53 protein-coding genes (2 of these 53 cut by a window edge) are annotated in these 57,671 nt (G+C 37.7%); 41 read left to right on the forward strand and 12 right to left on the reverse strand.

What is annotated here, in order from left to right:
• The 5 genes from GQR45_RS13290 to GQR45_RS13310 form a co-directional block, all read left to right on the forward strand.
• On the forward strand, nucleotides 1-466 hold the 3' portion of the coding sequence (locus GQR45_RS13290; protein WP_007586900.1) for a cell division protein ZapC. Its footprint begins 65 nt before the window's first position; the window shows 466 of its 531 coding nt (coding positions 66-531); its start codon lies off the left edge, out of view; its stop codon occupies nucleotides 464-466.
• A 91-nt stretch (nucleotides 467-557) separates the two neighbouring features.
• Nucleotides 558-2,675 carry a bifunctional 23S rRNA (guanine(2069)-N(7))-methyltransferase RlmK/23S rRNA (guanine(2445)-N(2))-methyltransferase RlmL gene (rlmKL, locus tag GQR45_RS13295; RefSeq protein ID WP_007586899.1) on the forward strand — a complete coding sequence of 706 codons (2,118 nt, stop codon included), beginning with the start codon at nucleotides 558-560 and terminating at the stop codon, nucleotides 2,673-2,675.
• Entirely contained in the window at nucleotides 2,668-2,907 is a 240-nt protein-coding gene (locus tag GQR45_RS13300) for a glutaredoxin family protein (protein ID WP_007586898.1), read from the forward strand. Before rlmKL ends, GQR45_RS13300 begins: the two co-directional genes overlap by 8 nt.
• 15 nt (nucleotides 2,908-2,922) lie before the next feature.
• Nucleotides 2,923-4,836, forward strand: a complete 1,914-nt coding sequence (locus GQR45_RS13305; RefSeq protein WP_024607750.1) for an ABC transporter ATP-binding protein — start codon at nucleotides 2,923-2,925, stop codon at nucleotides 4,834-4,836.
• A gap of 11 nt (nucleotides 4,837-4,847) precedes the next feature.
• Nucleotides 4,848-6,593 carry a DUF3466 family protein gene (locus GQR45_RS13310; RefSeq protein ID WP_165726188.1) on the forward strand — a complete coding sequence of 582 codons (1,746 nt, stop codon included), beginning with the start codon at nucleotides 4,848-4,850 and terminating at the stop codon, nucleotides 6,591-6,593.
• Nucleotides 6,594-6,713: 120 nt separating this feature from the next.
• On the opposite strand, the gene GQR45_RS13315 is transcribed toward GQR45_RS13310, so the two are convergent.
• Nucleotides 6,714-7,220 (reverse strand): DUF2062 domain-containing protein, encoded by a 507-nt coding sequence (locus tag GQR45_RS13315; RefSeq protein ID WP_007586895.1) that lies wholly within the window; start codon nucleotides 7,218-7,220, stop codon nucleotides 6,714-6,716.
• Here GQR45_RS13315 and GQR45_RS13320 point away from each other — a divergent pair.
• The 7 genes from GQR45_RS13320 to tcdA are packed head-to-tail and all read left to right on the forward strand — an operon-like array spanning nucleotide 7,200 to nucleotide 14,661.
• Nucleotides 7,200-9,467, forward strand: coding sequence for a DNA internalization-related competence protein ComEC/Rec2 (locus GQR45_RS13320; protein WP_165726189.1), 2,268 nt, complete (start codon nucleotides 7,200-7,202; stop codon nucleotides 9,465-9,467). The genes GQR45_RS13315 and GQR45_RS13320 overlap by 21 nt on opposite strands.
• Nucleotides 9,468-9,527: 60 nt before the next feature.
• A complete protein-coding gene (msbA, locus tag GQR45_RS13325) occupies nucleotides 9,528-11,273 on the forward strand; it encodes a lipid A export permease/ATP-binding protein MsbA (protein WP_010552665.1) in 1,746 nt (581 codons plus the stop codon).
• Nucleotides 11,270-12,250 (forward strand): tetraacyldisaccharide 4'-kinase, encoded by a 981-nt coding sequence (gene lpxK, locus GQR45_RS13330; protein ID WP_165726190.1) that lies wholly within the window; start codon nucleotides 11,270-11,272, stop codon nucleotides 12,248-12,250. The genes msbA and lpxK overlap by 4 nt, the downstream gene beginning before the upstream one ends.
• Nucleotides 12,240-12,437 (forward strand): Trm112 family protein, encoded by a 198-nt coding sequence (locus tag GQR45_RS13335; RefSeq protein ID WP_002961789.1) that lies wholly within the window; start codon nucleotides 12,240-12,242, stop codon nucleotides 12,435-12,437. The genes lpxK and GQR45_RS13335 overlap by 11 nt, the downstream gene beginning before the upstream one ends.
• A complete protein-coding gene (gene kdsB / locus GQR45_RS13340; protein ID WP_010552668.1) occupies nucleotides 12,425-13,186 on the forward strand; it encodes a 3-deoxy-manno-octulosonate cytidylyltransferase in 762 nt (253 codons plus the stop codon). Before GQR45_RS13335 ends, kdsB begins: the two co-directional genes overlap by 13 nt.
• A complete protein-coding gene (locus GQR45_RS13345) occupies nucleotides 13,183-13,863 on the forward strand; it encodes a TIGR01621 family pseudouridine synthase (protein WP_101216485.1) in 681 nt (226 codons plus the stop codon). Before kdsB ends, GQR45_RS13345 begins: the two co-directional genes overlap by 4 nt.
• Complete coding sequence (gene tcdA / locus GQR45_RS13350; protein WP_024589199.1) at nucleotides 13,864-14,661, forward strand: tRNA cyclic N6-threonylcarbamoyladenosine(37) synthase TcdA; 798 nt, start codon at nucleotides 13,864-13,866, stop codon at nucleotides 14,659-14,661.
• 6 nt (nucleotides 14,662-14,667) lie between these two features.
• On the opposite strand, the gene GQR45_RS13355 is transcribed toward tcdA, so the two are convergent.
• The 3 genes from GQR45_RS13355 to GQR45_RS13365 all read right to left on the reverse strand — a co-directional run bounded on the left by GQR45_RS13355 (nucleotide 14,668) and on the right by GQR45_RS13365 (nucleotide 17,746).
• The gene (locus GQR45_RS13355) at nucleotides 14,668-15,084 is read right to left on the reverse strand and encodes a SufE family protein (RefSeq protein WP_007586879.1); all 417 of its coding nucleotides are present in this window, start codon (nucleotides 15,082-15,084) and stop codon (nucleotides 14,668-14,670) included.
• A 33-nt stretch (nucleotides 15,085-15,117) separates the two neighbouring features.
• Nucleotides 15,118-16,344, reverse strand: a complete 1,227-nt coding sequence (locus GQR45_RS13360; RefSeq protein WP_165726191.1) for a SufS family cysteine desulfurase — start codon at nucleotides 16,342-16,344, stop codon at nucleotides 15,118-15,120.
• Between the two features lie 115 nt (nucleotides 16,345-16,459).
• On the reverse strand, nucleotides 16,460-17,746 hold the full coding sequence (locus GQR45_RS13365) for a citrate synthase (RefSeq protein ID WP_007586875.1): 1,287 nt from the start codon (nucleotides 17,744-17,746) through the stop codon (nucleotides 16,460-16,462).
• 420 nt (nucleotides 17,747-18,166) lie between these two features.
• Here GQR45_RS13365 and sdhC point away from each other — a divergent pair, with 420 nt between their 5' ends.
• The 8 genes from sdhC (at nucleotide 18,167) to sucD (ending at nucleotide 28,033) form a co-directional block, all read left to right on the forward strand.
• The gene (sdhC, locus tag GQR45_RS13370) at nucleotides 18,167-18,544 is read left to right on the forward strand and encodes a succinate dehydrogenase, cytochrome b556 subunit (RefSeq protein ID WP_076914908.1); all 378 of its coding nucleotides are present in this window, start codon (nucleotides 18,167-18,169) and stop codon (nucleotides 18,542-18,544) included.
• Entirely contained in the window at nucleotides 18,535-18,882 is a 348-nt protein-coding gene (gene sdhD / locus GQR45_RS13375) for a succinate dehydrogenase, hydrophobic membrane anchor protein (RefSeq protein WP_007586873.1), read from the forward strand. Before sdhC ends, sdhD begins: the two co-directional genes overlap by 10 nt.
• Nucleotides 18,883-20,655 carry a succinate dehydrogenase flavoprotein subunit gene (gene sdhA / locus GQR45_RS13380; RefSeq protein WP_007375750.1) on the forward strand — a complete coding sequence of 591 codons (1,773 nt, stop codon included), beginning with the start codon at nucleotides 18,883-18,885 and terminating at the stop codon, nucleotides 20,653-20,655.
• A gap of 10 nt (nucleotides 20,656-20,665) precedes the next feature.
• The gene (locus GQR45_RS13385) at nucleotides 20,666-21,382 is read left to right on the forward strand and encodes a succinate dehydrogenase iron-sulfur subunit (RefSeq protein WP_007375751.1); all 717 of its coding nucleotides are present in this window, start codon (nucleotides 20,666-20,668) and stop codon (nucleotides 21,380-21,382) included.
• 94 nt (nucleotides 21,383-21,476) lie between these two features.
• Nucleotides 21,477-24,296, forward strand: coding sequence for a 2-oxoglutarate dehydrogenase E1 component (gene sucA, locus GQR45_RS13390; protein ID WP_165726192.1), 2,820 nt, complete (start codon nucleotides 21,477-21,479; stop codon nucleotides 24,294-24,296).
• A 3-nt stretch (nucleotides 24,297-24,299) separates the two neighbouring features.
• Nucleotides 24,300-25,817 carry a 2-oxoglutarate dehydrogenase complex dihydrolipoyllysine-residue succinyltransferase gene (gene odhB, locus GQR45_RS13395; protein ID WP_007586871.1) on the forward strand — a complete coding sequence of 506 codons (1,518 nt, stop codon included), beginning with the start codon at nucleotides 24,300-24,302 and terminating at the stop codon, nucleotides 25,815-25,817.
• A gap of 177 nt (nucleotides 25,818-25,994) precedes the next feature.
• Nucleotides 25,995-27,161 (forward strand): ADP-forming succinate--CoA ligase subunit beta, encoded by a 1,167-nt coding sequence (gene sucC / locus GQR45_RS13400; RefSeq protein ID WP_007586870.1) that lies wholly within the window; start codon nucleotides 25,995-25,997, stop codon nucleotides 27,159-27,161.
• Nucleotides 27,161-28,033 (forward strand): succinate--CoA ligase subunit alpha, encoded by an 873-nt coding sequence (gene sucD, locus GQR45_RS13405; RefSeq protein ID WP_010552674.1) that lies wholly within the window; start codon nucleotides 27,161-27,163, stop codon nucleotides 28,031-28,033. The genes sucC and sucD overlap by 1 nt, the downstream gene beginning before the upstream one ends.
• 60 nt (nucleotides 28,034-28,093) lie before the next feature.
• Here the strand turns inward: sucD and GQR45_RS13410 are convergent, their stop codons facing one another.
• Nucleotides 28,094-29,164 (reverse strand): DUF3083 family protein, encoded by a 1,071-nt coding sequence (locus tag GQR45_RS13410; RefSeq protein ID WP_010552675.1) that lies wholly within the window; start codon nucleotides 29,162-29,164, stop codon nucleotides 28,094-28,096.
• A 218-nt stretch (nucleotides 29,165-29,382) separates the two neighbouring features.
• Here GQR45_RS13410 and glnS point away from each other — a divergent pair, with 218 nt between their 5' ends.
• Nucleotides 29,383-31,041 (forward strand): glutamine--tRNA ligase, encoded by a 1,659-nt coding sequence (gene glnS / locus GQR45_RS13415; protein ID WP_165726193.1) that lies wholly within the window; start codon nucleotides 29,383-29,385, stop codon nucleotides 31,039-31,041.
• A 305-nt stretch (nucleotides 31,042-31,346) separates the two neighbouring features.
• Here glnS and fur read toward each other — a convergent pair whose 3' ends face one another.
• The 5 genes from fur to GQR45_RS13440 form a co-directional block, all read right to left on the reverse strand.
• Nucleotides 31,347-31,790, reverse strand: coding sequence for a ferric iron uptake transcriptional regulator (fur, locus tag GQR45_RS13420; protein WP_007586857.1), 444 nt, complete (start codon nucleotides 31,788-31,790; stop codon nucleotides 31,347-31,349).
• Nucleotides 31,791-31,976: 186 nt separating this feature from the next.
• Nucleotides 31,977-32,504, reverse strand: coding sequence for a flavodoxin FldA (fldA, locus tag GQR45_RS13425; protein ID WP_007586856.1), 528 nt, complete (start codon nucleotides 32,502-32,504; stop codon nucleotides 31,977-31,979).
• A 14-nt stretch (nucleotides 32,505-32,518) separates the two neighbouring features.
• Entirely contained in the window at nucleotides 32,519-32,797 is a 279-nt protein-coding gene (ybfE, locus tag GQR45_RS13430; RefSeq protein WP_002962928.1) for a LexA regulated protein, read from the reverse strand.
• A gap of 2 nt (nucleotides 32,798-32,799) precedes the next feature.
• Nucleotides 32,800-33,021, reverse strand: coding sequence for a DUF2788 domain-containing protein (locus GQR45_RS13435; RefSeq protein ID WP_002962930.1), 222 nt, complete (start codon nucleotides 33,019-33,021; stop codon nucleotides 32,800-32,802).
• A gap of 95 nt (nucleotides 33,022-33,116) precedes the next feature.
• Nucleotides 33,117-33,884: an alpha/beta fold hydrolase gene (locus tag GQR45_RS13440; RefSeq protein WP_007586854.1), complete on the reverse strand. Its 768-nt coding sequence runs from the start codon at nucleotides 33,882-33,884 to the stop codon at nucleotides 33,117-33,119.
• A gap of 220 nt (nucleotides 33,885-34,104) precedes the next feature.
• Here GQR45_RS13440 and seqA point away from each other — a divergent pair, with 220 nt between their 5' ends.
• The 7 genes from seqA (at nucleotide 34,105) to GQR45_RS13475 (ending at nucleotide 42,086) form a co-directional block, all read left to right on the forward strand.
• Nucleotides 34,105-34,701, forward strand: a complete 597-nt coding sequence (gene seqA / locus GQR45_RS13445; protein ID WP_024589204.1) for a replication initiation negative regulator SeqA — start codon at nucleotides 34,105-34,107, stop codon at nucleotides 34,699-34,701.
• A 9-nt stretch (nucleotides 34,702-34,710) separates the two neighbouring features.
• Nucleotides 34,711-36,348: a phosphoglucomutase (alpha-D-glucose-1,6-bisphosphate-dependent) gene (gene pgm / locus GQR45_RS13450; RefSeq protein ID WP_007586850.1), complete on the forward strand. Its 1,638-nt coding sequence runs from the start codon at nucleotides 34,711-34,713 to the stop codon at nucleotides 36,346-36,348.
• 121 nt (nucleotides 36,349-36,469) lie between these two features.
• A complete protein-coding gene (gene astE / locus GQR45_RS13455; RefSeq protein ID WP_165726194.1) occupies nucleotides 36,470-37,522 on the forward strand; it encodes a succinylglutamate desuccinylase in 1,053 nt (350 codons plus the stop codon).
• Nucleotides 37,523-37,787: 265 nt separating this feature from the next.
• On the forward strand, nucleotides 37,788-39,002 hold the full coding sequence (locus GQR45_RS13460; protein WP_024592587.1) for a thiamine pyrophosphate-dependent dehydrogenase E1 component subunit alpha: 1,215 nt from the start codon (nucleotides 37,788-37,790) through the stop codon (nucleotides 39,000-39,002).
• Entirely contained in the window at nucleotides 39,002-39,979 is a 978-nt protein-coding gene (locus tag GQR45_RS13465; RefSeq protein WP_008171214.1) for a transketolase C-terminal domain-containing protein, read from the forward strand. The genes GQR45_RS13460 and GQR45_RS13465 overlap by 1 nt, the downstream gene beginning before the upstream one ends.
• An 8-nt stretch (nucleotides 39,980-39,987) precedes the next feature.
• On the forward strand, nucleotides 39,988-41,571 hold the full coding sequence (locus GQR45_RS13470; RefSeq protein ID WP_165726195.1) for a dihydrolipoyllysine-residue acetyltransferase: 1,584 nt from the start codon (nucleotides 39,988-39,990) through the stop codon (nucleotides 41,569-41,571).
• A 149-nt stretch (nucleotides 41,572-41,720) separates the two neighbouring features.
• Entirely contained in the window at nucleotides 41,721-42,086 is a 366-nt protein-coding gene (locus tag GQR45_RS13475) for a DUF805 domain-containing protein (RefSeq protein ID WP_165726196.1), read from the forward strand.
• Nucleotides 42,087-42,156: 70 nt separating this feature from the next.
• Here the strand turns inward: GQR45_RS13475 and GQR45_RS13480 are convergent, their stop codons facing one another.
• Nucleotides 42,157-43,332 (reverse strand): putative manganese transporter, encoded by a 1,176-nt coding sequence (locus tag GQR45_RS13480; protein ID WP_165726197.1) that lies wholly within the window; start codon nucleotides 43,330-43,332, stop codon nucleotides 42,157-42,159.
• Nucleotides 43,333-43,492: 160 nt separating this feature from the next.
• Nucleotides 43,493-45,118 carry a M28 family metallopeptidase gene (locus GQR45_RS13485; RefSeq protein ID WP_165726198.1) on the reverse strand — a complete coding sequence of 542 codons (1,626 nt, stop codon included), beginning with the start codon at nucleotides 45,116-45,118 and terminating at the stop codon, nucleotides 43,493-43,495.
• Nucleotides 45,119-45,231: 113 nt separating this feature from the next.
• Here GQR45_RS13485 and GQR45_RS13490 point away from each other — a divergent pair, with 113 nt between their 5' ends.
• The 13 genes from GQR45_RS13490 to GQR45_RS13550 form a co-directional block, all read left to right on the forward strand.
• Entirely contained in the window at nucleotides 45,232-46,044 is an 813-nt protein-coding gene (locus GQR45_RS13490) for a DUF3025 domain-containing protein (protein ID WP_165726199.1), read from the forward strand.
• Nucleotides 46,041-46,829 carry an ATP-binding cassette domain-containing protein gene (locus tag GQR45_RS13495; protein ID WP_007586825.1) on the forward strand — a complete coding sequence of 263 codons (789 nt, stop codon included), beginning with the start codon at nucleotides 46,041-46,043 and terminating at the stop codon, nucleotides 46,827-46,829. Before GQR45_RS13490 ends, GQR45_RS13495 begins: the two co-directional genes overlap by 4 nt.
• On the forward strand, nucleotides 46,822-48,030 hold the full coding sequence (locus GQR45_RS13500) for an ABC transporter permease (protein WP_007586822.1): 1,209 nt from the start codon (nucleotides 46,822-46,824) through the stop codon (nucleotides 48,028-48,030). Before GQR45_RS13495 ends, GQR45_RS13500 begins: the two co-directional genes overlap by 8 nt.
• Before the next feature lie 139 nt (nucleotides 48,031-48,169).
• Nucleotides 48,170-50,179, forward strand: coding sequence for an IPT/TIG domain-containing protein (locus GQR45_RS13505; RefSeq protein WP_165726200.1), 2,010 nt, complete (start codon nucleotides 48,170-48,172; stop codon nucleotides 50,177-50,179).
• Nucleotides 50,180-50,244: 65 nt separating this feature from the next.
• Nucleotides 50,245-50,511 (forward strand): hypothetical protein, encoded by a 267-nt coding sequence (locus GQR45_RS13510; RefSeq protein WP_165726201.1) that lies wholly within the window; start codon nucleotides 50,245-50,247, stop codon nucleotides 50,509-50,511.
• Between the two features lie 210 nt (nucleotides 50,512-50,721).
• Complete coding sequence (locus GQR45_RS13515) at nucleotides 50,722-51,150, forward strand: hypothetical protein (protein ID WP_010552716.1); 429 nt, start codon at nucleotides 50,722-50,724, stop codon at nucleotides 51,148-51,150.
• A gap of 323 nt (nucleotides 51,151-51,473) precedes the next feature.
• Entirely contained in the window at nucleotides 51,474-52,097 is a 624-nt protein-coding gene (locus GQR45_RS13520; protein ID WP_165726202.1) for a hypothetical protein, read from the forward strand.
• A 38-nt stretch (nucleotides 52,098-52,135) separates the two neighbouring features.
• Nucleotides 52,136-52,828 (forward strand): hypothetical protein, encoded by a 693-nt coding sequence (locus GQR45_RS13525; RefSeq protein ID WP_165726203.1) that lies wholly within the window; start codon nucleotides 52,136-52,138, stop codon nucleotides 52,826-52,828.
• Nucleotides 52,829-52,956: 128 nt separating this feature from the next.
• Complete coding sequence (locus GQR45_RS13530; protein ID WP_165726204.1) at nucleotides 52,957-53,991, forward strand: hypothetical protein; 1,035 nt, start codon at nucleotides 52,957-52,959, stop codon at nucleotides 53,989-53,991.
• A gap of 126 nt (nucleotides 53,992-54,117) precedes the next feature.
• On the forward strand, nucleotides 54,118-56,100 hold the full coding sequence (locus tag GQR45_RS13535) for a hypothetical protein (RefSeq protein WP_165726205.1): 1,983 nt from the start codon (nucleotides 54,118-54,120) through the stop codon (nucleotides 56,098-56,100).
• A 12-nt stretch (nucleotides 56,101-56,112) separates the two neighbouring features.
• Nucleotides 56,113-56,607 carry a hypothetical protein gene (locus GQR45_RS13540; RefSeq protein ID WP_165726206.1) on the forward strand — a complete coding sequence of 165 codons (495 nt, stop codon included), beginning with the start codon at nucleotides 56,113-56,115 and terminating at the stop codon, nucleotides 56,605-56,607.
• 5 nt (nucleotides 56,608-56,612) lie between these two features.
• A complete protein-coding gene (locus GQR45_RS13545; RefSeq protein WP_165726207.1) occupies nucleotides 56,613-57,203 on the forward strand; it encodes a hypothetical protein in 591 nt (196 codons plus the stop codon).
• Between the two features lie 187 nt (nucleotides 57,204-57,390).
• Nucleotides 57,391-57,671, forward strand: the 5' portion of a protein-coding gene (locus GQR45_RS13550) for a hypothetical protein (RefSeq protein WP_165726208.1). It continues 199 nt past the right edge of the window; 281 of the gene's 480 nt are visible here — the first part of the coding sequence; it begins with the start codon at nucleotides 57,391-57,393; its stop codon lies beyond the right edge, outside the window.

A 57,671-nucleotide genomic window follows, 5' to 3' on the forward strand; every position in this document is an offset into this window, starting at 1 on the left:
TTTAAATGACGACATGCAATTATGCACGCCTTATAAGTTAAGACAGCTCACCGATTCTGTTTTTAAAAATCCACGTTTTAGTCTCGAAGATGCTGCATTTTACGAACAAGTTTATAATTATCTGGATGGATTTGAATTGTGGTCTGCGGCTCAAATTTGTCAAATATCATTAAATGCAACTGCTGTTAAGTATCACTTAAAACCCGTTTTAGCAAAAAGTTGGTTTTTTGAAGAATACACAGGGACAGAGCCAAGCGTAGAGGCAATAGTAAAATTAACATCTAAAGCGCAGTCAGGTGATTTTTTAATTGTAGAGCATTGTCCTGATGCATCTATTTGTTTGAATTTAAGTGAAACCTTTAAATTAGACGAAAACTTATCTTTAGCGCAATTTGAAGTAATCCGTATTTTGAATAATCGAGTACACCCCATTCTAAATCAGCAATATCAAAGTCAAACCGCCTAACCAAATTTAAGCCTTAAGCGTGTCTTTATGGCGTGTTTGTCGCCCAACCTATGTTATAATCCTGCGCAATTAGCTATTAAGGGTTATTACTTTGCAATTTATCGCACTTACTTCTATCGGAATCGAAAATTTATTGGTTGATGAACTAACAGAACTTGGCGCAACCGTGTCTAAGCAAACTGTTGGTTCTGTTCGTTTTGAGGCTGACTCATTACTTGCGCAAAAGGTTTGTTTATCAACTCGTTTTGCAACGCGTGTGCTTATGCTTATTGAAGAAAAAGAAGGCGTAGATGACAAAAATAGCCTGTATAATTTTGCGCGCTCGCAACCTTGGCAAGAATGGTTTGGACCTACGCAAACATTCGCTGTCGACTTCAACGGTACCAATGACTCATTAAAAAACACGCAATTTTCGGGGCTTGTAATCAAAGATGCGATTGTTGACTATTTTAATGATTTATACGAGCAACGTCCTAACGTTGATAAGCAAGATGCTAACGTGCGCGTAGTTGCACGATTAAATCGTTACGGCGTATCGATGTATATTGACTATTCAGGTCCTCGTTTGTCAGAACGTGGTTACCGCCAAGGCCAAGGTAAAGCGCCAATTAAAGAGCACTTAGCTGCTGCATTAATTAAGCGAAGTGGCTGGCTTGAAAATGTAAAACAGCCTTTATTCGATCCATGTTGTGGTGCGGGTACTATTTTGATAGAAGCTGCCGGTATGGCGCGAAACGAAGCGCCAGGATTATTCCGTGAAGGTTTTGCTTTTGAGCGTTTACCCAGTTTTAGAGCCGCTAAGTTTAAAGAGCTTAAAGAAGAGTTACTCGCTAATATTACTGATCCTAAATTGTGGTTAATTGGCCACGATTACGATGAGCAAGTATTAAGTAAAGCAATTGATAATGCTAAACGAGCCGAGCTTGACGACGTGATTAAGTTTAAGCAAAGTGATGCAACTAAACTTACAGCTGTTGCAAAATTACCGGGTGTTGTAATTTCAAACTTACCTTATGGTGAGCGTATTGGCTCTATGGCTGAGCTTGTTGATTTACACCGTAATTTAGGCGTTGGCTTTAAAAAGCACTTCAATCACTGGAAACTTGCCTTATTGGGTATGGACGAGAGCTTATTTAAACTTTTAAAACTTGTGCGCCTCAAGCGTTATAAATTTAAAAATGGCCCGCTTGATGTAGAACTTAACTTATATCAATTAGATGACAAGCAAGTAAGTTTGACCACAGATGACAAAAAAGCACTCAATTTTGAAGGCTCAACGTCATTCGCAAATAGATTGAAAAAAAATAAGCAAGGCTTAAAAAACTGGCTTAAACAAAATAAAATAGATGCTTATCGCGTCTATGAAGCAGATATCCCTGAATACAATGTTGCTGTAGATATTTATGGTGACTCTGCTGTAATTTTTGAATATGCAGCGCCTAAAGAAATTGATGAAAAAACATCAGAAAAACGCCTGCAAGACGTAATAAGTTTAACGGCTCAACAGCTTGAGATTTCACCTGAAAACATTGCTGTAAAAGTACGTAAAAAGCAGAAGGGCGAAGATCAATACACCGCTATGTCTAAACAAAACCGTACTATGGTTGTTGAAGAGTTTGGTGCTAAGTTCAAAGTTAATTTATTTGACTACTTAGACACAGGCTTGTTTTTAGACCATCGCTTAATGCGCCGTTATATTCAAGAAAATGCTAAAGATAAACGTTTCTTAAACCTTTTTGCATACACAGGTACAGCTTCTGTACATGCTGCTCTTGGTGGTGCCAAAGCCATTACTACAGTCGATTTATCAAAGACCTACTTAAAATGGGGCCAAGATAACTTTGATTTAAATGGTATTAGTAATACACGATACCGTTTTGAACAAGCAGATTGTTTAAAATGGTTAGAGCACGCAACGGCGCAATATGATTTGATATTTTTAGATCCACCAACGTTTTCAAACTCAAAACGTATGAAAGACGCGTTTGATGTACAGAGCGATCACATTAAATTATTAACGTGGGTTAAAAAGATTTTAAGCCCATCAGGTACCTTAATTTTCTCTAATAACAAACGTGGCTTTGTGATAGATGAAGTTGGTCTGATTGGTTTAGGTTTAAAAGCCATTAATATTTCAGATAAAACGTTATCACCAGACTTTAAACGTAATAAAAAAATCCATAATAGCTGGTTAATCACACATGGCTAAATGGGTTTTATACCACACTGATGGTTGCCACTTGTGCGAGCAAGCTGAGCAACTTATCACTGAGGTACTTAGTAATACGAGTGAGTTATTACTAATCGATATTATGACTGATGAGCAGCTTATAGCTGAGTATCAAATTACTATTCCTGTATTAAAAAGTGAAAAAGGCGAGCAATTATTTTGGCCTTTTACTTTACACACTGTGCGCGAATTTTTAGCACAAGCAGAATAAGAGCAAATAAGAACTATGGATTTAATTAGAATTTTAAAAGCACAACTTGCTTTTGGTACGCATGCTTTGCTTAACAAAGCAGATGCCGTTATAGAAAGTGGCGAAAGAGTGTGTGTTGTTGGTCGAAATGGCGCGGGTAAGTCAACTCTATTAAAAGTGCTTGATGGCGAAGTTGTATTAGATGATGGTGAAATAAATCAGCTAGGCGGGATTAGAATTTCTCGTTTAGAACAAGATCCACCAAAAGGCGCAAATGGCACTGTATTTGATTACGTTGCGCAAGGTATGCCTGAGATTGCAAACTTACTAATTGATTTTCATCATGTAAGTAATGAGTTGCAAACAGTGTGTACTGATAAGTTATTAAACAAGCTTGAACGTTTATCAAATCAATTAGAAGCGGCTGATGGCTGGCGCTTTGATAGCCGAATTCAATTAGTGCTAACACAATTAGAATTAACGCCAGAAGCTAAACTTGAGTCTCTTTCTGGTGGTTGGTTACGTAAAGTAGCACTTGCACGTGCACTTGTTAGTGAGCCTGATTTATTATTACTTGATGAGCCAACAAACCATTTAGACATGGCAAGCGTCATGTGGCTTGAGCAATTTTTAAAAGAGTTTAAGGGCGGAATCGTATTTATATCGCATGACCGTGCGTTTATTCGCGCTGTTGCTACGCGTATTTTAGATTTAGACCGTGGTAAGCTTATTTCGTACCCTGGTGATTACGCTACGTACTTAGAGCAAAAAGCCCATGATTTAAAAGTTGAAGAAAGCCAAAATGCATTGTTCGATAAGCGTTTAGCCGAAGAAGAAACATGGATCCGCCAAGGTGTTAAAGCGCGTAGAACGCGTAACGAAGGACGTGTTAGAGAGTTAAAACAGCTTCGTACAGAGCGTAAGCAACGTGTTGACCAAGTTGGTAAAACTGATTTCAATATTGAAACAGCAGATCGCTCTGGTAAGTTAGTATTTGAAGCTAAGAATCTTTGTCATGCATTTAAAGACAAAGTTATTGCTGATGATTTTTCTACACTGGTAATGCGCGGTGACAGAATCGGTCTAGTAGGCCCAAATGGTATTGGTAAAACAACCCTATTAAAGCTAATGTTTGGTGATTTAGAACCAGATAGCGGCATAACTAAGCAAGGTGTTAATTTAGAGTTTGCTTACTTTGACCAATATCGTGAAAAGCTTGATGAAGAAGCAACAGTTCAAGATAACGTTGCCGAAGGTAAACAAGAAGTGATGATGGGCGGTCGTTCACGTCATGTTTTAGGTTATTTACAAGACTTTTTATTCCCGCCAGCACGTGCTCGAACCCCAGTTAAAGCACTCTCTGGTGGTGAAAAAAACAGATTACTATTAGCTAAATTGTTTTTAAAACCGTCTAATATCCTTGTTCTCGATGAGCCAACAAATGACTTAGACATTGAAACGTTAGAGTTACTAGAGGACATCATTAATCAATACCAAGGTACAGTGCTGATTGTAAGCCATGACCGTGAATTTATTGATAATACATGTTCAAGTGTATGGGCGTTTGAAGGTAACGGTAAAGTTACAGATATTGTAGGTGGCTATAGCGACTATGAGGCTTACGTTAACTATTTAGCTGAACAAGAAAAAAAAACGCAGCAGCAACCAGTAAAAAAAGTTGAAAAAGTAGTTGCCCCAGTTGCTAAACCTGCAGCTAAAACAAATAAACTCTCTTACAAATTAAAACTTGAATTAGAGCAACTACCGAATAAAATGGAAAAACTAGAAGCTGAAATTGAAGCTCAACAAGCTGTAGTTAGTGACTCAGACTTTTTTAAACAAGAGAGTGATGTAACAACTAAAGCATTGAACCATTTGGCACAACTTGAGTCTGACCTTGAAGCTGCACTTGAGCGCTGGGAAGAACTTGAAGAATTACAGAATCAGTAGTAAGGACTAAAATGAAATATAAATTACTCGCTGCCACTATTTTAGCGACATTAAGCACTTCAGCAACAAGTGCTACGTACCAGTTAAGTGAATTAGGGACTCTTGAAGACGCTAAATATTCTTATGTAACAGATGTAAGCGAAAGCGGGCATATTATTGGTTTCGCAAATGGTTTATACAATTTACCTATTGATATCAGCTATATAGATTTTACTGAAAATATTATTGAAAATAGCTACGATAATACAGAGGCTGCATTTGATTTAAGTGATAAAGAGATTACCTTTACACTTGATGACATTGAAAATAATGATGCAGTACTTACTAATTCTGATGCACATACTTTCATGGTTAGTTTTTTATCTTCAATTTCTACAAATTTTGAATATCAAAAATTAAGCTCATTAGTTGGCATAAAGTACAATGACACACAAGTAACAGAGCAACCGTTATTTGATGTTGCATCTGTTGATTATGATGGCTTAACGCGTTCAACTATTAACCTTTTTAATGCTGTAAGTGAAGACGGCGTTACTGTTGGTTGGGGCGGTGCTCCTTACGATAAAGTGTCTTTTACACCTGATGGTGAAGATGATGCAGAAACGTGGTTCACACATGAGTTTATAGAACGTGGGATTGTAATAAGTGCTGATGGCAGTATAAGTGTTGAGTTAGAGCCTGAGTTTAATGAATATGGCGGCACAAGCCGGGCTAACGATATAGTCAAAACAAATAGTGGTTACACTGTTGTAGGTAATATCTCTACAAGTATTCCTGATGACAGACAAGATAATATTGATGATAACTGTGATAATGAAGACGAACCAACGTCAGTGTGTATCAACTTATTAAATTCTAATATTTCACGAGGCTTATTTAATAAGCGTGCTGTTAAATGGGAACTTGATGAATCGTTAAATATTATTTCTGTTGAAGAGCTTGGTATGGCACTTACACCTGATGAAGGTGAAACGGAAGATGACGCATTTACGAGTACTGCTTTAGCAGTGAACAACAACGGTACAATTGTAGGTTCATCAAATACGCGTTATTACAAAAATGATGATACGATTCTTACAATGCCAGTCTATTTTAAAGACGGTGCAGTCACTGACTTTATTAATCAAGAAGACGATTGGCAGGCTGGTAAATCAATCGCTATTAATGATAATGATGTAATTACAGGTTATGCGACAAAGCGTATTGAAGGCACTCTTCGTAATAAATTCTTCTATCATGACATCGAAACAGGTAATACAGTTTTTCCAACTGATTATTTTTCAAGTTCAAGTTCTTATGGCAACGATATAAATAATCAAGGATATATTGTAGGCGAAGGGGAAGTGGGTGTATCTGATAGTTCACGACTCAAAGAAGCCTTTATTTACAAAATTGGTGAAGATAAAATCACTAATTTGAATGATTTACTGCCTTGTTATGACACTGATGGCGAAACTGACTACGCTTACTCAATGGTTGAAGCAACAGCTATCAATGAAAATAATGAAATATTTGGTACTGCGACTAAGACAGTTGAAAAACTTGATTCTTTAGGCGGTGTTGTAACTGATATCAATGGTGAAATTGAATACGAAAGTATTGCAGTTGCGGTTAAGTTAACGCCAATTGCAAATGGTGAAGTAGAAAACTGTGCTCCAGTAGAAGCAGAAGTGTATGAGCGTAACTCTGCTAGCTTTCCTTGGTATACATTATTGCTATTACCATTAGTTGGCTTAAGACGTATATTTCGCTTTTAAAGTTTAATAATATTGATTATAAAAAAACCAACTTAATAAAGTTGGTTTTTTTTCGTCTATAATATTTTATAAGATTAGGATTGCCATGAATCTTATAATTATTATTTAGCTTTAACGCTACTAATTATTTCGCGATAACCATGCCTTTTTAACAGAACGGCGCCAAATAATATCAATACCAAAATAGCCGATAATTGATGCAATAGAAGCACATACTAACGAACCTAGTAAAAATGCAGGACCAATAGTTTCTATGCTCTCAAGAAACCAAGACCAACTAGCTTCAAATACAAAGTGTTGCTCAGGCTGATTAAGTATTAATGTACCCACTAAGTATGAGCCATAAAAAATAGGTGGCATAGTTAGAGGGTTTGTAAGCCATACTAATGCTACTGAGATAGGTAAATTAACTCTAAATAATATAGCGCCGGCTGCTGCTAAAACCATTTGAAAAGGAACAGGGATGAAAGCAAAAAATAACCCGACTGCAAATGCACCTCGAGCAGAACGTCTATTTAAATGCCAAAGATTTGCATCTTGTAAAAGGCGTCCAAATATTCTTAGTGATTTATGATGTCTAATTTTATTTGGATCAGGTAAAAATCTTTGGATCGTTTTTTTAGCCATTTAAAGCAACCATTTACATCAGTGTGGATAAGTCTTGGGTTTGTAATTGGCTGTATAGCAACCGTATTTTATTATCAAACTCTCGAATTTACAGTATTCACAATTTTCATTGTTATAGTGAGCGCTTATTTTAAGCCGTTTTTAAATGTATTGTTAGGCTTTATTTGTGCAATTTGCTTCGTTGGTCTGCATTTTTACGTTTTTTATAGTTTTGAAATACCAAAACCGGATGAAAAGTATGCACTTGATTCTACATTAATTGTTGAAGAGGTTATTTCTGACAAAAAACCTCAATATATTAAAGTTAAAATAGTGGCATTAGAAGGGAGTGATTTTTCGGATTTTAGAGCACCCAAAGCAATGCTCAGTGTTAATTCTGCACAGCCTTTAATAGTAGGTGATGAATTTTCTGCTTTAATTCATTTAAAACATTTTCGTAGTAATAAAAATTTTAATGTATTTGATAATGAACGTTATGCTTTTATAAGTAGAATATTATTTAAAGGTAAAGTGCTTAATAAAAATCTTAATATTATAAATAGCGACAAACAAAGCATAATTTTAGATTATCAGCACTTCCTTAAAAACACTTATACGGATACAAAATTACAGTGGCTCTATTATGCATTGCTTAGCGGTGAAAAATCTTTGATGAGCTACGCTGATAAACAATTAATGCAATCTCTTGGGCTAAGTCATTTACTTGCTATATCGGGGTTACATATTGGTTTGATTTTTAGCTTCGGTTATCTATTTACTCGATTCATTTTTGAAAAAATTAATTCTTCGATCGGGCAATCATTCAACCTGACTCTTTATTACAGTTCATGCGGATTTTTAGTAGCCTTGGTTTATGTGTACTTAAGTGACTTTTTAGTATCGGCAACGCGAGCGCTTATCATGCTGGGTTGTTATTTATTATTGTATTTTCTTGCTAAGCAGCCGCTGCGTTGGCGGAGCATTTTATTTGCCTTGGTTATCGTTCTTATTGTTAACCCATTTAATTTACTCAATCCAGGTCTCTACTTTTCATTTTTAGCTGTTGCTATCATTTTTACAGTTATTAATAAATTACCAATATTAAACACTCGCATAAAAAACAAAGTTATTTCACTGTTTGTTATTCAAATAGCGTTATTTATTGGTTTATTGCCACTTTCACTCTATTTTTTTAATGGGGTAAGTATTGCAGGTTTGATAATAAACTTAATTGCTATACCGCTGCTTTCAATCATTATCTTACCTTTTTTAATTGTTTTTACATTACTGAGTATTTTCTTAGATATAAGTATTTTAATAAACCTGTTTGATACAGGCTTATATGCGCTATTTAAATTGCTTAATGAAATACCAGAATCGTTAAGATGGATAACGACTGGCAGAATTGACTCAATATTTGTCGTTTTTACTTATATTATTATGTTGATGTTTTATTTTCTTCCTTATAAATGGCTCGCTTTTATTCCAGCAATAACGCTTTTATTAAATTATTGGCTAACAGAAAAGTCTAAGTGGCAACTACATGTATTTGATGTTGGGCATGGACTTATGGCATTAATTGAAAAAGATAAACAAGTGCTTATTTATGATTTTGGCCCCAGTTATTTCAATCGCTTTAGCCGTACGCGAAGTATTTTATTGCCTTATATTAAAGCAAATAATTTAACAGTGAAAACGGCGATTCTAAGTCATGAAGATAATGATCACTCTGGAGGGTTACAACATTTCTTAGATGCTGGCTTTGGTGAAACATTACAACAATTTCATCCTAAAAATACACATAATGTATGTGAAGTCATAAACATTGATTTTGCTGGATTAAAAGTACAAAGCTTTAGTACAAAAGGGTTTGGAAATGAAAATGATGATTCATGCGTTGTTAGGGTATCAGATAATACTCATAGCGTGTTACTTACCGGTGATATATCAAAGGCGCGTGAAGCATCGCTATTAGCGGATAATAAATCGTTGAAAAGTACAGTAATGTTAAGCCCGCATCATGGTAGCGATACATCATCAAGTGTTAATTTTATAAATAACGTTGCTCCCCAAGTAGTCATTCATTCAAGTGCCTATAAAGGGCAATGGGAATTCCCCAAGCCTCTTGTCGTCGAACGTTATAACCAAATAAACGCTCAGCAATTTACGACAGGCGTTGAAGGGCAAATTAGTGTTAAATTTTATGCAAAGAATTTGTCTATAGAAACAGCAAGAGGGCATGAAAGTTACTGGTTTATCAAAGATTGACGTTTAGTTTTATCTCATCGGAGGATACAATACAGATTGTTACTGTATTTAGAGAGTGTTATGGATCAAAGTACTACACAAATTTATAAACGTCTTGTCTCATATGTTGGCACCTACAAAAGCGTCGCATTTGTCGCAATTATTGGGATGATAGGCTATTCAGCAATGGATGCTTTATTTATTCAATTAATGAAGCCGTTTATTGATCAAGGTTTGAACCAGCGTAATACAGAAGTTTTAAAGTACGCTCCTTTTGTCGTTATCGCGTTAGTTCTAGGGCGTGGTGTTTTTAACTTTATGTCTTCCTACTGCTTAAGTTATGTAGGCTCCCAAGTTGTACGTTCTTTACGCCAAGAGTTATTTGAGCACATATTGCACTTACCCGTTTCTTTTCATGACAAAAACTCAACGGGAGATTTAATTTCAAAAATCACATTTGATACAGAACAAGTTCAACAGGCGATTACTAAAGCCTTGCTAATAGTTGTACGTGAAGGGGCATTTGTTGTATTTTTACTTGCGGTAATGTTCTATACCAGTTGGCAACTATCACTGATATTTTTAGTGATCATCCCACTTGTTGCTATTATTGTCGCCGTCGTCTCTAAACGTTTTCGCCACATTTCTAAAAACATTCAATCTGCCATGGGGCAAGTTACCCGTAGCTCAGAACAAATGCTGAGCGGACATAAAGTTATTCATGGTTTTGGTGGTCAAGATCAAGAGATTAATCACTTCTCGAAAATTAATAATCATAATCGTCAGCAACGTATCAAAATGGACGCAACTAAAGCGCTTAGTGTGTCTATCATTCAAATTTTAGCGGCAAGTGCCATGGCAGTTATTTTGTGGGCGGTGTCGTTGCCATCAATGATTGATACGATTACATCTGGTGACTTCATGGCATTAATTGCCTCAATGATGATGTTACTTCGTCCGCTAAAACAACTTGCCAATGTGAATAGTGATATGCAACGTGGTATCTCTGCAGCGCAAAGTATATTTTTAGTTTTAGACGAAGAAATGGAAAAAGATACAGGCACTGTTTCGGTTGATAAAGTTAAAGGTTTAATTGAAGTTAAGAACGTAACCTTTAAGTACCCAACGAAAGATGAAGCCGTATTAAACGATTTGTCGCTAACGATTGAGGCGGGTGAAAGTATTGCTTTAGTTGGGCGCTCAGGCTCAGGTAAGTCGACAATTTCTAACTTGTTACCCCGCTATTATGATTTAGAACTACCGAGTGAAATTTTACTTGATGGCATAGCACTGCAGGACTATAAATTAACTGATCTGCGTCGCCAATTTGCTTTAGTGTCTCAGCAAGTTGTGTTATTTAACGATACGATTGCCAATAATATTTGTTATGGCATAAAGCACGATGTGTCTGTTGCAGAGTTAGAGCAAGTTGCCAAACAAGCGCACGTGTGGGAATTTGTTAAAGACCTGCCTGAGCAATTAAACACCATGGTAGGCGAAAATGGGGTAATGCTCTCCGGTGGCCAACGCCAGCGAATAGCGATAGCGCGTGCAATATTAAAAGATGCACCTATTTTGATTTTAGATGAGGCAACATCAGCACTTGATACCGAATCAGAAAAGCTTATTCAGCAAGCGTTAGAAACGCTAATGAAAGATAAAACCTCTATTGTTATAGCACATCGCTTATCTACTATTGAAAACAGTGACCGAATTTATGTTATTGATAACGGTCGTGTGATAGAAAGTGGCGATCATAGTAGCTTATTAGCAAATGACGGTACTTATTCAGCACTTTGCAAAATGCAGTTTGGTGATCAGGCGTGAGCAAAATAGAGCAAAGCTGGTATAAACCATTTGGTCTAATTACTTTACTGTTATTACCATTAAGTGCTTTGTTTTGGGTTGTATCGTCATTTCGAAAATACTTATACAGCGCTAAAATACTTAAATCTTTTGAGTGCAAAACGCCTGTAATTGTAGTTGGCAATATAAGCGTTGGCGGTAATGGTAAAACGCCTTTTGTTTTGTGGCTGTATAGTCATTTAACACAGCAAGGTTTATCAGTGGGTATTATTAGTAGAGGTTATGGTGGGCAATCAGATAATTACCCGCTGTTAGTCACTTCAGTTGTTGACGCCCAACAGGCTGGAGATGAGCCTGTACTTTTATACCATCGTTTAAAGTGCCCAATAGCTGTTGGCCCTAATAGACAACACAATATCGATTTATTAGAAAAAAATCATACGCTAGATGTCATTATTTCTGATGATGGGATGCAGCATTATAAAATGCCTCGTAGCATTGAGTGTTGTATTGTTGATAGTGAACGCCGCTTTGGTAATGGTTTTGTTATGCCCGCAGGGCCACTACGCGAAACAACTAAACGCTTACAAAGTGTTGATATAGTAATTGAAAATGGCGGTCAGGCTAATAATAGCTACGTGCTGCAAGTAAGTAACCTTCGCTTAGTTAATTCAGGTGATGATACAAAACATACGGTAACTCACGCACATGCAATAAGTGCAATTGGGAACCCTAAACGGTTTGAAAACTCATTAGAAGCACAAAATATTAAGCTATTGTCGACTCATCACTTTAGAGATCATTATGCTTATACAGCAGATGATTTTATTCAGTTTGGTGATGATTGCATTATAATGACCGAAAAAGACGCGGTTAAATGTAAGTCCTTTGCAAAACCTAATTGGTATTATTTACCTATAGATGCAGAGCCTTCCGATAGCGTAATAAACACATTAAATTCATTATTAAAAGAAAAAGGAATACTCAATGGCCTTTGATACAAAATTACTCGAGATAATTGCCTGCCCAGTTTGTAAGGGTAAACTACGCTTTGATAGAGAAAACAACGAACTAATTAGTACTGCAGCTAAGCTTGCTTACCCCGTTCAAGATGATATTCCAGTATTGCTTGAAAACGAAGCACGTGAGTTATCTTTAGAAGAGGTTGAAAAGTGGAATTCGTAGTTGTAATTCCTGCACGTTTTGCATCAACCCGACTACCGGGTAAGCCGCTTGCTGATATTTGCGGTAAGCCAATGGTTCAACATGTTTACGAAAAAGCATGTTTATCAGGTGCAAGTAAAGTGGTTATAGCAACCGATCATCAAAAAGTGTTTGATGCAGTAAGTTTATTTACTAGTGATGTTGTAATGACTCGCGAAGATCACCAATCGGGTACTGAGCGTTTAGCCGAAGTAGTTGATTTACTTGATCTCGACAGCGATACAATTGTGGTTAATGTACAAGGCGATGAGCCCTTACTTGCGCCAGAAAATGTATCCCAAGTTGCTGCACTATTAAGTGATTCAACAGCACCAATGGCAACGTTAAGTGTTGCTATTGAAGAGCGTGATGAAGTATTTAATCCTAATGCCGTTAAAGTGGTTAGCGATATAAATAAAAATGCGCTGTATTTTTCTCGTGCAAGTATTCCGTTTGATAGAAGCACAATGATGAATGACAGCAGTGCTCTTAATTTAGCGCCATTTCAGCGCCACGTAGGTATTTATGCGTACAGAGCGGGTTTTATTAAACAATATATAGAATTGAGCGTATCGCCACTTGAGCTACTTGAATCACTTGAGCAGTTACGTGTGTTGTATCATGGTTATAAAATCAAAATAGAGCAAGCTCAAATAGCACCCCATGCTGGAGTTGATACGCCCGATGACTTAGCTAAAGTGATAGCGCATATTAAAAGTAAAAACGTGTGAGTGAGCAAGTAAGTAAGATATTAAAAGTTGTTTATACACATAACGATTTTTATATTTTAGAAAAGCCAGCGGGTCTTAATTTTCATTCAGAAGATGGCCCCGGCTTTGTTGTGTTAGCCGAACAACAATTATCGCAAAAACTTTATGCCGTTCATCGTTTAGATAAAGTGACATCAGGGCTGATTATTTTAGCGCGAAACAAAGCCGCTGCGGCCAGCTTTACTGTTATGTTTACTGAGCATGCGATTGCTAAATTTTATTTAGCGGTTAGTGACGCTAAACCGAAAAAGAAGCAGGGGTGGATCAAAGGCGATATGGCTAAATCTCGCCGTGGCTCGTTTAAGTTACTAACGAGTAAGCTGAATCCTGCAATCACCCGATTTTATTCGCTAAGCTATAAGCCTGGGTTTAGAGGGTATATTTTAAAACCTTACTCAGGAAAGACGCATCAATTAAGAGTGGCACTAAAAAGTGTTGGCTCACCTATTTTAGGCGATGCAATGTATTCAGGCACGCCATCAAATCGTACCTATTTACATGCATATGCGTTGAGCTTTTTATGGCAAGGTGAACAAATACAGCTAACTTTATTACCCGATAATGGTGATGAGTATTTGGCGTTAATTAAACATCAAGATTTTCAAGCATGGCAGTCGCCATGGCAACTGGATTGGTAAATGAGCGAAAAAGTTACAGATATACGTTTTGGCGGAATTAAGCGTTTGTATGGTCATCAACAATTTGATTGGCTTCAAGAAGCACACTTTTGTGTAGTAGGTATTGGTGGTGTAGGAAGCTGGGCGGCTGAAGCACTTGCACGTACTGGTGTTGGTAAAATAACATTGATTGATTTGGATGATATTTGCGCGACTAACGTCAATAGACAAATTCATGCGTTAACGGGCACTATTGGTCAAGCTAAAGTAGATGCAATGAAAGCGCGCTGCGAGCTTATTAATCCACAGTGCCAAGTTAATGTAATAGATGACTTTATTACGCTTGATAATATTCAAGAGCATATTCAAGGTTTTGATTATGTGATTGATTGTATTGATGCAGTTAAAGAAAAGGCAGCATTAATAGCGCATTGCAAACGTAATAAACTTCCTATAATTACTACCGGTGGTGCTGGCGGGCAAACAGATCCTAGCCAAATAACTTTTGGTGATGTAGCTAAAACTACGCAAGACCCATTACTTGCAAAAGTACGTTATATTTTGCGTAAGCAGTATAATTTTAGTAATAATCCTAAACGTAAGTTTAATATTGATTGTGTTTACTCAACAGAGCAATTGGTTTACCCAGGAAGCGATGGCAGCGTATGTCATGCTAAGCAAAGTGCTGATGGCTCGATGAATATGGATTGTAATAATGGTTTTGGATCTGTGACTATGATCACAGGAAGCTTCGGCTTTTTTGTTGCGGCAAAAGCGGTGCGTAAATATCTAGATAAAAAACAACGCTCGCAAGCTTAGTTTTTGCTAACTAAGCTTTTGTTGTGCCATGGTTTGTATTTTATCAACCATGGCTTTAATACCATTACCACGTGATGCGCTTAAGTGGCTTATAAGGCCGAGCTTTTCAAATTCTTCATACGCATTTTTATTCACTACTTGCTCTGGTGTGAGGCCATTGTAAAGCGCTAAAATAATGGCTAATAATCCTTTTACTATACGTGTATCTGAGTCACCAATTACAACAAGTGTATTTTCTGTTAAATCAAATTCAACAAACATCCATACTTTGCTTTCACAGCCTGGTACAAGTGCATCATCAGTCTTCAAAACATCAGCTAAAACAGGTAAAGTTTTTCCTAAAAGCATTATCTCACGATATTTTTGCTGCCAAGCGGGCGCATTTTTTATAGATTCTGTGACTTTGTTAAACGTATTTGTCATGAGTTATCCTAATTAATTCTATTAAAGTGACGTTTAGTCCAGTAAAGCGATACATTTTTTAAGTGAATCAATGAATATATCTACATCTTCATAGGTATTATAAAAACAAAAGCTCGCTCTTAGCGTTCCATTAAGCCCTAAATGTGTCATTAATGGCTGTGTACAATGGTGTCCACTCCTTACTGCAACCCCGTACCCGTCAAGTAAAGTTGCCAAATCATAAGGATGTTCATCATTTAAGTTGAAACAGAGTGTACCAATATTGTCAGATAGGTTGCTGTATATTGTAATACCATCAACCTTTACCAATTTTTGAGCTGCATAACTAAACAATTTTTGCTCATATTGCTGAATTTTTGCGTGATCTAATTCATTTAAATAGTCTAATGCGGCACCAAAGCCTAAAACTCCAGAGATATTTGGTGTTCCAGTTTCAAATTTTGCAGGCGCAGGACGATAAGTACTGTGAGTTAAGTACACTTTATCGATCATTTCCCCACCTGATTGGTAAATCTCAAGGGTATTTAATTGCTCATATCGACCATAAAGCACACCTAATCCTGTTGGGCCGAGCATTTTATGGCTTGAGCAGACATAAAAGTCACAGTTTAATTCACGTAAATCGGGTTTTAAATGCAGTGCACCTTGTGCACCATCCACTAGAACAAGAGAATTGACGTTTTTTGCAGCTCTAATTAGTGGTTTTAAATCGGTTATATTACCCAGTGTGTTAGATGCTTGTGTAATAGCTAACAGGGCAGGTTTTGTTTCTTTTATAAATTCACAGCATTCTTTGGTGTTCAGCGTGCCATTTTTATTTAGTGGAAGCGCTATTAATTTAGCACCCGTTTGTTGACTCACTATTTGCCAAGGCACTATGTTTGCATGATGCTCAAGCGGAGATATCATTATGGTATGACTTTCATTTAAGCGCTTTTTTAATCCGTTAGCAACCAAGTTAATGGCTTCTGTAGCGCCTTTAGTCCATACAATCTCTTTACTAAATACATTGAAATACTGTGCAGTTTTATCCCGTACTTGTTCATATGAATAAGTTGCTTGCTCGCTAAGTGTATGGCGTCCACGGTGTACATTAGCGTTTTGAAATGTATAGAATTCAGTAATTGTATCTATAACTGATTGAGGCTTTTGTGAGGTTGCTGCTGAGTCTAAATAAACAAGCGGGCAGCCGTTTATTGTTTGATTTAATGTTGGGAAGTCGTTTCTAATTTTATTTATATCAAACTTTAAAGCAAGCATGGCTCATCTACATAGTGTTTTTAAGGCAGGAATTGTAATCGGTTTATGATAATTCTCAAGTGTTGTTAATAAAAAAGGCCGCAAAATGCGGCCTTTTTAAACTAACCAACGTTAATTAACGCTTGTCAGTTGATACGTAGTCACGTTGAGTGTAACCAGTATAAAGTTGACGAGGACGGCTGATCTTATGACCAGGTTGAGATAGCATCTCATCCCAGTGAGTGATCCAACCAACAGTACGTGCCATTGCAAAGATTACAGTGAACATGCTTGTTGGAATACCAATCGCTTTTAAGATAATACCAGAGTAGAAATCTACATTAGGGTATAGTTTTTTCTCTACAAAGTACGGGTCTTCAAGCGCAATTTGCTCAAGCTTCATAGCAATATCAAGAAGTGGATCTTGGATGTTCAGCTCAGCTAAAACTTCGTGACACGTTTGACGCATTACTGTAGCGCGTGGGTCAAAGTTTTTGTAAACACGGTGTCCAAAGCCCATAAGGCGGAACGGGTCAGCTTTATCTTTAGCTTTAGCTACGTATTCATCGATACGGTCAACAGAGCCAATCTCTTCTAACATGTTTAAACATGCTTCATTAGCGCCGCCGTGAGCAGGTCCCCATAAAGATGCAATACCAGCTGCAATACATGCATACGGGTTAGCACCAGATGAACCAGCAAGACGAACTGTTGAAGTTGATGCATTTTGTTCATGATCTGCATGAAGCATAAAGATTTTATCCATTGCTTTTGCAGTTACAGGATTAACTTTATATTCTTCAGCAGGTACAGAGAACATCATGTGTAAGAAGTTTTCTGCGTAGCTTAAATCGTTACGTGGGTATACAAACGGTTGGCCGATATTTGTTTTATAAGCCATTGCTGCGATTGTTGGTAACTTAGCAACAAGTTTAACTGCGCTTGTTTTACGTTGTTCAGCATCAGTAATATCAAGGTCTTCATGATAGAAAGATGATAATGCACCTACTACGCCACAAAGCATTGCCATTGGGTGAGCGTCAAAGCGGAAACCTTGGAAGAAGTTAGCAATCTTCTCGTCAAGCATAGTGCTTGTAGTTATTTCATTCTTAAAAACTTCATATTGTTCTTTAGAAGGTAACTCACCATTTAAAAGTAAGTAACAAAGTTCAATGTAATTTGAGTCTTCAGCTAATTGCTCAATTGGGTAACCACGGTGAAGTAGTACACCTTTACCACCATCAATATAGGTGATTGCAGATTCACAAGAACCAGTCGACATGAAACCTGGGTCATAAGTAAAGTGACCGTGTGAACCTAACGTACGTACGTCGATTACATCTTGGCCAGCAGTGCCTTGATAAATTGGAAGTTCGATTGGATCTAGTCCATCAATTTGGACTGTGGCTTTTTTATCTGCCATCGTTATGTATCTCCTATTAAGATATCTATTCTGATTTTTAGATTTTAAAGTTCTGAAATCTGTTTTAAGCACATCTTCTCATTTTAACGTGAAAGAGGGGGTTAAAGTCAATTTTTATAAACATTATGCATATATGTATAATAAATATTCGGTATTAATTAAATATAATACTATTGGCTAATTCGCAAACATCTCTAAATAAACAAGAATTGTAAAAAGCCCTGTGGGTATATATACTAACGGTGGTTTTAAACCGTATTGTATTTGGGTAAACATATTCTTAACAGCTTAAAATTTACAGGTTTGTGAACTTTAATTGTTTTGGTACGTTTATTTTGATAGTTCCATCAGTAATATTTGGTGGGTTTTTAGAAAAACAAGTAGATGAGCTCCACTGTGAGCAAAGATGGGCAAGTAACTGTGAAAAAGCAAAGACCTGTAAATCTAGATCTAACAACTATATCTATGCCGGCAACGGCTAAAGCTTCAATTTTTCACCGCGTCACCGGTGTTGCATTATTTTTTGCTTTAACGTTTGTCATTTGGGCTTGGTCTGAGTCTCTCTCTTCAGCTGAAAGTTTTGAATTCGTCAAGGGTCTGTTTAACGGATTCATTGCCAAATTTATAGCTTGGGGCACTGTTTCTGTATTAGGTTATCACCTTATTGGTGGTATCCGTCATATGATTATGGATATGGGACATTGGGAAGAACTTGAATCAGGTAACCTCAGCGCTAAAGTTTCAATGGCTCTTGGTGTTGTGTTTGCCGTATTGGCAGGGGTGTGGATATGGTTTTAAATCAAGCAACTCTAAAACGTGATGGTGTACAAGATTTCGTATCTTTACGTACCACGGCATTAATAATCAGCGCTTACGCGATTTTTATTATCGGCTATTTTTTAGCGACGCCAGAAGTCACTTTCGAAGCCTGGACAGGCCTCTTCTCTAACCTAGCAATGAAAGGGTTTACGTTAATTACCCTTGTGTGCATTATGGTTCATACCCGCATTGGCCTTTGGCAAGTTCTTACAGACTATGTTAAGTGCGCAAAGCTTCGTGCAGTTTTAGGTTTTGTATTAAACCTAATGGCCGTTGCTTACGTAGCTATTGGTCTAATCGTATTATGGGGTGTTTAAGTGAAATATTCTGTTCGTGAATTTGACGCCGTAGTAATTGGTGCAGGTGGTGCAGGTATGCGCGCTGCTTTAGCAATTACAGAATCTGGCAAAACGTGTGCATTAATATCTAAAGTATTTCCAACGCGCTCACACACTGTATCTGCTCAAGGCGGTATTACGGTTGCGCTTGGTAATTCACACGAAGATAACTGGGAATGGCATATGTACGATACCGTTAAAGGTTCCGATTTTATCGGTGACCAAGACGCTATTGAATACATGTGTCAAACTGGCCCAGAAGCTATTACCGAATTAGAAAACATGGGTTTACCATTTTCTCGTTTTGAAAATGGCCGTGTTTACCAACGTCCTTTCGGTGGTCAATCGAAAAACTTTGGTGGTGAACAAGCCGCACGTACTGCAGCAGCTGCTGACCGTACTGGTCATGCTTTATTACACCTTCTCTATCAACAAAACGTTAAAAACAAAACAAATGTATTCTCTGAATGGTATGCACTTGATTTAGTTAAAAACGATAATGGTGATGTAGTAGGGTGTACTGCAATTGAGATTGAGACAGGTGAAGTTACCTTCTTCAAATCTAAAGCAGTTGTATTAGCCACTGGTGGTGCAGGTCGTATATTTGCATCAACCACTAATGCTCACATTAACACTGGTGACGGTGTTGGTATGGCAACACGTGCTGGTATTTCTATGCAAGACATGGAAATGTGGCAGTTCCACCCAACGGGTATCGCAGGTGCTGGTACGCTAGTAACTGAAGGTTGTCGTGGTGAAGGCGGTTATCTTTTAAATAAAGATGGCGAACGCTTCATGGAACGTTACGCACCAAACGCAAAAGACTTAGCGTCTCGCGACGTTGTTGCACGTTCAATGATGACTGAAATCCGTGAAGGTCGTGGTTGTGATGGTCCTTGGGGTCCACATCTTAAGTTAAAACTTGACCACTTAGGTGAAGAAACACTTAACTTACGTCTTCCAGGCGTATGTGATCTTGCTAAAACATTTGCTCACGTTGACCCTGCAAAAGAGCCAATTCCAGTAATTCCAACTTGTCATTATATGATGGGCGGTGTTCCTACTAATGTAAATGGACAAGCGCTACAAATCGATGCTCAAGGCAACGAAACAGTAGTTCAAGGTTTATTTGCAGTAGGTGAGATTGCATGTGTATCTGTACACGGTGCAAACCGCTTAGGTGGTAACTCATTACTTGATTTAGTTGTGTTTGGTCGTGCTGCGGGTAACTTCTTAGGTAAGTACCTAAATGACGTTGAAATATCTAAAGCTGCTTCAGAATCAGACTTAGAAGCGTCTCTTGCACGTTACAATCGTTGGGAAAATTCAACGGCTGGCCAAGGTGAAGATCCAGTTCAAATCAAAAAAGACCTACAACAATGTATGCAGCTTAACTTCTCGGTATTCCGTGAAGGTGACTCAATGGCTGCAGGTCTTCAAGAACTTAAAGAAATTCGCGAACGTCTGCAACATGCTCGTCTTGATGATAAATCATCAGACTTCAATACGCAGCGTATCGAATGTCTTGAACTAGACAACTTAATGGAAACAGCTTACTCGACTGCAGTAGCTGCAAACTTCCGTACAGAAAGCCGTGGTGCACATTCTCGCTTTGACTACCCAGATCGTGATGACGAAAACTGGTTATGTCACTCAGTATTCAATCCTGTAACGGATGAAATGAGCAAGCGTGATGTAAACTATGCGCCTAAAACGCGTGAAGCTTTCCCACCTAAAGCACGTGTTTACTAGGAGATAGACGATGGCACAAGTACAATTTTCAGTTTATCGTTATAATCCAGATGTTGACAACGCTCCTCGTATGCAAGAATACACCTTGCAAACAGAGGAAGGTCACGACATGATGGTGTTGGATGCACTTATTCTTCTAAAAGAACAAGATCCTACATTATCTTTCCGTCGTTCATGCCGTGAAGGTGTGTGTGGATCTGATGGTGTTAACATGAATGGTAAAAATGGTTTAGCATGTATTACTCCTTTATCTACGCTACAAAAAAATGGCAAAGGTAAAATCGTAGTACGTCCTTTACCAGGTTTACCTGTGGTTCGTGACCTTGTTATTGACATGAGTCAGTTCTACACTCAGTACGAAAAAGTTAAACCTTATTTAATTAATGATCAGCCTGCAGCAGGCGAACGTCTTCAAACTATTGAAGAACGTGATAAATTAGATGGGCTTTATGAGTGTATTTTGTGTGCATGTTGTTCAACATCGTGTCCTTCGTTCTGGTGGAATCCAGACAAGTTCATTGGTCCAGCAGGCCTTCTTCATGCTTACCGTTTCTTGGCTGATAGCCGAGATACAGCAACTGAAGAACGTTTAGCGGATTTAGACGATGCGTTCAGTGTGTTCCGTTGTCACAGTATCATGAACTGTGTTAGCGTTTGTCCTAAGGGTCTTAATCCGACCAAAGCAATTGGACAAATCAAATCTATGTTACTAAACCGAGCGGTTTGATAGCTTAGTAAAGGTAAGATGGCTAATATTAAATTATATTAGCCATCTTGTTATAATAACTATTAATTTCTGCGCTAAAAAAAAGGGCTTATAAATGCACGAAGGTGTGATGAAGGCATGGCTAGAATCTTCACATTTAAACGGCGGCAACGTTGCTTATGTAGAAGAGCTTTATGAAGCGTATTTAGACGATGCGACTTCTGTGCCAGACGAATGGCGAGAAGTGTTTGAACAATTACCTAAAGTTGATGGTGTGGATGTTGAAGTAAAACATTCAGAGGTTCGAGCACAGTTTGCACAGCTTGCAAAAAACAAGCATAGAGAAGTAGTGGTAGCAGAGGGTAGTGGCGGTGACCTTAAACAGGTTAAAGTTCTACAACTTATTAATGCTTTCCGTTTTCGTGGGCACCAAAATGCAAACCTAGATCCATTAGGTATTTGGCAACGAGAGCGTGTACGAGATTTAGAGCTAGAGTACCACGACCTATCTTCAAGTGATTTTGACCGCGAGTTTAACGTAGGATCGTTTGCCGTAGGGCGCGATACTATGCCTTTAGGTGAACTATACCAAGCACTAAAAACTACATATTGTGGTTCAATTGGCGCTGAGTATATGCACATCACATCAACAGAGGAAAAACGTTGGTTACAACAACGTCTAGAATCTGTCCAGTCTAGGCCTAAATTCTCAAAAGATGAAAAGCTACGTATCCTTAAAGGGCTTACTGCAGCAGATGGTCTAGAAAAATATTTAGGGTCTAAGTTCCCTGGTGCTAAGCGCTTTTCACTTGAAGGTGGCGATGCGTTAGTTCCAATGCTTAAAGAGCTTATTCACCGCGCTGGTGAAAGCGGCCAACAAGAAGCTGTTATTGGTATGGCTCACCGTGGTCGTTTAAACGTTTTAGTTAATGTACTTGGTAAAAATCCATCAGAATTATTTGATGAATTTGCTGGTATACATAAAGAAACGTTAAGTTCTGGTGATGTTAAATATCACATGGGTTATTCGTCTGATTTTGCTACCAAAGGTGGCAATGTTCATATGGCGCTTGCGTTTAACCCATCTCACCTAGAAATCGTAAATCCAGTAGTTATGGGCTCTGTACGTGCCCGTCTTGATCGCTTAGGTGATAGCTCTGGTATTAAAGCATTACCAATTACAATACATGGTGATTCTGCTATTGCTGGACAAGGTGTTGTACAAGAAACGTTTAATATGTCACAGACTAACGCGTTTAGTTGTGGTGGTAGTATTCGTATTGTTGTCAACAATCAAGTAGGTTTTACAACCTCTAAGCAAGACGATGTACGTTCTACAGATTACTGTACTGACATTGCTAAAATGGTTCAGTCGCCAATTTTCCATGTAAACTCTGATGATCCTGAAGCAGTTGCATTTGTAACTCAACTTGCACTTGATTTTAGAAACCAGTTTAAGCGCGACGTAGTAATCGATTTAGTTTGTTACCGTCGCCATGGTCACAATGAAGCTGATGAGCCTAATGCAACTCAGCCTTTAATGTACCAAAAAATTAAAAAGCATCCAGTGCCGCGTTTAATCTATGCAGACCAACTGATTGCTGAAGGCTCTTTTTCTGAACAAGAAGTTAAAGCCTTAGCTGATGAGTACCGTGATGCACTAGATGAAGGCAGCTGTGTTGTTTCAGAAATACAACCAGAGACGTCACATTCTTCTGATTGGGCTAAATATGTCGGCCATGAATGGAATGTTGATTACGATGCTAGCGTTTCTGTAGAAAAGCTTAAAGCTCTCGGTGAGAAAATTGCTTCCTACCCTGAGCAATATAAAGCACAGTCTCGTGTTAAAAAGATTTATGACGATCGTAAGCTAATGGCAACTGGTGAAAAACCACTTGATTGGGGTATGGCAGAAACACTTGCCTATGCAACAATTGCAACTGAAGGTACTGACATCCGTTTGACGGGTCAAGATTCAGGTCGTGGTACATTCTTCCATCGTCATGCTGTAGTTCACAGTCAATCCGATGGTGCAACTTACACACCTTTACAGAATTTAAGTGAAGGTCAAGGTACTTTCCAAGTATTTGATTCGGTTCTTTCTGAGGAAGCTGTAGTAGCTTTTGAATATGGTTATGCAACAGCAGAGCCTACTTCATTAATACTTTGGGAAGCGCAGTTCGGTGACTTCGCCAATGGTGCACAAGTTGTATTTGACCAGTTCTTAAGTTCTGGTGAGCAAAAGTGGGGCCGTTTATGTGGGCTTACAATTTTGTTACCTCATGGCTACGAAGGTCAAGGCCCAGAGCATAGTTCAGCGCGCTTAGAGCGTTTCTTGCAACTATGTGCTGATCACAACATGCAAGTGTGTGTTCCTTCAACGCCGGCGCAAGTTTACGCTATGCTTCGTCGTCAGTCAGTTCGACCACTTCGTCGTCCTCTGATTGTTATGACGCCTAAGTCGCTACTTCGTCACCCGCTTGCAACTTCATCACTTGAAGAGCTTTCACACGGTGTTTACCATAATATGATCGACGAAGTTGATGATATTAACCCTGAGAAAGTAGAGCGCGTTGTATTTTGTAGCGGTAAAGTTTACTACGAGTTACTACAAGAGCGTCGTAAGCTTGAGCAAGATAATATTGCAATTGTACGTGTTGAACAGTTATACCCGTTCCCACACGATGAAATGCAAACAATTATAGAGCGCTACCAACACGTAACTGATTTTGTATGGTGTCAAGAAGAGCCACAAAACCAAGGTGCATGGTACTGTTCACAACATCACTTTATTGATGCAATCCCACAAGGTGCTAAATTAAAATATGCAGGACGTAAAGCGTCTGCATCACCCGCGTGTGGTTACATGTCAGTACATACTAAAGAACAACAAGCGCTCGTTGCCGACGCGCTTACTATAGAAAATAAAGGATAAGCAATGAGCACAGAAATTAAAGTTCCTGTTCTTCCTGAGTCGGTTGCAGATGCTACCGTTGCTACATGGCATGTAAGTGTTGGCGACAAAGTAACTCGCGATCAAAACTTAGTAGACATTGAAACAGATAAAGTGGTTTTAGAAGTTGTTGCACAGCATGACGGTGTAATAACAGAAATATCACAGGAAGAAGGTGCAACCGTACTTGGCGACCAAGTTATGGGTTTACTTGGTGATGCTGATGCAGCGCCAGCAAGTGAAGGTTCAACTAAAGAAGAATCAGCACCAGCTAAATCAGAAGACGCGCCAGTGGCGCAATCAGCACCAGCATCAGAAGGTAAAGAAGTGGATATTAAAGTACCTGTACTTCCAGAATCAGTTGCAGACGCAACAATTGCTACATGGCATGTACAACCAGGTGACGCGGTAACACGCGACCAAAACTTGGTAGATATTGAAACAGATAAAGTTGTTCTTGAAGTCGTAGCTCAAGAAGATGGCATCATGGGTGATATCATTCACGGCGAAGGCGATACTGTATTAGGCGAGCAAGTAATTGGTTCGGTTAAAGCAGGCGGTGCACCAGCGGCTCCAGCTGCAAAAGCAGACGCAGCGCCAGCAGCAGATTCAAGCGAAAGTTCAGATGTGTTAACACCATCAGTTCGTCGTTTAATTGCTGAGAAAGGCCTAGACGCTTCTAAAATTAAAGGCACGGGTAAAAATGGTCGTGTAACTAAAGAAGACGTTGATACTTTCTTAAAAGCACCAGCGCCAGCGGCTAAAAAAGCAGAAGCTTCTGCTCCTGCAGCACCAATGGGCGATCGTACTCAAAAACGTGTACCTATGACTCGTTTACGTAAAACGATTGCGACACGCCTTCTTGAAGCTAAAAACTCAACTGCAATGTTAACAACATTCAACGAAGTGAACATGGGACCAATCATGAGCCTTCGTAAGCAGTATCAAGAAACGTTTGAAAAGCGTCACGGCATTCGTTTAGGTTTCATGTCTTTCTATGTGAAAGCGGTAACTGAAGCTCTTAAGCGTTTTCCAGATGTAAATGCTTCAATTGATGGTGACGATATTGTTTACCATAACTATTTCGATATCAGCATTGCAGTATCTACTCCACGTGGCTTAGTTACTCCAGTACTTAAAGATTGTGACAAACTATCTGTTGCTGAAATCGAAAAAGGTATTCGTGAGTTAGCACTTAAAGGTCGTGATGGTAAGCTTACGCTTGCTGATATGACGGGTGGTAATTTCACTATTACTAATGGTGGCGTATTTGGTTCATTGCTATCTACACCTATCATTAACTTGCCACAGTCTTCAATCTTGGGTATGCATAAAATTCAAGACCGTCCGATGGCTGTAAATGGTAAAGTTGAAATACTACCTATGATGTATTTAGCACTTTCTTATGACCACCGTATCATTGATGGTAAAGAATCTGTTGGTTTCTTAGTAACTATTAAAGAGTTACTTGAAGATCCAACTCGCTTATTGCTAGATGTTTAATCTAGTTGTATGAAATGTAAGCTGTGAATGAACATTCACAGCTTTTTTTTTGCGCCTTTGGTCGTACTGGGGTTTTCATGTTAAGCCTTGGGATCTATACTAGGTGCGCAATTTGGGATAGTTGTTTATTTGAAAAAATATTCAGCTCTTTTAGTATAAAAAATTGGATAAAGCATCATGAATTTGCATGAGTATCAGGCAAAACAACTTTTTGCCGAATATGGTTTACCCGTTTCTACAGGTTACGCTTGCGATACACCTGAAGAAGCTGCTGCAGCTGCTGAAAAAATTGGCGGCGATATGTGGGTTGTTAAAACTCAGGTTCACGCAGGTGGACGTGGTAAAGCTGGCGGTGTAAAGCTAGTTAAAACTATCGAAGAAGTAAAAGCGTTTGCAGCTAACTGGTTAGGTAAAAACCTAGTTACTTACCAAACAGACGAGAAAGGCCAGCCAGTAGCTAAAATTTTAGTAGAAAGCTGTACTGACATTGCTAACGAATTGTACCTAGGTGCAGTAGTTGACCGTGCATCTCGTAAAGTAGTTTTCATGGCGTCTACTGAAGGCGGCGTTGAAATTGAAACTGTTGCTGAAGAAACACCAGAGCTTATCCACAAAGCAGAGATCGACCCGTTAGTAGGTCCTCAAGCTTACCAAGCACGTGAACTAGGTTTCAAATTGGGTCTTAACCCAGTACAAATGAAACAGTTTGTTAAGATCTTTATGGGTCTTGGTAAAATGTTCACTGATTTTGATTTCGCATTACTTGAAATCAACCCGTTAGTAATTACAGACGAAGGCAACCTTCACTGTCTTGACGGCAAAATCGGTATTGATGGTAATGCACTTTACCGTCAACCTAAAATCCGTGAATTCCACGATCCATCTCAAGAAGATGCTCGTGAAGCACACGCAGCAAGCTTCGAGCTTAACTACGTTGCTCTAGACGGTAATGTTGGTTGTATGGTTAACGGTGCAGGCCTAGCAATGGGTACTATGGACATCGTAAACCTACACGGCGGCAAGCCGGCTAACTTCTTGGATGTTGGTGGCGGTGCTACTAAAGAACGTGTTTCTGAAGCATTCAAAATCATTCTTTCTGACGACAATGTTAAAGCTGTTTTAGTAAACATCTTTGGCGGCATCGTTCGTTGTGACATGATTGCTGAAGGCATCATTGGCGCAGTTAAAGAAGTTGGCGTAACCGTACCAGTAGTTGTACGTTTAGAAGGTACTAATGCTGAATTAGGTCGTGAAGTTCTTAAGAACTCTGGTCTAGATATCATTGCTGCTGAATCACTAACAGACGCTGCTGAAAAAGTTGTTGCTGCTGCGGAGGGCAAATAATGTCTGTATTAATCAATAAAGATACAAAAGTTATCTGTCAAGGTTTCACTGGTGGCCAAGGTACTTTCCACTCAGAGCAAGCGCTTGAGTACGGTACACAAATGGTTGGTGGTGTTAGCCCAGGTAAAGGCGGTCAAACGCACCTTGGTCTTCCTGTATTCAACACAGTTCGTGATGCTGTAAAAGAAACTGGCGCAACTGCTTCAGTTATCTACGTACCAGCTCCTTTCTGTAAAGATGCAATCTTAGAAGCTATCGATGCTGGCATCGAGCTAATAGTTTGTATTACTGAAGGTATCCCTACACTTGATATGGTTGATGTTAAAATCAAACTAGATCAAACAGGTACTCGTATGATCGGTCCTAACTGCCCAGGTGTTATTACTCCTGGTCAAACTAAGATTGGTATCATGCCTGGTCATATCCACAAACCTGGTAAAGTAGGTATTGTTTCTCGCTCTGGTACTTTAACGTACGAAGCAGTTAAGCAAACTACTGATGCTGGTTTTGGTCAGTCTACGTGTGTTGGTATTGGTGGTGATCCAATTCCAGGTACTAACTTTATCGACGTTCTAGAAATGTTCGAAAAAGATCCACAAACTGAAGCAATCGTAATGATTGGCGAAATTGGTGGTACTGCAGAAGAAGAAGCTGCAGAGTACATCAAAGCTCACGTAACTAAACCTGTAGTATCTTACATTGCTGGTGTTACTGCACCAGAAGGTAAGCGTATGGGTCACGCTGGCGCAATCATTGCCGGCGGTAAAGGTACTGCTGATGAGAAATTTGCTGCATTAGAAGCTGCGGGCGTAAAAACTGTACGTTCACTTGCTGATATCGGTAAAGCACTTAAAGAGAAAACAGGCTGGTAATCGCTTGTTTTTCTTTAAAAAGGCCCGCATATGCGGGCCTTTTTGTTATTAGATGAAAATTTAGAACGGGTAACTAATATGCTGGAAAAAGCGTACAGATAAGTCTTGGCGTTGTTTATTTATAGCCAGCTCATTACACAGAGTATGGATTGTTTTTTCTACTTGGTTCATAAATCGACCATAGCCCATTTCATGTTTATCCTGCTGCGTTGCGACTACTACAAAATGCAGCGTTTCTACCAATTTACTTGCTTCATAAAAGTGCTTAATTTGATTTTCATTAGATTCAATATCAAAACTTAACTTTTGAAGTTCATCATTGCCTTCACTTTTATCTATTTTACTGTTGCGTATAATAGGCGTTGCACCGTTAGCAACCATAGCGCCATGGTTTAAGTTATTATTTTGACACGCACGTATAAATGCATAAGCAAAGTAGTCATAAAATTTAGCATAATCGTTTGTGTTCATTAGTGTTTGAAACTGCGTTTTAATAGCGCGCGAAACCGGTATAGTAAAAGTGGCGTAAGTCATCTCTGCATAATCATTGGGTATGCTGCATTGTCTTGATTGGTAGCGAGGGTAGAGACTTCTTAATTTGTAACCATAGCTTTCCTTGTTGCCTTTTTCTTTAGCAAATAGGTCATACGTTAAGTGTTGATGGTCGCGTAGTTTAAACTGGGGCTGATTTATTAAGAGTTGTCCTTGTAAAGTGTCTAACACTTTTTGAACTTTATTATGAAATTCTGCAGAGTTGGCTCGTAAATCATCGCCTGTTGCTAAAAATAGAATGCGTATTTTTTTACTCGGTGTACCTTCAGTGTAATAAATCTTATGCGCTTCGTGATAACGGGGATTATAAAAAAAGAGCATTTGTTTATCTGTTTCTAATTGATAAGACTCATCATTAAATCTTACAACGGGTAGTTTATCATTCGCTAATAAGTGCACATTATAAAGCTCGTACTCATCACAAGAAGCAAACAGCTGGCGTGCAATACGTTCATAGCAGCAATTTATATCACTAAAGCTTTTATAAAAATCGTGATTAGGGGTTATTTCAGCTAAAAGGTAGTGGTTAGCGCGTGCATTAGTTGGAATATATACACGATGTTGATTAAGTGTCGCCATCTTTAAATCCTTATAATGTAGGTTATTTACCTACTATAAACTGTTTAGATGACTTAAATATTGCGTTAAAACAAATTTTATTCATAAACAATGGTTCAGCTGAATTAAAGTTAAGCAATATCAAAAATAAACCTTAATCTAGTGCTGTATGTTAGTGTATGTTTTTGTAATAATGCATTAGTTTTGTTATTACGTAATATTTAGAGGACTGCACTCCTATGGCGGAAATTGAGAATCGCCCAAGTAACTTTATTAGAACCCGAATTGATGAAGACTTAGCAAGTAAAAAGCATGCAACAACGCATACACGTTTTCCACCTGAACCAAATGGCTTTTTGCATATTGGTCATGCCAAATCAATTTGTTTAAATTTTGGCATCGCAAAAGATTACAACGGTTTATGTAACTTACGTTTTGACGATACAAACCCAGAAAAAGAAGACATTAACTACGTTAATTCTATAAAAGAAGACGTACAGTGGTTAGGTTTTAACTGGGATGGCGATATAAAGTATTCTTCTAACTATTTTGATACTTTATATGGTTACGCTGTTGAGCTTATAAATAAAGGCTTAGCGTACGTTTGCTTTTTAACAGCAGACGAAGCACGCCAATACCGTGGTACATTGAAAGAGCCAGGTAAAAATAGCCCGTACAGAGATACATCAGTTGAAGAAAACCTAGCGTTATTTGAAAAAATGCGTGCTGGCGAATTCAAAGAAGGCGAATGTGTCCTGCGTGCTAAAATTGATATGGCTAGCTCATTTATGGTGCTTCGCGATCCAATTATTTATCGCGTACGTTTTGCTCATCATCATCAAACAGCAGACAAGTGGTGCATTTACCCAATGTATGACTTCACGCACTGTATTTCTGATGCACTCGAAGGTATTACACATTCATTATGCACACTCGAGTTTCAAGATAACCGTCGTTTGTACGACTGGGTACTTGATAACATTAGTTTAGAGTGTCACCCACAGCAAATTGAGTTTTCACGTTTAAATCTTGAATACACAATTATGTCTAAGCGTAAGCTAAGCGATTTAGTGGTAAATAACCATGTAGAAGGGTGGGATGACCCACGCATGCCTACAATTGCAGGCCTACGTCGCCGTGGTTATACACCAGGTTCAATCCGTGAGTTTTGTTTGCGTATTGGTGTAACAAAACAAGAGAATATGGTTGAAATGGGTATGCTTGAAGCATGTATCCGTGAAGATCTAAACGAAAATGCACCACGTGCAATGGCCGTACTCGATCCTGTTAAAGTTGTTATTGAAAACTACGATGCAGACAATGTTGAGGTTTTATCTGTGGCTAACCACCCAAATAAAGAAGAAATGGGTCGTCGTGATGTACCGTTTACTCGCGAAATTTACATCGAACGAGAAGACTTTAAAGAAGAAGCAAATAACAAGTTTAAACGTTTAGTGCTTGATAAAGAAGTACGTTTGCGTGGCGCTTATGTTATTAAAGCACAGCGTGTTGAGAAAGACGAAAATGGCGAAATTACAACTATATTCTGTACTTACGATACTGAAACACTTGGTAAAAATCCAAGTGATGGACGTAAAGTAAAAGGTGTTATTCACTGGGTTTCAGCACCAGAGTGTATTACGGCAGAAGTTCGTTTATACGATCGTTTGTTTAGTGTTCCAAACCCAGCAGCCGCTGATGAGTTTGAAACAACATTAAATCCAGAGTCACTGGTTGTTTTATCAAACGCTAAATTAGAGCCATCGCTTGCTAATTCACAAGCAGAGCAGGGCTTTCAGTTTGAGCGTACGGGTTATTTCTCTCGTGATTCTAAATCAGAGAACGTTGTATTTAACCAAACAGTGGGTCTTCGTGATTCATGGTCTAAGACTCAATAAGTAATATCTAAAAACCTGAACCCTGGATAATAAATCTATCTCGAGCAGCTATTTTCAGCGCTAACTGCGTTGAATTTACTTGCAATAGGTCAGCTATTGACGCGTGAATTCGCCTTGTTTTCACTTAAAATCTCTGGCTAGAGAAATAAATTTAAATATCACCATGATTCAATACGTTGGTAAATCTCTTAACCAGAGTTCAGGTTTAATATCCCCAGTTTTTACTGGGTATGTTTATTACAACGTATTTTAGACACAAAAAAACCTGCACTTAGCAGGTTTTTTATTGCTTTTTAAAAGCGGTATTAGCTGTTAGCGTCGCTAAATTCTTTACACGCTGCTTTATCGTTACACTCACCGTATAAATATAAAGAATGGTTTGTAAGTGTAATACCATTTTCTTCAGAAATTTCAAGTTGACGACGTTCAATCATCTCATCTTCAAACTCTACAACTTTGCCACACTTCAAACATACTAAATGATCGTGGTGTGTGCTTCCTGAAAGTTCAAATACTGATTTGCCACCTTCAAAGTGATGACGGCTTACAATACCCGCATCATCAAATTGGTTAAGTACGCGGTATACAGTTGCAAGACCAATTTCTTCACCTAGATCCAAAAGAATTTTGTAAACATCTTCAGCACTGATGTGTTGGTTATCTGGAGATTGTAAAATCTCTAATATTTTAATACGCGGTAAAGTTACTTTTAAACCGGCTTTTTTAAGTTCCAAGTTATGATCAGTCATTAAATCTGTCTCAATTTTATTTGGTTATACTAGACATCTTGCAAAGATGTACACGACACATTAGCAACAAACAGGATAACGTGCCTAAGCGTTAAGTGCAAAGAACAATTGATTTATATTGCCACTAAAGCTTAAAACGCTAACTGTTTGATAATTATTTAAACAGCTAGCGATATATGCAGTAAATTAGTCAGCTAATTCACTTAAACACATCTCTTCATATACTTGAGCAGACCATGCTTTAACACGTTGTTCTGTAAGCTCTGGTTGACGGTCTTCGTCGATACCCAAACCTACAAAATGCTTATCATCAGCCATGCCTTTAGATGCTTCAAAGTCATAGCTTTCGCTCGGCCAATGACCAACAACAATAGCGCCACGTTCAGTAACGATATCGTTGATCATGCCCATCGCATCTAAAAAGTACTCAGCGTAATCTTCTTGGTCTCCACAACCAAAAATAGCAACAAGTTTACCTTCAAAGTCTACTTCTTCAAGTTCTGGAAAAAAGTCATCCCAGTCACATTGTGCTTCGCCGTAGTACCAAGTAGGGATACCGAATAAGATTAAATCAAATTCAGCAATCTCTTCTTTAGAGCTTTTTGCAATATCATGAACAGCCACTAGCTTTTTACCCAATTCTTTTTGGATCATTTTTGCTACGTGTTCTGTGTTACCTGTGTCACTTCCGAAAAAAATGCCTACACTTGCCATGGATTTAAAACCTTTTATGTATCAATAGCCAATCTTTCTTGTAAAATCGTTTCAATCAGCGCACTGCGGCTAATATTTTGTGCATCTGCCATATCACTCAATGCTTGATATAACTGCGATGAAACTTTAAATTCAACACGCTTTAAGCCACGTGCTTTATCTCTTTTTATTTGATTACGTTTATTTACCTTTAACTGCATATCCCGTGAAAGGGGATTGGTTTTAGGTCTGCCTGGGCGTTTTTCGTATTCAAATAAATCGAGTGTAGTTCTATCTGTTTCTGACTTCGCCATGCTTAACCTACACCTGCGCCTTGCCAAAATACTTGAATAAGACCTTTAGCAATAAAGCCTGAACAACCTAAAAAGAGCACGCCCCAGACAATGTATTGTCCGAACTTAGGCACATTGCCACTTTTTAGTACGTCTTTAATTGCCATGCCGATGAATATGAAAATACCGGCTAAGCCAAAATACAACCCTAGGGTATCAAATTCGTTAATTAACTGACTGACCATCAACGTATAACCTTTAAATTAAACGGCGCGTACTATAGCATATAATTATTCATATATTTAGTGCGCAAAATCAAAAACACGCGATTAAAATTGCTTTAAACCGCAGTTAAAAAGTCGTTTATCGCTTTATTTACAGCAAGTGGCTTTTGAGCATGAAGCCAATGGCCTGCGCCATGAATTATTTTAGCCTTGGTATTTTTAAAGCGAGCCTTAATTGCAGTACGATGCTCGGGCAAAATATAGTCAGAATCATTACCTTTAATGAAAAGAGTATCGCATAAACAAGAATTATTTTCATTAACATTGGATGTAATTGTAGAATATTTTTCGTCAAGCACATTTAAATTAAATCGCCATGCAAAATGACCTTCTTCATTTTTAGCGAGGCTTTTAAGTAGAAACTGTCGAACTCCCAGTTCTTCTATGTAAGGCTGCATTAGAGCATCAGCTTGTTTTCTATCGTCAATTGATTGTGCTGAAACCGCTTTTAATGCCTGTAATATTTTTGTGTGCCGAGCAGGGTAACTAACAGGTGCTATATCAAGTACAACAAGCTTATTTACAAGTTCAGGATGTGTAAGCGCTAATTCCATTGCCACTTTACCACCCATAGAGTGCCCAACTAAATGTGCTTTATCTATGTTCAAATGTGCTAATAACTCAACAATATCTTGTGCCATTGCCGGGTAGTTCATTTCATCACTATGAGGAGAAAGCCCGTGGTTACGTAAATCAACGTTAATAACAGTAAAGTGTTCACTTAATGGTTTTGCTATTACATTTAGGTTTTCTAATGATCCAAAAAGCCCATGTATCAAAATAACATTAGGACCTTGCCCTTGTTGCTTGTAATTTAACTGCATACCCGCCTCCTGAAAATTTCGCCATAGTTTGCCGAGCATTGCTCTAAAAAGCAAAAAATACAGCGACTATTTATTAAATTGGGCTTTTGTTTGTTAAATCAACAACAATGAGGTAAATATTAATATGTTTACGGGAGTGCTTGTTGTAACTCGCATTTCTGATTGGTTTGGGTATAATCACACGGGAGAAAAAAATGTGACCCGTAATGACAGGAAGAACATGAAACAAATCGACATAGACGACGAGTTATATCAATATATTGCTAGCAATACGCAAAGTATTGGTGAAAGTGCATCCACTATTTTACGTCGTTTATTAAATCTGAGCGGCGAAAAAATTCAAACCGCAAACGTAGAACTAACTCAAAATAATCAAACTGCGACTACGTCTACCGCCACGTTAAAAAGCTCAGAGCCATCTGCTGCTGAGACTTCAAAAAAACAAACGCCTGTAGCTCACGCACCCGTGAAGCAAAAAAGCGATAATGTTTTTAATGTATTAAATAAAGAAGAGCTGGCAATGCAAAAAGGTGTTGTTGGACGCTTTTTGTTTATTTTAAGTGCATTTTACCGCACACATAAAACTGATTTTTCTGCGGTATTAGACATAAAAGGGCGTGACCGTGTTTACTTTGCTACTAGTAAAGAAGCTTTAGTAAATAGCGGTAGTAGTATGAATCCTAAAAACATAACCGATAGTGAATATTGGGTTATGACTAATTCTAATACAACGCGTAAAAAAATGATGCTTCATGAAGTTGCTCTTTGCCTTGGATATAGTGCAGAGCAAGCTGAAAAAATTCGCGATTACCTGTAAGGAAATATAATGGCTATTCACTCAGGCGCAGGCAAAACTGCTCCACAATCGGCACTGGTTAACGTACCTAAATTAGTATCTGCGTATTACTTAAATGAACCTGATCTTGAACAAAATCCAGAGCATTGTGTTGCCTTTGGTACCTCAGGCCACCGTGGTTGTTCTTACGATGTTAAATTTAACGAGTCACACATTCTAGCGATTACTCAGGCTATTTGTGATTACAGAAAACAAAATGACATATTTGGTCCGTTATTTTTAGGCAAAGACACACACGCATTGAGTGAAGCCGCATTTAACTCAGCAATTGAAGTATTAGTTGCTAACGAAGTGCAAGTGATAACGCAAGAAGACGGTGATTTTACACCAACGCCAGTTATCAGCCATGCCATAGTGAGCCACAATAAGCTACACCCAAATGAATTAGCAGACGGGATTGTTGTTACGCCTTCGCATAACCCTCCTGAAGATGGTGGCTTTAAATACAACCCACCTAATGGCGGACCAGCTGATACCGACGTCACTAAATGGATTGAAGACAGAGCTAATCAACTTTTACTAGAAGATTTAGTTGAAGTTGAGTTATTTCCATTCGCTAAAGCATCGCGTTCTGGCTTTATCCGCTACGAAGATTTAATGACTCCTTATATTGATGACTTAGCAAATATCGTTAATTTAAAAGCAATTAGCGATGCAGGTATCAAAATTGGTATCGATCCACTAGGTGGTTCAGGTATTAATTTTTGGCCAGTCATTGCAAAAAAATATAATTTAGATTTAACCGTAGTTAATGATGTTGTTGATCCACGTTTTGCTTTTATGCCACTTGATAAAGACGGCAAAATTCGTATGGATTGTTCATCACCTTATTCAATGGCAAATCTTATTGCACTAAAAGATGATTTTGATGTGTCTATTGGTAACGATCCTGACTACGATCGTCACGGTATTGTAACGCCAGATGGTTTAATGAATCCAAACCACTTTTTAGCAGTGGCAATCGATTACTTACTTAAACACCGTGATTGGAATGAAACCGTAGAAATTGGTAAAACATTGGTTTCTAGCTCTATGATCGACAAAGTAGCTGCTCGTAACAACCGTAAGGTTAAAGAAGTACCAGTAGGCTTTAAATGGTTTGTTGAAGGCTTAAGCAAAGGCAAGCTTGCCTTTGGTGGCGAAGAAAGCGCAGGTGCTGCATTCTTACGTTTTGATGGCTCTGTATGGTGTACAGATAAAGACGGCTTCATTATGGGTCTACTCGCTGCAGAAATACTTGCTGTGACAGGTAAAACGCCATCAGCGCTTTATAAAGAATTAGAACAAGAGTTTGGTTCTCCAATTTATAAACGCCTAGATGCACCAGCCACAAGCGGTCAAAAATCACGTTTAAAAGCATTGAGTGCTTCTGATGTTAAAGCAGATACACTTGCTGGCGAGCCTATTTTGCAAAAATTGACTCATGCACCCGGTAACGATGCCGCCATTGGTGGTTTAAAAGTGGTCACTGAGAATGGCTGGTTTGCAGCGCGTCCATCAGGTACTGAAGATATTTATAAAATATACCTTGAATCATTTAAAGGTGAAGAGCATTTAGCGTTACTTGAAAAAGAAGCTAAAAAGCTTGTAGATTCAGTTATAAGCTAACTTAATCTAATAATTTTAAAACGGCTGATTTATTCAGCCGTTTTCGTTTCTATACCTTGTGTATTTATAAAAATATATGCATAAGAGTCTACTCTCACATTATTTTTAAAGGGCTTATTATATGTCAGCCAATCCATCTTACTTAAATGAATTAAAACAAACAGGCGATTTTTTAACGCTTAGTCGTGACAACGAATGGCATTTAGATGCAGGTGAGTTTGTTTTAGATAATGGGACTTGTGTAAATATACACGATACCGGAGTCATTGAGTTTCAACCTGCTGTTATAACGTCAAAAGATGTAGTTTATTCAAGCGCTGTACACGGTAACGAAACTGCGCCAATTGAAATTTGTGATGCACTTATTAAACAAATTATAAAAGGCGAGCTGATACTTAAGCAGCGTGTTTTGTTTATTTACGGTAATCCACAATCAATTAATATTGGCCTGCGTTTTGTAGAAGAAAACTTAAATAGATTATTTAATGGTCACCATACAGTTGAAGGTGTACCAATGAATAATGAGCGAAACCGCGCTGCAAAGCTTGAGCAATACGTAAGCGATTTTTATACACGTGGCGAGCAAGGCAGTAGCCGATGTCATTACGACTTACACACTGCAATTAGAGGCTCTAAAAACGAAAAATTTGCTGTGTATCCATTTTTACATGGTAAGCCATGGAAAAAGTCGCAGCTACAATTTTTATTGAGTTGTGGTGTAAATACCGTGCTTATGATGAAATCTCCTGCAACAACATTTAGCTATTATTCGTCATTTATACACGGTGCTGATTCTTTTACGGTAGAGCTGGGTCAAGTTAAGCCATTTGGTCAAAACGATATGGCTCGCTTTGAAAAAACAAAGCAAACCTTAACTGCATTAATTAGTCAAAATGAAGTTAAATACCCTGAATTTAATGCAAACGATTTTGAATTGTTTGCTGTCCATCGCACAATAAATAGAACGCAGAACGATTTTAGCTTTCCTTTTTCTGACGATGCCGAGAACTTTACTGGCTTTGCGAAAGGTGAACTACTTGCAACCGACGGTGATACAGCGATTTACGCTGACGTTGAAGGAGAGGCTATTATTTTTCCTAATGCGAGCGTAGCATTAGGGCAAAGAGCACTCCTTACTGTTATTCCAATGGATATTGATAGCAATTTCGTCTAATTTAACTCATCAGACCACTATTGACTTAAAGTTAACTATATGATTACTATAAATTAAAGTAACCGTATCGTTAACTTGCCACTTATTTAACCAGTATTTGCTTTTGTTTCGTCCTAGATCTGTTGAATAACACTTTACGTTAACGTAAAGTGTTGGCAGCTTTAATTAAAGATAGTGCAGATGTTGCAAAGTTTAACCAGCAACAATCACCCACAATAATAATTTAAAGGGGCACTGTTTTACCGACAACAAAAGAAGGTAGGTTATGAGTAATCCAAATAACGTATCGCTGAATATTAACCACGAGCTTGAATTTATTGATGGTCAAGCACTTAATATTCCAACCCTTAGTATTTTAACTGAGGACGGCGACATTCATCCTAGTGCAACCGCACCTGACATTTCAAAACATACCGCTATTAAGTTATATGAAACAATGCGTTTTATACGTTTGTTAGATGAACGTATGCAAGGCGCGCAGCGCCAAGGCCGTGTTAGTTTTTATATGCAATGCCTAGGCGAAGAAGCCGCAGTTACAGCCTCTGCTGCTGCACTTGATCAAGACGATATGATCATGGCTCAATATCGTGAACAGGCAGCCCTGCATTATCGTGGCTTTACGCTTGATCAATTTATGAACCAAATGTTTTCAAATGAATTGGATTTAGGCAAAGGCCGTCAAATGCCAATTCACTATGGTTCTAAAGCGCTAAACTACATGACGATTTCATCGCCGTTGGGTACGCAAATACCACAGGCAACGGGTTATGCATATGGCCAAAAAATAAAGCACATCGACGTTAAAACAGGCGAGCTTGCCAGCACAATTGATAATGTGACTATTTGTTACTTTGGTGAAGGTGCTGCATCTGAAGGTGACTTTCATGCCGGTTTAAATATGGCCGCTGTTCACAGAGCGCCGGTTATATTTTTTGCACGTAATAACGGCTATGCAATATCAACCCCTGCTGATGAGCAATTTAAAGGCGATGGTATTGCCTCGCGTGGTGTGGGTTATGGCATTAAAACAATTCGTGTTGATGGCACAGATGCACTTGCTGTGTATGCGGCAACTAAAAAAGCACGCGAAATAGCCTCAACACAAGGTGAACCTGTACTTATTGAATCGATTGCTTATCGTTTAGGTGCGCACTCTACGTCAGACGATCCAAGTGGTTATCGCTCTAAAGATGAAGAAGCGAATCATCAAACGTGCCCTATTGATAAATTTAGAAAATGGCTGGTCAAGCAAGACTGGTTAAACGAAGAAGACGATATAAAAGCAAAAGAGTCGATTCGTGAAGAAATTTTAGCCGCGCTTAAACGTGCTGAAGTTGTTGCAAAGCCCGCTTTAGAAGAACTGGTATCTGACGTTTACGATACACCAATTCCATTATTGCAACGCCAGTACGAGCAACTAAAAGAACATATAAAACAGCATCCAGATGCTTACCCAGTAACCGCAGGGAGAATTAAGTAATGGCTAAAATGAACATGCTCCACGCAATTAACTCTGCTCTCGATATTACGATGAATGAACACCCTCAAGCCTGTATTTTTGGTGAGGATGTTGGTTACTTTGGTGGTGTATTTAGAGCAACATCGGGCTTACAAGAAAAGTACGGTAAACATCGTGTTTTTAATACGCCTTTAACCGAGCAAGGTATTTTAGGTTTTGCTAATGGTTTAGCTGCTTTTGGTGCGCCTGCATTGGCAGAAATTCAATTTGCTGATTATATTTTCCCAGCGTTTGATCAAATAGTAAATGAAGCCGCTAAATTTCGTTATCGCAGTGGTAATGAATTTAATGTGGGTAACTTAACTATTCGTACACCTTATGGCGGCGGTATTGCTGGTGGTTTATACCATTCACAATCACCCGAAGCCTATTTTGCGCACACACCGGGTTTGAAAGTAGTTGTACCGCGTAACCCTTACCAAGCTAAAGGTTTATTACGTGCATCAATTAAAGACGATAACCCGGTCATATTTTTTGAGCCTAAGCGTTTATATCGTGCATCAATTGGCGAAGTGCCAGAAGAAGATTATAGTATTGAATTAGGCACGGCTGAAGTAGTGCAAGAGGGTGCCGATATTACGCTTTTAGCGTGGGGTGCTCAAATGGAGATTATTGAAGATGCAGCAAAGCAAGCAAGTGAGCAAGGTATAAGCTGTGAAGTTATTGACCTTCGTAGTATTTTACCATGGGATGTTGAAACGATTGCTAAATCGGTTATTAAAACCGGCCGTTTAATCGTGAGTCATGAAGCGCCTATAACCAATGGCTTTGGTGCAGAGATAGCTGCAACAATACAACAAGAGTGTTTCTTGCACTTAGAGTCGCCAATTTTACGTGTATGTGGTCTAGATACTCCATACCCGCTGGCACTTGAAAAAGAATACGTACCGGATGCACTAAAAGTGTTGGCTGCAATTAAACAATCAATGGATTTTTAGGGGTTACCATGGCTAAAGATTTTATATTACCCGATATTGGTGAAGGCATTGTTGAATGCGAAGTAGTTGAATGGCTAGTACAAGAAGGCGATACCGTATCTGAGGATCAGCCAATTTGCGATGTTATGACAGACAAAGCATTAGTACAAATTCCGGCAGTGCATGATGGCGTTATTTCAAAGCTATATTATCTAAAAGGTGAGATTGCTAAAGTACATGCCCCTTTATTCGCTATGGATGTAGCAGGTGAAAGCATTAGCAATGAAGTAGTACAAGAGCCAGTACAAGCTGAAAATAAAACTAATGATGCAGCTGATGTGGTTGAGGACTTTATATTACCGGATATTGGTGAAGGTATTGTTGAGTGTGAGATTGTTGATTGGTTAGTTGCTGAAGGCGACGAAATAGAAGAAGACCAAGCGGTTTGTGACGTAATGACCGACAAAGCATTAGTACAAATTCCGGCAAAATATACAGGCACAGTAAAAAAACTATATTACCAGAAAGGTGAAATAGCAAAAGTACATAGCCCGTTGTTTCAAATGACAATTGCAGGCAGTGCAGCAAAACCAAATGTTGATATAAACCAAGCGGTCGTAAAGGCTCAAACTAATGCCGTCGCGGAAAAAGTTGCCCCTGTTAAAACACAGCAAACTGCTAAAGTTATCAATCAAAAAGCGGTTGCATCCCCCGCAGTTCGTCGTAAAGCTCGTGAGCTAGATGTTGATTTAACCTGTGTACCAGGTAGTGGTAAAAATGGCCGTATTTACAAGCAAGATATTGAAGAGTTTGTAAAAGCCGAAGTGCCAAATACTATTGATACTTCACCGCTTAATAGCGATGCTTCTCAAAGTGCAGTACAAAACCAAACACAGAATCAAAGCGGTGGCGTACGAGTAGAGCAAATTAAAGGCATTAAAGCGGCCATGGCCAAGCAAATGGTAGCTTCCGTTTCAACTATTCCGCACTTTACGTTTAGTGATGAAATAGACTTAACACAGCTTATAGCTTTGCGTAGCGCTTTAAAAGAGCAGTACAAAGCACAAGGCGTTAAGCTCACCATGATGCCATTTTTTGTAAAAGCACTCTCGCTAGCAATGAAAGAGTACCCTGTACTTAATTCAAAAGTGAACGATGAATGCTCAGAGCTTACCTATTATAACGATCATAATATCGGTATAGCGGTTGATTCTAAAATTGGCTTGTTAGTGCCTAATATTAAATCGTGCCAGAGTAAAAGCATTGTTGATGTGGCAAATGATTTAACCCGCTTAACTCATTCTGCGCGAGAAGGCCGTGTTGCACCCGATGATTTAAAAGGTGGGACAATTAGCATCTCTAACATTGGTGCTATTGGCGGCACTATTGCGACCCCTATAATTAATAAACCAGAAGTGGCTATTGTTGCGCTAGGTAAACTGCAGCATCTACCGCGTTTTGATGAAAGTGGGCAGGTTGTGAGTAAAGCTATTATGCAAGTGAGCTGGTCTGGCGATCATCGCGTTATTGATGGGGGCACTATTGCTCGCTTTAATAACCTATGGAAATCGTACTTAGAAAACCCATCGGCAATGATGATGGCTATGAGTTAATAGCTAAATTGTTAATATGTAATAAAAACCAGCTTTTAGCTGGTTTTTTGTTTTAATATCAGCTGTTTTTAATTAAGATACAAATGTTACTAAAAAGTAATTAGATTAACCCCGTTAGGGAATATAAAAAATAACACTAAGGAAATTTTATGGAACATTATATGAACGCGTTGCGTAGCTACGCAGATTTTTCAGGCCGTAATCGTCGTAAAGCATTTTGGATGTTTATGCTAATTAATATTATTTTTTCGCTTTTAACAAGTGTTATAGATGGTATTACAAACACAATGTTCGTAAGCTCTATTTATAGCTTAGCGCTATTTATTCCTGGCTTAAGTATTGGCGCTCGTCGTCTACATGATACAGGCCGTTCAGGCTGGTGGCAGCTACTTTGGTTAGTGCCAGTAATCGGCTGGATTGTATTAATTGTTTTTCTTGCGCAAGATTCGCACGAAGGTGAAAACGATTTTGGTCCAAATCCAAAAGAATTAGCAGTAGAACCAACTACTGTATAAGTAAGAATAACTTAACATGTTAAAAGCTCAGCAATTGCTGAGCTTTTTTGTTTTTTTATTTCTCATTCTTTTAAATTTCAGCAAAAAAATACAACCCATAACCAACTATTAATGCGGGAATAGACGTATAAAGTGTAGCAATAACTGCAGCTTTAGGCGCCATTGCTATTGCTGGAAATAACGCATCACCATCGTTAGAAATTGCGTTTCCTGCTAAAGCACTAAAGGGAATAATGCCTTGAATATAAAGCGTTGTAACAATTATTTGCGGACCACAACCAGGTAAAAAACCAATAAGCACTGCAATTAATGGGGCCAAATAGGCGTAATGTACAAACCACGTTTTTAAATCAAGTCCTGCAATGTTAACCAAAATCTCAAATAGCATAAAAGAGGCTACAACCCATGCCGTTACAAAATGGGTATCTTGTAATACTTTTATTATTTTAGAAGGGGGGTTACATGCATCGTCTTCTGACGTTACTTCTTGATAGCTTTCACCTCTTGACGAAAGTGCCCAAATACTAACAATAAATAAAGCCATTAATGCACCAAATAGCGTAATTACAGTACTTGTGTTTGAACCAAACTGTGAAAAATCAACATTAAACGCAATCAAAAAGGCAATTATAAGGCTTGGGATAACTGCTACCATCCAAACCGGTTTACTGATTTTAATAATGTTAGTTGAGAGTATTTTAATTTGGTGCTTTTGTTCTTGCGCTGTTGGGCGTAAAAAGTCTTTTTTGTGTATTGTATTAACCAGTAAACCACTGAATGTACCCACAACTAACCCTATTCCCATAATTAACAAGCCTTCAGTAGGGCGGGTAGCAAGTAATAAAAATGCTGCATCGCCCATTGTAGCTGTTAGCACAGCAACAATAGCCCCAAAGCTTGCTTGGCCTTTTGTAAATTGAGTAACCACAATAATAGCCCCACCACAGCCAGGTAATGCACCTAAAACCGCTGCAAAGCTAATTTCTAAGATAGGGGACTTGGCACTTAAATAACTAAGCTCTAATTGAGGTAAGTGTTCTATAGCGTAGTAATAAATTAAAAGGGTAGCAGCAACAAACACACTCACTTGAAAAAATGCATCACTCAGTGCGGTCATTGTTATTTCGCGTAATTGCGGTATTGCAAGGCAAGTTAAAATAAATAAAGGCAGCAGTAAGCGTTTATTTTGGCTCAAAAATCGTTTTGAGGCAGGAGTAATAAAACCAATGTGAGGGAGTGAAATCATACAATGCGACCTAATAAATTAACTAGGTCACACTGTATATTTTAATTAAATGATAATCAATATCATTTGCATCTATTTAAATCGATTACTCTGTTTGAGTTTTTCGATAGCCAAATCTAAGTTAGTTTAAATTTGAATTAAAGGCTGTGATTAAATTGGGCTACTTACGCTGAAATTCAGAGTTTGTATTCCACGTTGGCCACTGTTCTGTTTCAGAAATATCAAAACCTACTTTATAAAATAATTGTAAGTCTTGTACAGCACCCGATAAATCCCATTCATCACGGTAACGGTCACATGGTTGATGGTAACAACCGCGAAGTACTAAACTCATACGTTTACGGTAATTAGCCGTTTCTTCATCAGCAGCCACTGTGCCGCCACCTGCGTACATGGCCGGAATGCCCATGTTTGCAAATGCAAAGTGATCAGAGCGATAATAGCCACCAGATGACGGTTTAGGATCACCTGATATTGTTCTGCCTTGCTCTTTAGCCGCAGTTTCTAAAAACTCATCCATTTGTGATTTACCAATACCAACCACATTCATGTCTTTTACTTTGCCTAATAAATTTAAGCTATCCATGTTTATGTTAGCGACTGTTTTATTCGCTGCAATCACGGGATTTGCCGCATAGTATTTAGACCCTAATAAGCCTTGCTCTTCAGCAGTTACTGCTAAAAATGTCATTGAGCGGCTAGGGTGCTTTGGTAATTTAGTAAAGGCTTCAGCTACTTCAATTAGCCCAGCGGTACCCGTTGCATTGTCGTGAGCACCGTTATAAATTTGATCGCCTTTACGTGTTTTATCTGTACCTAAGTGATCCCAATGAGCTGAGTAAATAACATGCTCATCTGGTTGCTCGCTTCCTGGTAACGTAGCGATAAAGTTATACGACACCGATTTTTTAATCGTGTTTTTAATACTAACAGAAGCAGTTAAATCGCCCATATCAACATGGTAAGCACCTTTAGCTGCGTTTTCTTTCGCAGTATCGAAATCTAATCCTGCTTTAGTAAAAAGCTCTTTTGCTACGTCAGTTGTAACCCAGCCTTCAACGGCTACGCGGTCCATATTGTTGTTTTCTTTTTGAAAACCAAACTGCTCGCCGCTCCACGAGTTTTCAACAACCGACCACGGGTAGGATGCAGGTGCTGTTTCATGAATAATAATTGCACCTGCGGCACCACGGCGACTCGCTTCTTCGTATTTGTATGTCCAACGCCCATAATATGTCATTGCGTCGCCAGTAAATAAAGCAGGGTCTTTTGTTGCAAAACCCGGATCGTTAACCAGCATTACAACCGTTTTGCCCTTAACGTCTAAACCTTCGTAATCATTCCAATTGTATTCAGGTGCGTTAACGCCGTAGCCTACAAATACAAGTTCAGAGTTTTCTATGCCTTCTTGAGCACTTATGCGGCTGCTACCCATAACCATGTCTTTTTTGTATTGGTAGTCTTTACCACCAATACTAAGCACCATATTCGAATCTGCTTCTAAAGAAACTAATGGCACTTCTTGTAAGTAACTGTCGCCATTACCTGGTTTTAAACCTAAAGCTTTAAACTGCGCAGTTAAATAATCAAGTGTTAGCTTTTCGCCAGGTGATGAAGGAGCACGACCACCAAATTCGTCTGATGCGAGTACTTTTACATGTTTAGCCAGTTCATCAGCTTGAATACTGTTATAACCATTTGTTACATCAGTAGGTGTAATACTTGTTGTTGCGCAACCTGCTAAAACAGCGGTAGCGAGGAGTGTGAGAGAGAAATAATGTTTCATGTCAGCTCTTTTTTTGTTTTAAGTTGTGATTAGTATATTAACTTCTATTAAGTAGAACCAGTTTTTGCGGTAAACTTCTCGTAAATTATAGGCATAAATTGTTAAAGGTTTAAATGAAGCGTTTTACTCCCCCCGAGCAGTGGCAAATCAGTAGTTTAGAAACAGGTGCATTTGCGCATTTACGTGAGCTGTTTAAAGTTAACGAACTAACAGATTGGCCGGCGCCGCAGTGGTTTTCTCCATTTTTAACCGCTATTAATGCGAATAATATTCCTATTACTTTTGAAGATGATGCAAAGGTAGATTTTGGCGATCGTTATTACGAACAAGTTATTTTTGAAACGGGTGTTGTACCTACACGCAGTGAGAATTGGCATGACTTATTTGGTGGCTTTATTTGGTGTTTATTTCCTAAAACCAAAGCACTTATAAACCAGCGTCATGTGCAAGATATAGCTGAACATGGTTTGCAAAAGCGTACTAAGCATCGTAATGCACTAACTCTCTTTGATGAATGTGGTGTTGTATTAGCTATAAGTGAGAGAAAATGGCAGCAGTGGCTTTGCGATCATCAATGGAAAACAGCATTTGTTGAACACAAACATGAGTGGGGTAAAACAATAAAACCTTTTATGTTTGGCCATGCAAATTACGAAATGCTCACCAAACCTTATATAGGCTTAACAGGTAAAGCGTTATTTGTTTGTGTACCTAATGAAATATTTTGTAAAGATTTAGTAACTCAATACCAGTACCTTGACCAAGCCCTTTATGAGATGATTAATATAGATAACTGCTTAGCTGATAACAAACAGCTTTCACCACTGCCTTTATTAGGTGTGCCAGGCTGGCATGACGAAAACAAAGACGACTCTTTTTACAACAATACAGATTATTTTAGAGCGAAACGAAGGATACGAACATGATAGAAGTTGCTGGGCTTAAAAAGAAATTTAAGCTAACTAAAGATCACAAAAAAAATAAAATAGACGACATCGACCCTCGTGAAGATAAAGATTACTTTCACTCAGTACGAGATGTGAGTTTTAGCTGCGCAAAGGGTGAAGTACTTGGGTTGCTAGGCCCAAATGGTGCGGGTAAAACAACTACACTTAGAATGATTTCAACCGCGTTAAAGCCCGATGAAGGCTCAATAACAATTGCCGGAAACGACATTGTAAAAAAACCGCTACTGGGGCGTAAGTCTATCGGTTTTTTATCGGGCTCTACCGGTTTGTATGGCCGCTTAACTGTAAAAGAAAACATAGAGTATTTTGCAAAGCTTCACGGTATGAGCAAAAGCGATATTGCATCGCGTTGTGATGAGCTATTTACATTGCTTGATATGCATAAGTTTGTAGATAAACGCGCAGAAAACCTATCAACAGGTATGAAGCAAAAAGCAAATATTGCGCGTGCTGTTGTGCATCGCCCAGCAGTTGTTGTACTTGATGAGCCAACAACGGGTCTCGATATAATGACCACGCAAACCGTTATTCAATTTATTAAGGGTTTAAAGGCGCAAGGTACTCCTGTTATTTTTTCTACCCATCATTTAGATGAAGTTGCACTTTTATGTGACCGAGTCGCTGTAATTAACGAAGGTATTAGCTGCTTTGACGGAACAGTAGATGAATTTAAACAAGCAGGTAATAGTGATGAGCTTAATCAAGCGTTTATGAACATATTAACGGAGAAACATGATGTTTGAAGTATATAAAAAGGAATTAAAAGAGCTCCTTCGCGACAAAAAAACCCTTATGTTTGTTGTGTTGCTGCCAGTACTTATTTTCCCAATAATATTTGCTATTGTTGCTTTTATTGGCACCCAAGCTGCACTTGACGCCGATCAAAAAGTAAATACATACGTAATTATTAACGGCGAATATGCACAAGAATTTACTGACAAAGTGTTTTACCATAAAAGCTTTGAACTTTATAATGGTAGTAAAACCTTTAATACAATAGAAGATCTCAAAGCAGGTGTTACCGCCGGCGACATAGATATGGGGATTTACTTGCCAAGTAATGCCGTAAAAACTCTCGACAATGGTGAGCAAAGCAAATGGCAAGTTGTATTTAACGATGCTAAATCAATAAACTATTTATTCGATCGGGTTAAAGAACTTGCTCAGGAATACAGTGACGTACTGCAAGCTGATAAGTTAAAAAGCTTTGGGATAGAAAGGTCTGCGCATAAAGCTATTCTTGACCCTATTGAAGTTGTCAAAGTAGATACAGCCGATAAACGTGAAAACTTAGGTGAAAAAATAGGCGCCTATTTACCTTATTTACTTATCCCATTGGTTTTAATGGGGGCTACTTACCCAGCAATAGATTTAGGTGCCGGCGAAAAAGAGCGCGGCACGCTAGAAACACTCCTACTAACACCCATTACACGTACAGAATTGGTGCTCGGTAAATTTATAACATTACTTACTACCTCTATTGCATCAACCACTATTACGATTGTGAGTATGGGGTGTTGGGTTGCAGTTGCATTAGCATTTGCTGACTTAGATTTCATTAAAACGGCCTTCGGTACGCTAGCGGTTAGTGATTTACTGATGATTTTTTTACTTTTACTTCCGCTGGCTGCCATATTCTCTTCTTTAGCGTTAGCTATCTCAATTTATGCGCGTACATTTAAAGAGGCACAAAATTATATGCAGCCTTTAAGTATGGTCGTATTTTTCCCTATCATTATTTCAATAATGCCAAATATGGAATTGACTGCTAAAACCGCGTTTATCCCGGTAACAAACGTTGCATTAGCCATTAAAGACATAATTAAAGGCACAGTTGATTATACCTTTGTAGGGCTAATATTTTTAGCAACCGCACTTATTGCAGGTGCGTTACTAGCATTTTGTGTTAAATGGTTTAACCGAGAAGATGTATTATTTAGGTAAGAATTTATTGGTAATAAAAAGCATCACTTTAGTGATGCTTTTTTGTTTTTGAAGCCAATTTTTAAAGTGGTTTGTATTCGGTGATTAAATAGTTTAAATTTATGGGCTGAACTATGGATTATAAAACAAGGATGGATTCTTGAAAGCACACCTATTATATATCTCGCTATTTAGTGTAAGCAGTACTTTTAGTTTACTCACGTTTGCAACACCTTCACAAGTAAAAACAATTCAGCCAGCCCCCCACGTAGGTACTTGGCTAAATAAAGATGAAGACGGCGATGGTGTGCCTGATGAACAAGATGATTACCCGTTTGATGCAAACTTAGCTAAAGCGAAGTACTATCAAGAAACGGAGTTAAACGACAATTTAGCCAAAGCAGAAAACCTGACTTCAGAGATCCCATACTTTGTTTCAGGTGTAGTGCAGCATACAGCTGATTTAGATTTATTTAAATTCACAACAAATAAGGCTGAGCGTGTATCTGTTGTACTAAACACGACTAACTCAATTTTCAGGCCTAACATTTTTATATTCAATTCAACTGGTTCGTCGGTAGAAGAAATTAAATCAAACTTTACTGCTATTGGTAATATTGGAGCTGCATCTAATTTTACACTTCCAGCTGCAGGTACTTATTACTTAGCTATTACGGATGATGATGCGCGAGGAAATACGGATTTTTCATATAAAGCAAAACTCTTTTTTGATGTAGATATAGATTACATAGATGATGGTCTAGAGCCTGCTTTTGGCTTAATTGTGGACGATATAGACTCTGATAAAGACAGAATTTTCGACGGTACAGAGTTTTATGTTTATTTAGATATTAATACATATTCACATGATGTTGACTTGGATGGTATTCCTAATTGGCTGGATGATGATAGTGATGCAGATGGCATACCAGATAAAATCGAAGGTGTTTCAGACCAGGATCAAGATGGTTTGGGCAACTTTGTAGACCTTGACTCAGATGGCAATGGAAATGTCGATAAAAATGAAGTTAAGGATATCCTTATTTCTTTCCCAGCCGATACTGATGGAGACAGAGTACCAAATTATGCTGATGTTGATGACGATAACGATGGGTTACTTGACTTAAATGATGCTAACCCATTAAAAATAGTCGACTCAACTTTCCCTGGCGAAGCTGATTATAAAGAAATAAGCACTATAAATTATATTTTTAAGGGCCAGTCGTATAACGGGCTTTTTGTAGAGAATGGGACGCACAAAATAAAGGGTAGAGGTCTTGATACCGAGGGTATACTCGTATTCAAACGAGCTAAAAATTTACCGCCTATCAATAAAAAAGTATCATCAATACAAGATGTTACCTTTGTACTCCCAGAGTATACCCAATCTCTGTTTTATTTTGCTAAGGGTAAGCGTTCCAACTCAATTAATGTGAATAAATCAAACCGTAATCTTCCCTTAGTATTAAAACCTAAATTTGATTACTATTCGGTGGGTGACACTGTAGGCCTATCGGGTCAACATTTTTCTGATGATACGCTTGTTTTTATTAATGATATAGAGGTTAAACCTTCAATTAAAAATGAAGAAAAGTTGACCTTTGTTGTCCCTGATGGTGCTAGCTCTGAAGCTAGATTAACTGCCAAAACAACCTATGGGACAAGCAATACAGTTGCAATTAATATTGGTGATGAAGTATTTTTAGATTACAGCCAATTGAACATACCCAATGAAGTATTAGCACCATTATTAGTAACTTCTTTAAAAACACCGACCAACCAAGAAGAGTATGTTGGCGATGATTTAAACATTAACTATTTTTTTGGTGGTGTTAGTGATGTTGTTATGTCACTTTATATTGATGAAAATGGTCGCCCTCATGAATTTATTAATACAGTTGTTTTTCAAGCAGATAAAAGTATTGTGATTACGCCAATTCATATAGCAGCTTCTACAGTTTGGTATAGTGGTGCTTTAGGTAATAACATAGAACAGGGAAGGTGGAAGGAGACCTTTAAAACAATTAGTTCTAACGAAGACGTTAAAGTATTTGCCAACTTTATTGAATCAAATTTAAGTAACCCACGTTTCATAGATGATAATTCATCCAAGTATCAATCTTTGTTAAATAAAGCAATAGCGAGTTCAAAAAACTCAATATCCAACTGATAAGCAGCATCAATAAGTTATTTATTTTTAAAACAGTAAAAACCAAAACTTAGTTAAGGATAATTATGAAACTCTATAAATTTTTACCATTGTTTTTATTTTTTTCTTACTCCGCGAGTGCGGTACCTAACAAAGAATTTTTTGTTGAAAAGTGCTACGACAATGCTATAAAAATTGTGAACAAGGATTTTGATTCATATATAAAGGACTTTCACCCCAATGCTGAGGCAAAAGAAAAAGCTAAAAAGTACTTAAATAAAATGTTTTTAAAAAAGCAGCTAAGTATGATGAGTCTATTAAAACAGCAGATTATAAAAATGAAGAATTCATAATTATAAATGAAAAAGAAAATAACTTTTTGTTTGATATAGAAAAAAAAGTTCAAGTGGGAATTGGCTTTTTAAATATAAAAACCGGCCGTTCTCATTTTATTTGTGAGTTTGGTTTGGATAAAGATACAAAAGAATGGTACAAGACGAGCATTTAATGTGTGAACCATTACATACTGATCAACCAAAATTAAAACTTAGTTAAGGATAATTATGAAACTCTATAAATTTTTAACATTACCATTATTATTATCTAACCTTGCTTATGCTGAGTCGGAGAAAGACTTAATTACTAAAATGTGCCACGACAATGCTATAAAGATCGTAAATAAGGATTTCGATTCCTATATACAAGATTTTCATCCAAAGGTTCAAGCTGTAAATAAGGCTAATTCATTTTCATATATGAAAAAGAAGTTTCTAAAAAAAGCAGCTAGATATGATGATTCGATTAAAACAGCTGATTACGAACGTACATTGTTTATATTAATAGATGAAAAAGATAAAGACTTTTTATTTAACATAGAAAAAAAAGTTCAAGTTGAAATTGGGTTTTTAAACATAGAAACAGGAAGTTCCCATTTTCTCTGTGACTATGGCTTAGATAAAGAAACTAATCAGTGGTATAAAACTAGTCTTTAATCAGTTTCTTATATTAAGCACATAGCTTATTGCACAAGAACAATTGAATTGTGTGATTTTTGAACGGCAAGAAAAATAACACTAAAAACAATAACATGCTGGAGTTTAATAAAGTACTTAATTTGAGCGCTTAAGATTCTTAGCGAAAATAAAGCCACGCTTAATTTTTATGGTGAATCAGTGGTGAATCAGTGGTGGATCATGGTGTAAGTTATGAAGCATGAACTGTTGGTCCTGTAGAGTTTGAATACTCATTGTAAATTGGTTTACTAAATAGCTTTTGGGCGTACCGCAATACACAAAAAAGAAGGAACTTTTAAAACGTGAAAGACTCACTCTCGCACTCTATTTACAATAATGTAAAAAACATGCCAGTTTTTGCACATAATGATAATTATAAACTAAAAAATACGGGGCGCTGGCCAAAAAAAACAACAAAACAGTGGGTGTTCTTTTGTGTAATAAATACACTCGTTGCCGTTATTCTTGGATTAATCGGCATAGACCTTACCCCTAACAAATATCCTACCTATTCTGATCCACAACTAATCCAATCAATAGTTTTAAATTTATTACTCATAAATACAATCCGCTTTGTTATATGGGTTAACCATAGTATTAAATGTGCCAAAGACTTAACCGTTGATAAACATACAGGCTGTGTAGAACCCATTGATTTAACGAAGTCAGTTAAAGTTACGGTAAAAGTATTTCCGACTAAAAGTACTCAATTTAAAATTATTACCGGGGCGGTAGTTGAATACCAAAACAATCAAAAACAGGTTTTTAATCGCTTATCGATATTACAGCTTCCTGAATTTGTAGACTGGTTAAAAGAAAAGCATGATGTAAGTATTGAATTTAAAACATCTTTAATTACAAAGATCCCTCTCTATTTTTTATTGTTGACCATTTTTTGCTTAATGATTTTGTTATTTTTTATCTAACCCGTCAAAGGGATATTTGATTTTATAAAAGAGGCTTTATGGACTTTTTGTGTAATAAATTTAGGCGATTTACTAACTCGTATTGTGCGGATGAACGCCTTAAGAAAGATAGTAAGGCCGATTTAACAACGTATCCTTTATTAAAAAACTTCACTAAAAAGCAACTCTACCTACACAGTGTAATAGCTTACATCGTTGGATTTTTATTAACCTGTTTTTTTATAAGTGAAGGTCGGGTGTACGATACTAATAATAGGCCTGAATATGTTGTACTTTATTTTATCGGCTTTTACTTTGCTATTTTAATTGCAGTTTTGTTTTTTAAACGTGGCAGTAAACAATCAATTACTCTGTATCAAGACTATTTTGAATTCAAAGATACTGGCAATGTAAATAAAAAACTTTACTATCGGGATATTGAAGAGGTAACCGTGGGTAAGTTTGATTACACCATAGTAAAGCGTATTCGCGGAACGGTTAGTCGCCATGAAAATATTAAACTCCCATTTTTTACTCATGCTACATTTTTATTTACTAATAAAGACACGCTGACAATTAATCGTATAAACCTTTTTATGTTACCAGAAATGGTAGAGGTAATGACCAAAAGAACAGCTGTTGAAGTATCTTATTTATTTCCACCAGTCATTAAGGCTATAGCAGTCATGTTTGCAGCATTGTTTTTAACTGTACTCACAAGCATAGTTATTGTGCAAACATACTTAGGTTGATAGGCGTTAATTGTTACTTTAACTTAGTTAAATTGGCCGTTGGTATTTAGGTCAAAAACCCTAACTTAATAAGGAAGGCTTGGCCTTCCTTATTTATCATAGAATTCATTTGTCGTGTTGGTGTATCAATGAGTTACAAATTACAAAAAAAAAGTAATGAGCTGCTAATATTTACAGATAATGGCGGTGTCTCAGGGGTTATATTTCACTTTTTTTTGATGTGCTTAGGCGCATGGCTAATTTATATCAGTGTAATAGGTATATATAAAACAGGTGAGCTGGTTTGGTCCAGTATAATAATTTTATTGGGCTTGATGCTGTGCACGCCGGTATTAAAAGTCAATAAAGTAATACTAAACGCTAAAAATAAAGATATTGTGAGTACACGCTTTTGGCTTGGCTTTATTACTAAAAAAAAGCATATTATTAATTCACAGTTATCCCTAGTTGAAGTAAGTGGCTTTACAACCGGTGAGTTTGAAAAATTCTTTGATCCAGAAAAGCCAGTACTGGAGCATTTTTCAATGAAGTTTTTTAGTTATCCAGAGCTCACAATGAACATGGCAATACTTTCAGATATTTTAAAATCAGTTGCTTTTTTAGAGGCCCATTTTGATACTGATTTAGCGCTAGTTGCTGGAAATCGTAGGCATAAATTAAGTGTTGATGGTTTAAAAACTAAAAGCACAGAGTCAGCTGATATTCCTAATGATCGTTACTTTAAACAAAGCAACGGTGGTGAGTTAATAATAACAGCTAGACCCGTAACATCACCGCAATTTTGCTCGCTCTTAATGTTAATTTGGTTGTTTACATTATTTACTATTTGGTTTTTATTTAATCATGAACACCTTGTAGGAGCTCAATATTTACCAGCATTTGTTCAGTCAGTTTTATCAGTAATATTAATTGTGTTAGGGGGTTATTTAAGTACGTTAGTTATGGGCCGGAAACGGTTTAAAGTCAGTAATGAAGCCTTAATAATTAAAGCTACAGGGGCCAAAAACAAAATTATAAAGTTAGGCGATGTTTGGGGCGCTGCCAAAGTCGCGCGAAGGACTTACCTGTTAACTAAATCTGGCGCGATTTGTTTAGGTTACAACTTACCAAGAAAATACAGTATGGCCATACATGATTGGTTTGCAAAATCTATCGATACATAGATGGCTATAGGTGTGTTAGCTTGAATGGCTGTATTAATTTAGGTACGATAGCTTTATGAATTAAATAGAATTAGTTTTAGACAAATAATTAATACTTTTACGGACTAACAAAACAAGGATGGATTCTTGAAAACCCAACTATTATACCTTTCATTGCTAAGCGTCAGCTGTGCTTTTAGCACGCTAACATATACAACACACGTTCACGCAAAAACACTTCAAGCATCCGCACATGTAGGCACGTGGCAAAATAAAGACGAAGATGATGACGGTGTACCTGATGAGCTTGATGCTTATCCTTTTGATGCAAGTAAAAGTGAATACGAATTTGTTAAAGAAGAAGAATTTAACAACAATAATGATGTAGCGACTGTCGCACCTGAAAAGTTACCAATTAAACTTTTTGGCCGAATTCAGCAAGCGAACGATCAGGATTATTACAAAATTAAGCTTAAAAAAGATGTCGCAGTAACCGTACTTTTATCTTCTTCAAGTAATGAATTTGATCCTGGTATGGCAGTAATGGATAGCTCTGTAGTGGCCATTCAGTCGTGGGAACCAAACTTTACAGCTGTAGGTAAGTACAAGCGGGCAATTCAAGTTAAGCCGTCTGAGTCTGGCACTTATTATATTGTTATTAATGATAAAGAGTTTAGAGGTAAGCAATCATACGATTACCAATTGCATGTGTTTGTAGATGAGGATGTAGATGCAATTGATGACTCTGTAGAGCCTGCTTTTGGACTGCAAGGTTATACGCAGGATACTGATGGCGATGGCATTAATGATGGTACTGAGTTTTACGTGTTTAATTTAGATTCAGCGTATGCCCATGATGTTGATAATGACGGCACACCAAACTGGCTCGACGATGACTCAGATAATGACGGCATTAAAGATGTACTTGAAGGTGCGCTTGATTTAGACGAAGATGGCTTGGGTAATTTTGTAGACTTAGATTCCGATGCAAACACAATTATAGATAGTAAAGATGCGGGAAATCCTCAAAGACCTTTGAATCATGATAAAGACCAATTTGGCAACTTTATAGATTTAGATGACGATAACGATCTAATTTTAGATGTTAATGATCCTGAGCCCTTAAACTCAGCCTCAAATGGAGGGTATGGTACAGATAGCTATTTAGAAGTGAGTAATATTTATTACTTATTAAATGGCAGTCAAGAAATTGAAGGCGTTATTTTAGCTAACCAAAAACACCGTGTTTACGGTGAAAACTTAGCAACTGGCTTTTTAAATTTCAATATTGAAGGCTGTACAGTACCCGTAAATATAGCTGTTAATGCTAATGGGAAAGATTATGTAGATTTTGTAATGCCGCGCAATGCAACTAGCATTAGTTATAGTGCAGCAAATATACGTACAGCACCTATTGCACTTTCGTTTAATCAACAATTCTCGCCGATAATAGTGAGTCAAGGTGTTATAGAATCTTCAGCGAATCAGGAAGTTACTTTATCTGGAATAAACTTTTCAGACGATACTTTAGTGTATTTAAATGAGGTAGAGCTTACCCCTTTAGCAACTTCTCCTACTAGCTTAAGTTTCACCGTTCCTACAAATGCTGAATCAGGCAAGTTATATTTAAAAAACAGTTATGGAAAAAGTAACACATTTAAAATTGCTATATTTAGTGAAGCAACACTAACGATAGATAGCTCCCTGCCTTTTGCTGATACTAAAGTGGTTGCAAGTACATTTATTTCTGGCATAGAAAAAACAGTTGGTTTTAACAACAGCGTTGCCGTCGTGCCTGTATCTAGCAATAACGCCACAACAATTACCTTATATTTTGGTGATGAACAAAAGTATTATTTAAATGCACTTTATTTAGGGCAGGCAGATTTACAAATCACACCACGATTTATTGCTGCATCTACTGCATGGGGCTTAAGTGGCATGAACCAAACACAACAACTCGCAAAATTAAGAGCTTTATTCACACAAGCACTTAAGCTAGATGAAGTGATTGAGTTTGCAGATTATATTATAAAAAATAATAACCAATTACATAAATATAAAACCAAAGAATTTACGACTTTAAAATGGGCGGCTGCGGATGCAATTACTGCTCATATTAAAAAATAAAAGGACATTTTTATGAAAAACAAATTAATCACACTTTTAATTACGGGGCCTTTAATCAGCTCATCTTTTTTATCAATGGCTAGTGAAGTGCCAACAAAAGAGTATTTTAATAAACGCTGTATGGGCGCATGGCAAAACATTAAAGCCGGAGACCGAGAGGCTTTATTTGCAGAGTTACCACCTAAATTACAAAACTGGAATGAAGGTAAAACAGCATGGAAGCAAGTTGATAAAGCAATAAAAAACTACAAAGAGGATTGGGAGCAATTAAATTTAAATAATTTGAAAATCACGTTGTTAGATACCGCCGGAGAAGATCCTAATGGTAATGAATTAGTATCAGGTTTACAGAGTTCAGTAGATAAACGAATGGCTCGTTTTTACCCTGAAGCCACTCGTGAATTCACATTATTTTACACTTTTATAAATAAAGAGCACAACGGGAGCAAATCATGCTCATTTTTAGAGTTTGATAACGAATGGTATATGTATCATAGACTACTTTGATTATTATGAATTTTATATCTGAAAAACTTAAACATACATTCCAAGTCTGTTTTGCACACAAGCGCTGGGTGCCTTATACGCGAATAAAATCGTTTTTAGGTATGTTACTGGGCGCTTTTGTCGCCTCTTTTTTTGTTGATGGCCAACCAAGTTACTCAAACGCTGACCAAACATTGAATACTATGTTTGTGGTTACCCCGTTTTTGTTTTTTGGGTTGGTGCTATTGCAATCCTCGTTACAAAAAACATTTTACAACGCCGATGTATTTATCACGCGCAAAGGTTTAACCATGCCAGATTTTAAAGGCGAGCGTGAAGTGTTTATTGCTTTTAAAGATATAGAGGCAATGTATATTAATTACTTCCCGTTGACGCCGCTGCTATGGTTTGGTCCATACATAAGTACGCATTTAGCGATTAAATCAGTCAATGGAGAGCGTTATGGGGTACATACGTTTAATTTAAGTGACTATAGAGCAATTGTTAATTACCTAGCGCAAGTGCATAACGTCAAAACTAAACACCGTTTTTCATGGTGGACATTAACTTACTTATCTCTTTTCCCAATTGGGTTTTTATTGGGCTTTCTTGTTTAATTTACTTAAAACTAAGGAAAGACATGAAATTAAAATGTCCTGTTTGATTATTGGAGATCAGATTGAGACGTTAAAAATTTATATACAGATAATCTATTAAACAGAAAAGTGTACAGTGCCTATGGTGTACTTATAAACTCAGCAAATGAGTAAAATGCACACAAATCGAAAATTACAGGAGAAAACTATGAAAAAAATCGCTTTTTATACACTGGCTCAATCATTACTTTTATCATTTACGGCAAGTGCCGTTGACTACAGCATCCCGATTGAAAATTGTAAGAAGTCAGTAGATATCGTTTTAAATCAAGATTATGAGCTTTTCAAGCAGCTTTATGCACCGCTACCTAAAGATATGGACCAAAGTATTGTAAAAGGTATGTTAGCTCGTGAGCATGATCATTATACAAAAAATTATTATTTGGGTATCCATAACTTTGCAATCGTTGGTACTGAGGTGCTTGAGGA

Source organism: Pseudoalteromonas sp. SA25 (genome assembly GCF_011378705.1).
GTDB classification, from domain to species: Bacteria; Pseudomonadota; Gammaproteobacteria; order Enterobacterales; family Alteromonadaceae; genus Pseudoalteromonas; species Pseudoalteromonas arctica.

Coding starts and splice junctions, on each gene's coding strand:
- GQR45_RS13300 (WP_007586898.1), top strand. CDS start 2,668: ATGGCTAAATGGGTTTTATACCACACTGATGGTTGCCACTTGTGCGAG.
- GQR45_RS13305 (WP_024607750.1), top strand. CDS start 2,923: ATGGATTTAATTAGAATTTTAAAAGCACAACTTGCTTTTGGTACGCAT.
- GQR45_RS13310 (WP_165726188.1), top strand. CDS start 4,848: ATGAAATATAAATTACTCGCTGCCACTATTTTAGCGACATTAAGCACT.
- GQR45_RS13315 (WP_007586895.1), bottom strand. CDS start 7,220: ATGGCTAAAAAAACGATCCAAAGATTTTTACCTGATCCAAATAAAATT.
- msbA (WP_010552665.1), top strand. CDS start 9,528: ATGGATCAAAGTACTACACAAATTTATAAACGTCTTGTCTCATATGTT.
- GQR45_RS13335 (WP_002961789.1), top strand. CDS start 12,240: ATGGCCTTTGATACAAAATTACTCGAGATAATTGCCTGCCCAGTTTGT.
- tcdA (WP_024589199.1), top strand. CDS start 13,864: ATGAGCGAAAAAGTTACAGATATACGTTTTGGCGGAATTAAGCGTTTG.
- GQR45_RS13355 (WP_007586879.1), bottom strand. CDS start 15,084: ATGACAAATACGTTTAACAAAGTCACAGAATCTATAAAAAATGCGCCC.
- GQR45_RS13360 (WP_165726191.1), bottom strand. CDS start 16,344: ATGCTTGCTTTAAAGTTTGATATAAATAAAATTAGAAACGACTTCCCA.
- GQR45_RS13365 (WP_007586875.1), bottom strand. CDS start 17,746: ATGGCAGATAAAAAAGCCACAGTCCAAATTGATGGACTAGATCCAATC.
- sdhD (WP_007586873.1), top strand. CDS start 18,535: ATGGTTTTAAATCAAGCAACTCTAAAACGTGATGGTGTACAAGATTTC.
- GQR45_RS13385 (WP_007375751.1), top strand. CDS start 20,666: ATGGCACAAGTACAATTTTCAGTTTATCGTTATAATCCAGATGTTGAC.
- sucA (WP_165726192.1), top strand. CDS start 21,477: ATGCACGAAGGTGTGATGAAGGCATGGCTAGAATCTTCACATTTAAAC.
- odhB (WP_007586871.1), top strand. CDS start 24,300: ATGAGCACAGAAATTAAAGTTCCTGTTCTTCCTGAGTCGGTTGCAGAT.
- sucC (WP_007586870.1), top strand. CDS start 25,995: ATGAATTTGCATGAGTATCAGGCAAAACAACTTTTTGCCGAATATGGT.
- sucD (WP_010552674.1), top strand. CDS start 27,161: ATGTCTGTATTAATCAATAAAGATACAAAAGTTATCTGTCAAGGTTTC.
- GQR45_RS13410 (WP_010552675.1), bottom strand. CDS start 29,164: ATGGCGACACTTAATCAACATCGTGTATATATTCCAACTAATGCACGC.
- glnS (WP_165726193.1), top strand. CDS start 29,383: ATGGCGGAAATTGAGAATCGCCCAAGTAACTTTATTAGAACCCGAATT.
- fur (WP_007586857.1), bottom strand. CDS start 31,790: ATGACTGATCATAACTTGGAACTTAAAAAAGCCGGTTTAAAAGTAACT.
- fldA (WP_007586856.1), bottom strand. CDS start 32,504: ATGGCAAGTGTAGGCATTTTTTTCGGAAGTGACACAGGTAACACAGAA.
- ybfE (WP_002962928.1), bottom strand. CDS start 32,797: ATGGCGAAGTCAGAAACAGATAGAACTACACTCGATTTATTTGAATAC.
- GQR45_RS13435 (WP_002962930.1), bottom strand. CDS start 33,021: ATGGTCAGTCAGTTAATTAACGAATTTGATACCCTAGGGTTGTATTTT.
- GQR45_RS13440 (WP_007586854.1), bottom strand. CDS start 33,884: ATGCAGTTAAATTACAAGCAACAAGGGCAAGGTCCTAATGTTATTTTG.
- seqA (WP_024589204.1), top strand. CDS start 34,105: ATGAAACAAATCGACATAGACGACGAGTTATATCAATATATTGCTAGC.
- pgm (WP_007586850.1), top strand. CDS start 34,711: ATGGCTATTCACTCAGGCGCAGGCAAAACTGCTCCACAATCGGCACTG.
- astE (WP_165726194.1), top strand. CDS start 36,470: ATGTCAGCCAATCCATCTTACTTAAATGAATTAAAACAAACAGGCGAT.
- GQR45_RS13460 (WP_024592587.1), top strand. CDS start 37,788: ATGAGTAATCCAAATAACGTATCGCTGAATATTAACCACGAGCTTGAA.
- GQR45_RS13465 (WP_008171214.1), top strand. CDS start 39,002: ATGGCTAAAATGAACATGCTCCACGCAATTAACTCTGCTCTCGATATT.
- GQR45_RS13470 (WP_165726195.1), top strand. CDS start 39,988: ATGGCTAAAGATTTTATATTACCCGATATTGGTGAAGGCATTGTTGAA.
- GQR45_RS13475 (WP_165726196.1), top strand. CDS start 41,721: ATGGAACATTATATGAACGCGTTGCGTAGCTACGCAGATTTTTCAGGC.
- GQR45_RS13480 (WP_165726197.1), bottom strand. CDS start 43,332: ATGATTTCACTCCCTCACATTGGTTTTATTACTCCTGCCTCAAAACGA.
- GQR45_RS13485 (WP_165726198.1), bottom strand. CDS start 45,118: ATGAAACATTATTTCTCTCTCACACTCCTCGCTACCGCTGTTTTAGCA.
- GQR45_RS13490 (WP_165726199.1), top strand. CDS start 45,232: ATGAAGCGTTTTACTCCCCCCGAGCAGTGGCAAATCAGTAGTTTAGAA.
- GQR45_RS13495 (WP_007586825.1), top strand. CDS start 46,041: ATGATAGAAGTTGCTGGGCTTAAAAAGAAATTTAAGCTAACTAAAGAT.
- GQR45_RS13500 (WP_007586822.1), top strand. CDS start 46,822: ATGTTTGAAGTATATAAAAAGGAATTAAAAGAGCTCCTTCGCGACAAA.
- GQR45_RS13510 (WP_165726201.1), top strand. CDS start 50,245: ATGAAACTCTATAAATTTTTACCATTGTTTTTATTTTTTTCTTACTCC.
- GQR45_RS13515 (WP_010552716.1), top strand. CDS start 50,722: ATGAAACTCTATAAATTTTTAACATTACCATTATTATTATCTAACCTT.
- GQR45_RS13525 (WP_165726203.1), top strand. CDS start 52,136: ATGGACTTTTTGTGTAATAAATTTAGGCGATTTACTAACTCGTATTGT.
- GQR45_RS13530 (WP_165726204.1), top strand. CDS start 52,957: ATGAGTTACAAATTACAAAAAAAAAGTAATGAGCTGCTAATATTTACA.
- GQR45_RS13540 (WP_165726206.1), top strand. CDS start 56,113: ATGAAAAACAAATTAATCACACTTTTAATTACGGGGCCTTTAATCAGC.
- GQR45_RS13545 (WP_165726207.1), top strand. CDS start 56,613: ATGAATTTTATATCTGAAAAACTTAAACATACATTCCAAGTCTGTTTT.